Source organism: Providencia sp. wls1914, assembly GCF_009706645.1.
In the GTDB taxonomy this organism is placed as follows: domain Bacteria; phylum Pseudomonadota; class Gammaproteobacteria; order Enterobacterales; family Enterobacteriaceae; genus Providencia; species Providencia zhijiangensis.
The window spans coordinates 115,343-173,013 of sequence record NZ_WLUN01000008.1 but is presented as its reverse complement, the minus strand read 5'-3'; the positions used below and the strand labels follow the sequence as shown (position 1 = coordinate 173,013).

The window sequence follows — 57,671 nt, the reverse complement described above, 5'->3', positions numbered from 1 at the left end:
TGTTTCCCCTGAAGTATTAGCGCGTTTAGGGGAGCGTTTCTACCGACCACCGGGGCAAGAAAAAACAGGTAGCGGATTAGGACTATCAATTGTTAAACGCGTGGCTCAGTTACACCATCTCAACGTGACGTTTACTAATGTCACGGAAGGGGGCTTTTGTGTCACTGTTCGTTGGAATGCATAATTTAGTCTATTTTATGCACAATATTGAATGAGGTCGTTGCAGAATAATCAGCTGAATTTGAATCTTATTGGGATGTGTTTTTACGGTTATGTTCAGCAGGATCTCATGATGGTAAAACAAATTCCTGAGCGTCAACAGCCGTCGACGCTCAGGAAAACAGCCTATATTTATGAGAATGAGAGCCGGAATGGCTCTTTTCTTACTTGTTTTAATGTTGGTCTTGTTAACTCTGATCTTGTTAATTACGGCTTTTCTAACTCGGCGACAATCACGCTAATGGCTTTATTAATCTCTTGAGGCGTTAGCGCACCATCTTTATAAAATAAAACATTACCTTGCTTGTTGAGAATGATAATGGCAGAACTCTCTGGCGCAAGGCTCCATGCATTCTTCACCACACCATCACTATCAACAATAAATTGAGAGTAAGGAAACTCTTTCTTGCTGTCTTCCACGCTGTTTTTTACAAATACACCAGTACCAAAAATTGAATCATCCGTGTTGATAATGCTGGTAGTTTGGTATTTGTCGTGAGGGAATTTGGCTTGTTTAATCGCTTCGATGAGCGGAGCATTAAGCTCTTTGGCCGAAGAGCGCCCTGCGATGTGTTGAATGGTGCGAACTTTACCGGCAAGTTGCTGGCTTTTCCACAGTTGGTAATTGAATTTCCCAGCATTATCTAACTGTAATTCGCCTTTATCTGTGACGGTAACGGCGGGTACAGGTTGATTTAATTGAATATTAATGGCAAATCCCGTTGAAGATAAACCTAGCAAGCAGGTTAATAAAAGCAGTTTTTTTATCATAAAGGTACCTTTAGAAATCATTGTCATTGTTGTGTATAGGGTGAGGATTTCTGGTGCTGCTAGTTATAGCATAGCTCATCGGATGAGTGGCAAGATGAAAATTAACAAATTGGTAAAATTCAGCATAAATACGAGGTTTAAATGTAATTTAACAGTATATTGACAATGTCATTTTGTGTCAGTGTTTTGAATAAAATTGCAATTTCCGAACCAAAACAAAATTTTCTAGTCTATGATTATTGAGCGATATGCAATGAGGTATCGTCAGAACAACATGGAGATCAGTTCTAATGAAAATTTTTAAGCATTATAACCCATCGAAAATTGCTCTATACGTGAAAACACTATTCAGAGGTAGGCTCTACATTAAGGATTTTGGGGCTTTCGAATTCAATAATGGGAAGATTTTACCACCAAAAGTAACCGATAAAGCTCATTACAATGTGATGAATGAAGTGAACAAACAAGTGGTATTACTGCGAGCTGAGTTAGGCTAACAACCTTCAATCTCCTTAAGAATAACAACGCCACATACAGTGGCGTGTTCATATTAGCTATCAGTGGTTATTTTAGGTTTGTGACGTACCTTCACTACCCGCAGTACCTGGCTGAACCACAACTGCGGACGGTGTGTTTGTGATACGCGTGACTAGCAGCTGATCAATCTTGTAGTTATCAATATCGACCACTTCAAATTTGTAGCCCGCATATTTCACATAATCAGTGCGTTTCGGCATCTTTCTTAAGCGATACATCATAAAGCCTGCGATGGTTTCGTAGTTGCTGAAATCTGGGAATTCGTCGATATCAAGGATACGTTGAACATCCTCGATTGGCGTGCCCCCATCAACCAGCCATGAATTCTCATCACGGGTAATGATTTGCTCTTCTTGTCCCGGCCCGATCAAGTCACCCATTAAGGTGATCATCACATCATTGATGGTAATAACACCCATCACTAAGGCATATTCGTTCAGGATAACGGCAAAATCGACGCCACTATTTTTAAAGGCTTCTAAGGTATCAGACAGGGATAAAGTATCCGGAAGCATTAAGGTATTCTGGATATGTACACCGTCACGTAAACTCAGGCTTTGGCCATTCAATACGCGGTTGAGGAGCTCTTTGGAATCCACATAACCAATCACATGGTCGATATCTCCTGCACAAACTAAAAATTTCGAATGTGGCTGAGTGGAGATTTTGTGTTTGATGCTCTCTTCAGATTCGTCTTTATCAAAGAAAATGATGTTTTCTCGTGGTGTCATCGCCGATGGAACGGTACGGGACTCAAGTTCAAACACGTTTTCAATCAGTTCGTGCTCTTGTTTACGCAACACCCCAGCGACCGCGCCCGCTTCAACAACAGCAAAGATATCATCAGAAGTAATGTCTTCATTACGTGCAGTGGGTAATTTGAAGAGTTTAAAAATTAAGTTCGCTAAGCCATTAAAGAACCATACGAGTGGGCTTAACACCACTAAGCAGAAACGCATTGGGTTAACGATGCGTATAGCGATAGCTTCAGGTTTTACCATTCCAATACGTTTTGGCGTTAAGTCAGCCACGAGAATAAATAAGCTGGTGACGATGGTAAATGACACAATGGAAGCAGCTTGCTGTGCCCATGCTGGGGATAAGAATTTAATGAATAGCTCTTGCAGTGCAGGAGAGAATGCAGATTCACCTACAATACCGGCTAAAATCGCCACGGCGTTTAAGCCAATTTGTACAACGGTGAAGAACATGCCCGGCATTTCTTGTAACTTGAGAACCCGAGCGGCGTTAATGTTGCCTTCGTCGGCCATTAACTTCAATTTAATACGGCGAGAAGCTGCCAATGAAATTTCGGACAGCGAAAAAAATGCGCTGATTGCACATAATAAAAGTACGATAAGTAAACTGTTTAGCATAAATTATCCAACCCTCTAGGTAGTGAATTGTCACTTCTTGAAATCCTAAAGGCAATGTAAGGGTATTCCATTTCAATATTAATTAGCGCCTTAGCGCGGTGGGGGTATCGCGCTAAGTATAGCACTAGCCTATTTTATCTGGCTATATATTCGTCATTATAAAATTATTCAAGAAGGAAGGCAGACTCCAATGCCGCCAAGCCCACAATAGCCGTTGGGATTTTTATACAGATATTGCTGGTGATAATCCTCTGCAAAATAGAAGCTTTCGAGTGGTCGAATTTCGGTGGTGATCGGGCGATTATCTTGTTTTTCAGCCATCGCCAGTTGGTAAGCTTCACGGGTTTGCATCGCCAGTTGATACTGTTCATCTGACACGGTGTAAATTGCTGAGCGATATTGGGTACCAATATCATTACCTTGGCGCATACCTTGGGCTGGGTCGTGGTTTTCCCAAAATAGTGTTAGCAGCTGAGCAAATGAAATGATTTCAGGGTCAAAAACCACGCGAACGACTTCAGTATGTCCGGTTAATCCGGTACACACTTCTTCATAGGTTGGGTTAGGAGTGAGTCCACCGCTGTAACCTGCGGATGTCGTATAAATTCCTGTTTGTTGCCAAAATAATCGTTCCACACCCCAGAAGCAACCCATTGCAAAATAAGCAATTTCCATATTCTTAGGAATAATCTCAATCGAATGATGGGTCACTGCATGGTAAGGTGACAACGCCATTGATGTGTGGCGGCCCGGAAGTGCTTGAAATTCATTATCGGACTGAAATTGATTAAAAGTCATAACGATTCCTAAATACAATCAGTATAGAAATAAAGTAAAAATTGGGATAAAAACTTGTGTCAGTGGTCTATTTTACTCAAAATAAGTCGTTGTTGAATAATAAGCCAAATTGTCTATCACCCTAGGAGCAGGCGTGTCGAAATATCTTACCCTTTGTGCAGTATGCCTAACAACGGCGGTACCAGCGGTATTTGCTGCGAATCTACGCCTTAATATTGAAGGGCTTGAAGGGCAACTCAACCAGAATGTCCGTATTCAGCTTTCTAATATTTCACAAGATGAAGTCGTTGCAAATGGACGTTTTCGTGCTCGAGTAGAAAAAGCGATTCGTGAAGGGTTAAAACCACTGGGATATTATGAGCCTACGGTAGAATTTAGCTATGAAGAGAAAACTCCGCCTGCCCGTTCAATTTTGACGGCCAAGGTCTCTCCGGGGGAGCCTATTCTTCTACAAGGTGTCAATGTGGTGTTAGAAGGGGGAGCGAAAACAGACCCTGATTACGCCAAGATGCTGAAAAAAAACACGCCGAAATATGGCACGATCCAAAATGATGGTAAATATGAAGATTTTAAAGGTAAGTTCAGTAGCCTAGCTCTCCGTAAAGGGTATTTCGATGCCATGATGGAAAAAAGCCAGCTAGGCATTTCTCTTGATCATCATGCTGCCTATTGGGATTTTGATTTTAACAGTGGTGAGCGCTACCGCTTTGGTAAATTAACCTTTGAAGGCTCACAAATTCGTGAGGACTACCTCGAAAACCTATCTCCTTTTAAAGAAGGGGAATATTACACGTCAGAACAGCTCGCAGAATATAACCAACGTTTGGCATCAACAGGGTGGTTCAACTCTGCGCTAGTCACGCCGAATATTCAAAAAGCTCGTGAAGAGCATACAGATCTATTACCCATGGAAGGGGTCATGATCCCTAGAGCGCAAAACTTCCTTGAGCTGGGTGGTGGTTACGCGACCGATGTGGGGCCCCGCGTAAAAGCGATATGGAATAAGCCGTGGATTAACTCACGGGGACAAAGTTTAACCTCCAGCATTAGCCTCTCTCAGCCGGAACAGCTGATCGATGCCAGCTATAAAATTCCACTCAAAGCGAACCCTCTAGAGCAATATTATGCGATTCAAGGTGGGTTTAAACGTACGGATTTGAACGATACTCAAGCGAATACCACCACGCTAAACGTGTCTCGTAATTGGGACTATTCAACCGGCTGGCAGTATGGCGTGAATATGCGCTGGATGTTGAGTAACTTTACCCAAGCGGATGTGACCAACACGACGATGTTGCTGTATCCGGGGGCAAACGTCAGCCGAATTCGCCAAAGAGGTGGCGTGATGCCAACCTGGGGTGATAGCCAGCGCTATTCTATCGATTACTCGAATAAAATATGGGGCTCGGATATCGATTTCTTAGTATTGCAAGCCAAGAATGTGTGGATCCGCACGCCATGGGAAGGGCACCGGTTTGTTGTGCGTGGAAACCTTGGTTGGATTGAAACCAATAACTTTGACAAAGTTCCGCCAGACTTACGTTTCTTCGCAGGGGGTGACGGTAGCGTTCGTGGTTACGGTTATCAAAAAATTTCCCCAGAAGATAGTAGCGGTAAGCTCACTGGGGCATCCAAGCTGGCGGTTGGATCCGTCGAATATCAATATAATTTCACGGGTAACTGGTGGGGTGCCACTTTTATTGATAGTGGTGAAGCGGTAGACGATTTCAAAAATAGTGATTTTAAAACGGGCGCTGGTGTGGGGATCCGCTGGGTTTCTCCGGTTGGACCGATTAAATTTGATTTAGCCAAACCTATTGGCGATCCAGATAATAACAAAATTCAGTTTTACATCGGATTGGGGACAGAACTATGAAATGGATGAAATGGCTAAAGTGGATTGCAATCACCATTTTACTATTGTTAGTTCTGGTTGTTGGTGCGCTGTATTGGGTGTTAGGTACCAAATCGGGTCTGCATTTTGCGTTGAACTCGGCCAAACGTTTTGTACCTGAACTGACCATTGCCTCCATTGATGGTGACATTAACGATTTGACGCTCTCTGGCGTGAAGTACCAAATGCCGGGTGTGGACGTGGATGCGAAGAAAATCCACCTTGCGTTACGTTTAAAGTGCCTGACCAGCCGTGAAGTATGTATTGATGATTTATCAACAGAAAGCGTGATGGTGAATGTGGATACTAGCCAATTCCCACCGTCTGAAGAGACACCGCCTTCTGAGCCGCTAACAGAACTTAATGCCCCGCTAACCATTCGTTTAGCTCAATTAGCACTAGTCGATACTCACGTTAATGTTGATGGCACCGTGATTGATCTCGACAAGTTTGCCACGGGGATCACATGGCAAAAAAGAGCTATCGAAATCACGCCAACCGATATTATTAACCTTGCCATAAGCTTACCGCCTAGCGAGCCGACTGAGGCGCCAAAACCGGTTGAACCCGTTGTGCCTGAAGGTGAGCAGCCTTCCCTTGGTGAGCAGCTTAAAACGTTATTTTCTAAGCCGCTATTAGCGGAGCTACCTGAAATTATTCTACCGGTTGACCTGAATGTTGAGGGGATCAATGCCTCTAATTTCCAATTAAAAGGCGACACGGAAATTACGATTAATAGCCTGAATTTGAAGTTAGAAAATGCAGGGCAGAATGTTTTATTGAAGCAGCTAAAAGTCGATGCGCCTCAAGGAAATGTTGCGGTTTCTGGATCGATCTCCTTACAAGAAAAATGGCCAGTCGCACTATCCGTTATTGGTGAAAGCCGTCTTGAAGATTTAAATGGGCAGAAAGTCGATTTAACGCTTAAGGGTGGGTTGATGGATGAGCTAATGCTGGCATTGAATCTGAATGGTCCAATTACGGCGACACTAGAAGCTCAGACCGATTTAGCGCAGGCAGATTTTCCGATTGAGTTGACTTTAGAAAGCAAAAAATTAACTTGGCCGCTGGTGGGTGAAAGCCAATATAAGCTTGATGACACTCGCTTGCGCTTAAATGGCCGCCCTTCTAGCTATGACCTTTCATTGCGTTCCGCCATCACGGGGCAAGACCTACCGCCATCTAAGTTATTATTAGATGCAAAAGGGAATGAGGAAAAAATTGATTTAACCCGTTTACGCTTATCTGCATTGCAAGGTAATGCAGACCTATCAGGGGTGGCGGATTGGAGTAAAGCCATTAGCTGGAATATGGTTTTGACGTTATCGGGCATTAATACGGCGAAGCAATACCCAGAATGGCCAGCTAAAGTTGAAGGAAAAATTGCCACGCGAGGCAGCTTATATGGTGGAAGCTGGCAGTTAGAAATCCCTGAAATCACCTTAGATGGTAATGTTAAACAGCACATATTAAAGGCGCGTGGACAAGCCAAAGGGAATGCCGCAGGGCAATGGAATATCCCAGATTTTAACCTCTTGCTGGGTAAAAACAGCGTGAATGTGAAGGGCTCTTTAGCGGATAAATGGAACCTTGATGCCAAAATTAATGCCCCAGCGTTGAATGGGTTAGTGCCTGGGCTAGGTGGCGTGATCATCGGGGATTTAAAACTTCGCGGTGATTTACAAGCACCACAAGCGCTGGCGGATTTAACGGCGCGTGGCGTGAGATGGCAAGATTTGACGGTTGAGACCACCACCGTTAAAGGCAATGTGGCAACAGGTGACCAAATCAAAGGTGACTTATCTGTGGTGGTACGCGGACTACGCCAAGCAGATTTAGCCATTAGTAACCTAACGCTAGATGCCAAAGGGACTGAAAAACAGCATACGTTAAAACTGAATGTGACAGGGAAACCCGTTTCAGGACAGCTCGCGCTGGCAGGGGGCTTTGATCGCCAGACGGAAGTGTGGAAAGGGAATTTAAGCAATACCTTATTTGATACTGAAGTTGGGGAGTGGCGCCTGAGTCAAGCCATGTCCTTGAACTACAATAACACCACTCAAGAAGTGGTTATTGGTAGTCACTGCTGGGTAAACCCGAATGCTCGCGTGTGTGTGCCGAAGCCAGTTAAAGCGGGTAAAAGTGGTAGCGCTGATATTGTATTAGAACGATTTGATCTTGCGATGATCAAACCATTTATGCCAAGTGATACCCGAGTGAATGGGGTGTTCACAGGGCGTGCAAATGCCATCTGGAAAGCGGATGGTAGCCTGCCGCAAGTGAAAGTTGACTTGAGCGGTGATGGGGTCAAAGTCGTGCAGTTTGTTGATGGTGCGCGTTTGCCTATCGCGTTTGATACGTTGACATTAAATGCGGGTATTAAGAACGGTCGTGCGGATTTGAATTGGTTGTTGAAGATTGCAGACAATGGTCAATTTAAAGGTAATGTGCAAATTTCTGACCTCGAAAGAAAGCGTCTACTCTCTGGCAATATTGAAATTAACGCCATTACATTAGGTTTAATTAAACCGTTACTTGGCGAAAAAGACATTGCGAATGGAAACCTGAATGCAAATCTACGTGTCGGTGGCTCTGCGTATAACCCGCTAATGAACGGTAATGTCACGTTATCTGGGCTAGAAGTGAAGTCTGGGTTGATCCCGTTTGATATTCAAAATAGTCAATTAGCGATTAACTTTAATGGTACCAGTTCAGTCATGACTGGGCAGATTAAAACACCAGAGGGTTACCTAAATATTGATGGTGATGCGGACTGGCGCAACATTGATGCATGGCGAGCGAAAGTACTGGCGAGAGGGAATAACTTACGAGTTTCTCTGCCGCCAATGATCAAAATTGATGTGCAGCCTGATTTGATTCTGGAAGCGTCACCAAAATTGCTGACCTTAAATGGCAGCGTCACTATTCCATGGGCGCGTATTACGGTGCAAGAATTACCTGAGTCTGCGGTGAGTGCATCTTCGGATGTGGTCATGCTGGATGCACAGCTTAAACCGATCAGTCCGAAACAGCCGTCGATTCCAATTCAAACCAATTTAAATATTAATATTGGTAATGATGTGCGTCTGGATGCGTTTGGATTAAAAGCGCGGCTCACTGGTTTACTGAAAGTCGTTCAAAATAAACAAGGGTTAAGCTTAAATGGCCAGGTAGATATTCCATCAGGACGTTTCCGCGCTTATGGACAAGACTTGATTGTGCGTAAAGGGCAGATTCAATTCTCAGGGCCTGCTGATCAGCCGTTCTTAAATTTAGAAGCAATCCGTAACCCTGAAAACACGGCCAATGATGTGATTGCAGGTGTGAAGGTAACAGGACTTGCCGATAAACCAAAAGTTGAGATATTCTCTGAGCCCGCAAAAACCCAGCAAGAGGCACTTTCCTATCTGTTAAGAGGGGAAGGGCTCGATAGCGGGGACGCGAATGGGTCACAAATGACCTCGATGTTGATCGGGTTGGGGGTTGCTCAAAGTGGTCAACTGGTAGGTAAAATTGGTGAAACATTTGGAGTGTCAGATTTAGCCGTCGATACGCAAGGTGTGGGTGAGAGTTCGAAAGTGGTTGTGAGTGGGAAAATTACGAACGACTTGCAAGTTAAGTATGGAGTTGGCATATTTGATTCTTTAGCGACGCTCACTTTACGCTATAGGGTCATGCCGAAACTGTTTTTAGAAGCCGTTTCTGGCGTTAATCAGGCTTTGGACCTGCTTTATCAATTCGAGTTTTAATATATGCGTATCATTGTTTATGGCAGTTTAAGGCGCAAGCAAGGGAATCATCACTGGATGACTTATGCTCAGCTGCTAGGTGAGCATAAGCTAGAAGGTTATGAACTGTATGACCTTGGATATTATCCAGCGGTTATCAGAGGGAATGGCACGATTGAATGCGAAGTTTATCGTATTAATCCGTCTATTCTGACTGAGTTAGACGAACTGAAGAAAAATTCACAAGATTATGAGCGTGAGTTAATTCCAACACCTTACGGTAATGCGTGGATTTATCTCTATAAACACTCAGTTGAAGGCCTGCCTCACATTAAAAGTGGTGATTGGCTGAAGCGCCATGAAGAAGAGTAATCAGTAGTTTATCTGTAATGAGTCATCAAGAAAAACGCCGAGCATTGAAAATTCAGTGGTCGGCGTTTTTTATAAATGTTAAGCGCGGCTCATTGCTTGGAGCATTTTCACAAACTCATCAATATGATGGCGTTCTGTTGTTGGGTTCATAAAGACCGCTTTTTCGCCTGGAATGTACACAAAACGGTTATGTTCGGCATAAGTTGAGCAGGCGATGGAATCCACCCAATTGGTGAATAGCCCAGCTTTACCGCGTGTTAAGAACAGATTGCGGTGCCATTTGCTATTTCTAATCATGGTTTCATAAGCTGCTTTATCGCTAGCGCAACTTAATTCATAGTTAAAAATGTCCTGTGGATCCGCATTCAATTTAGGGGAATAGAGACGAAATCCGACACTAGGCCCCTGATTTTGAGGCACCATAACCGCCGCATTTTCCATTTCAATCAACTGGTTGCGCATGTAGTTAGCATTTTGTAGGCAGTGAGCAATGATAGTTTGGTACCCTTCAATACCGAGATAATGTAGCCCTGCATAGGCGCCAAAAATCCCAACCCCACTGCGACTACACTCAATGGTGGATTGCAGGTGAGTTTGCCCTTCTAAATCGTGTTCAAAGTACGTGAAGTTTTCAGGTGAGTTTTCAAGCGCTTTGAAATCATTGCCATCACGTACCATCACTAAGCTCGAGGTGTAAGGAACGTAGCCCCATTTATGGAAGTCGATAGTGATGGAATCAGCATATTTAAGTTGTTTGAATTTTTCGACGGTGTGGCGTAATCCAAACAGTGTGGCTTCGTTGATAGCGAGCGGGTTGGTATTAAAATCATAATTAATGAAGAAAATAATTGGCCAGCCGACCGCAGCATCCACGTGAATATGCGGTTTTTCTGTCACTTCGAATTCTTCACACAGACGGTTTCGCAATTCATAAACCTGTTTTATTTCATCGACACCAAAGGTATCTGTGGTACCTGCGGTTAATAAGATCACGGGGATCTTGCAGTGGACGGTATAACAAGCACGGATCTGCTGCTCTAAGTCATGTAAGTCGATGGTGTTATCCGAGGAGACTTTGATACGAATGGTTTTGTTTTGAATATCCACACCCAGTAATGACAGGTTAGTCATGTTGGAGTAGTGGCCACCTTGGGAGTTGATGATCCGATAGTCTTGATCCACAGACATACCCAGCTGGCGAGAATCTTTTAATGTTTTGCGAATGCCAAATAGGTAACCATATAAATTACACATGGTCCCGCCTTGAGTGAATAATCCAGACGCTTGGTTTTCATCATAACCAATTAAGTTAGCGACTTGTCTAATCACTGTTTTTTCCATGGAGTCGGCGACGCCAGAATATTCGCAATAGACCATGTTGGGGTTGCCTAAAAGACCAAGCATAGAGCCGTATAATGCAGGGTCTGAAGGCATCGCAATCACGTTTTCGACAGATAATGGGTTTTCCCAGTTTTTACATAATGCAGAAGCAAAGGCTAGCAGGGTATCTTGTTGATCTCCCGGTAAATTAATCTGTTGTTGGACATGGGATTGCTGCGCCAGCTGATTGAACCACTGAGCGCCATTTGGATATTGATTGATTAGCTGACTGTCTGCGAGTGTCGTTTTACGAAATTGGGTGATAGCTTGGATTTTTGGGTCATTAAATATAGGCCATTTATTCGGATCGCGGCTAAAAAAGTTCGCCACAATATTATGGTACTGCTGTTCGAATTCGGGTGTGAGTAGGTTCGCACTTTGGCGAGCAAGAAGCTCTGATTGATTCACGCTAGACTCCCATTTACATTTATACAATTAATGATTTATGTAAATACTCTACACCTGAATCTATATTGATTTAAATAATATCAAATTGACTAATTTGGCTGGGTTGCTAATTTAATATCATGATAATAAAGAAATTAAATTTAATCCGGCTGTTTTTTACTAAGGAAATATATTCCTATATTGATATGTCAATCACAGATTTATAATCTGAAAAATATTTATTTTTAATTATTATTATTTCGAGTTTTTTATTAAAAGCAGATAATTAATCCAATAATAGTCAAATGTTTGGTTGGTTAGTTCTGATTGGAGTTTCGGGCTGTATAACCACCGATATATATCACTGAATATTATGAAATTGTGAAAAAACACTAATATTGAGAGGGGAAGATATAGGCAAAAAAAAGCACTGGTCAAAACCAGCGCTTTTCTATCCACAGAAGGGATTAATTATTTTTTTGCAGCACGTTCGAAAGAAGCGATGATTTCAGCTTTAGCTGCTTCTGCATTCTCCCAACCGTCAACTTTAACCCACTTGCCTTTTTCTAAATCTTTGTAATGCTCAAAGAAGTGAGTGATTTGCGCACGCAGCAGTTCAGGAATGTCGTTCACATCTTTGATGTGATCGTATTCTTTGCTCAGTTTAGTGTGCGGTACTGCAACTAATTTCGCATCTTCACCAGATTCGTCAGTCATTTTCAGTACGCCAACTGGACGGCAACGGATAACTGAACCTGGTTGTAATGGGTATGGAGTTGGTACTAAAACGTCAACTGGGTCACCATCTAAAGACAGGGTGTTGTTGATGTAACCGTAGTTGCACGGATAGAACATCGCAGTAGACATGAAACGGTCTACAAACAGTGCGCCAGATTCTTTATCAACTTCATATTTGATTGGATCAGCGTTAGCTGGGATTTCGATGATTACGTAGATATCTTCAGGCAGTTCTTTACCTGCCGGTACATTGTTCAGGCCCATTAAAATGTATCCTTATGAGTGCTTAAAATAACGTGGGGGACATTATAGCCGCAAAGAGAGGTAAAACTCACTAGTTGGAGAGAAATTCAGTCAAAAAAGGCGAGAGAGTCTCGCCTTCAGGTCAAACGGAATGTTTGATTATTCTGCGTCAGGGTACTCACGCATAAAGGATTCCGCCTTCTCAACCATGGCTTTCGTTCCCACAAAGAACGGTACACGTTGATGCAGCTTGGTTGGGATGATGTCTAACACGCGGTTAGTACCATCACTTGCTTTACCGCCCGCTTGTTCTGCTAAGAATGAAATTGGGTTGCATTCGTACAGAAGGCGCAGTTTACCTGTTGGGTGGCTAGCTGTGCTAGGGTAAATGTAAATACCGCCTTTGAGTAAGTTACGGTGGAAGTCCGCCACTAAAGAGCCGATATAACGCGTGGTATATGGGCGGTTTGTCGCTTTGTCTTCTTCCTGACAGTATTTAATATATTTCTTAACGCCCATAGGGAACTTGATGTAGTTACCTTCGTTAATGGAATACATTTTACCTTCTGCTGGGAACATGACTTTTTCATGAGACAGACAGAATACACCTAATGATGGGTCGTAGGTGAAGGCATGAACGCCGAAACCAGTGGTGTATACCAGCATGGTTGATGAACCGTAAACCACATAGCCCGCAGCAACTTGGCGGTTACCTGGTTGTAAGAAGTCAGCTTCTGTAACCGGTTGACCAATTGGAGTAATACGGTGGTAGATAGAGAAGATTGTTCCAACGGAAACGTTTACATCGATATTCGAAGAACCATCCAGAGGGTCCATTAAAACGACATATTTCGCGTTTTCTGCACGGTCACCTTCGAAAATGACGATTTCATCTTCTTCTTCTGAGGCGATACCGGCGACTTCTCCGCGCGCTTTCAAAGCCGCTTTCAGTTTTTCGTTTGCATACAGGTCAAGCTTCATCTGAACTTCACCTTGAACATTCGAAACACCGCTTGTGCCGAGAATGTCAACGAGTCCAGCTTTGTTAATATCACGATGGATAATTTTAGCGCCCAGTTTGATTGCTGACAGTAATGCAGTCAGCTCACCTGTTGCATGAGGAAAATCTTGTTGCTTTTCGACGATGAATTCGCCTAATGTTTTCATGACGAAGGTCCTGAATAAAATTGACAGAAATTTGCGGGTCTTTATTGTACCCTCGGGCGGAGAGTTTATCTAAATAAAGAAAAGATTAATAGGCTAATACATTTATAAACCTGTGATTGATGAGTAGAATAGTGACAAACCTCATGCTATTGGATGGAAAAGAATGCACATACATATTTTAGGCATATGCGGAACCTTCATGGGCAGCTTAGCTATTTTAGCTCGTTCGTTAGGGCACAAAGTGACTGGGTCCGACGCAAACGTCTACCCACCGATGAGTACATTGCTTGAAAAGCAAGGCATTGAACTAATTCAAGGATTCGACCCTGCGCAGTTAGAGCCAACCCCTGATATGGTGGTGATTGGGAATGCGATGACCCGTGGAAATCCATGTGTTGAAGCCGTATTAGAGCGTGGTTTACCTTATACCTCTGGTCCACAGTGGCTTCATGATCATGTTCTTCCTGAGCGCTGGGTATTGGCAGTTGCAGGGACTCACGGTAAAACAACAACTGCGGGAATGCTGGCGTGGATCCTGCAAGATTGTGGCTATGAGCCTGGCTTTCTGATTGGTGGTGTGCCAGGGAACTTTGATGTTTCGTCTCAGATTGGTAAAAGTCCTTTCTTTGTTATTGAAGCAGATGAGTATGATTGCGCATTCTTTGATAAGCGATCCAAATTCGTACATTACAGCCCTAAAACGCTGATTTTGAATAACCTCGAATTCGATCACGCGGATATTTTTGAAAATCTCGAAGCGATTCAAAAGCAATTCCATCACTTGGTGCGTATTGTGCCAAGTAGCGGCAAAATCTTTATGCCGAGTAACGACAATAACCTCAAGCAAGTGATGAATATGGGGTGTTGGAGCGAACAAGAGTTGGTGGGAGAAAACGGTGAGTGGCATGCCGTAAAACTTAATCATGATGGCAGCCAGTTTGAGGTGTATTACCAACAAGAAAAAGTGGGCGAAGTGAATTGGTCCCAAGTCGGTAATCACAATATCCAAAATGGCTTGATGGCGATTGCTGCTGCACACCATGTTGGCGTACCTGCGAAAGAAGCTTGTTTAGCATTGGATAAATTTATTAATGCCCGCCGCCGTCTTGAGTTACGTGGTGTTGAAAATGAGGTCAGTGTTTATGATGACTTCGCTCATCATCCAACGGCAATTTTAGCGACGTTAGAAGCATTACGTAGCAAAGTTGGCGGTACTTCTCGTATTATTGCTGTACTGGAACCTCGTTCAAATACCATGAAAATGGGGATCAGTAAAAATGATATAGCACCCGCTTTAGGTCGTGCGGATGAAGTCTTCTTATTCCAACCTAGCAATATTCCGTGGATGGTCACAGAAATTGCAGAGCATTGTGTGCAGCCTGCGCGCTGGCACGCAGATATTGATACTCTCGCTAATATGGTGGTGGAGACGGCTCAGCCCGGTGACCATATTCTGGTGATGAGTAATGGCGGCTTTGGTGGTATTCATGAAAAACTGCTGGCAGGGCTAAAGCATAAAGCTGAAGCAAAATCTGACGAGTAATATGACGAATAGTCTATGAGCGCTATCGTGAATCAGAGCCCTAACCTAAGTTAGGGCTTTTTCGTTATAGTTGCTGAGGAAGTTCGATGTTTGCGCGTTCTGGTAATCCGGAGCAGCTTAACACAGTGCCTTGCATCTCTTTTTTAACGCTTCCAAGATAACAATCCACCGAGTCTGTAAATAAGTGGAACAGGCAGCCGACGGCGATGGCTTTGAATTTCCATGAAGGGAAGAAAAATAAGACGACATAAGCGATGGCAGCCCAAATGGTGTGCATAGGGTGGAAGCCTACGCCGCAACGATCGGGATCGAAAATAGGATCGGCGAGAAGGTGATCGAGGTCGATAACCATGGTGGAAACCATTAAGAGCCCGGCTAGCTTCCAGTTTTTTCGCCAAAATAAATAGCCAAATAAAAAGGGCACTAAAAAATGGAAACCGTAGTGAACGATGTTCCGTAAGATCTCAAATAACACGGGCTTATCTCGATATGAATCAGTGGAAGACGCGTCACTATAGAGCTAAAAATACAAAGAGGGAACTGGGTTCCCTCTTTTTCGATATCTAAAATTTTTCGAAAGGACTAAAGTTCTTGCTCGAAAAGTACCAAAATGGCTTCATACAGTTCACGAGTTGTGAAATCGTTGGTTGGCGTTGAGAAAATTGTATCATCGCCAGCGATGCTGCCTAAGATGCCTTCAGCTTTGCCTAAGGAGTCTAGCAGGCGAGCAATTAACTGTGCAGCTCCTGGGCTGGTACGGATCACAACAACAGAGTGGTTGTAGTCAACATCCAGAACTAAGTTCTTCAGTGGGCTGGTGGCAGTAGGGACACCAGGCTCAGTTGGTAAGCAATACACCATTTCCATTTTTGCGTTGCGGGTACGTACAGCACCAAACTTTGTCAACATTCTGGAAATTTTAGATTGATTAATGTTTTCGAAGCCTTGTTCTTGAAGAGCGATCACAATTTCGGCTTGTGAACTGAATTTTTCTTCTTTAAGGAGTGCCTTAAAGGCTTTTACCAAGTCTTCTTGTTTCGACATAGTGCGCATAATTAACCCATCTTTTGGTATTAAACTGAGTTGTATTATGTTGAAAAGTGCATTTTTATGCAAGAAAATTGATTTTTGAGTGTTTAATGAGCGATTTAAGATAAGGCTTCTCTGGTAGTAATAAGGGGTTTATCTTAAATTATTGGTTCGAAATTTAACTTAAAAATGAATTGATTTAACAAGAAGTTACTGTAAAAAATTTGTTAAATAATCAAGCGGTGCTGAATAAATCGTCAAATAAAATTAGGTTTAATGTTAAATGCAATAGCAATAAAAACTATTTGTTAAAAAAGTGTCCGTTATCTCATTAACAGATAAGGAATTTGTTTAGAATAGAACTATTGTGTTGGTGATTTATCTCGCGTTAACACTTCTCTCTAACTGTTAAAGAATTGTTTTTTATAAGTAATGTGTTTAGTGCGTAGTCAGATGAATTCATATATTTTAAAGTACAATTAAGGAGTTTTAGAATGAAAGTTGCAGTCCTAGGTGCAGCAGGTGGTATCGGTCAGGCTCTCGCCCTTCTTCTCAAAAACCAGCTCCCAGCAGGTTCAGAACTCTCCCTCTACGACATCGCGCCAGTAACTCCAGGTGTTGCCGCTGACTTAAGCCACATCCCTACCGACGTTAAAGTGGTTGGTTTCGCGGGTGAAGATGCAACCCCAGCACTGAAAGGTGCGGATGTAGTATTAATTTCTGCAGGTGTCGCACGTAAGCCAGGTATGGATCGCTCTGACCTGTTCAATGTGAACGCAGGCATTGTACGTAACCTTGTTCAGCAAATCGCGGTTACCTGCCCGAAAGCACTAATCGGTATTATCACTAACCCAGTGAACACCACCGTTGCTATCGCGGCCGAAGTACTGAAGAAAGCTGGCGTGTATGATAAAAACCGTCTGTTCGGTGTAACGACACTGGATATCATCCGTTCAAATACTTTCGTTGCTGAATTAAAAGGCAAGAAAACTCACGAAGTTGAAGTGCCAGTTATTGGTGGTCACTCAGGCGTGACAATCCTGCCATTACTGTCTCAAATTCCTGGTGTTAGCTTCACTGATGAAGAAATCGCAGCACTGACTAAGCGTATTCAAAACGCAGGTACTGAAGTGGTTGAAGCTAAAGCGGGTGGCGGATCAGCAACACTGTCTATGGGCCAAGCGGCAGCGCGTCTGGGCTTATCTTTGATCCGTGGTCTGCAAGGCGAAAGCAATGTGGTTGAGTGTGTATACACTGAAGGCGAAGGTGAACACGCTCGTTTCTTCGCACAACCTGTTGTATTAGGCAAAAACGGTATCGAAAAACATTTACCAATTGGTAAATTAAGTGCATTTGAAGAGAAAGCACTGAAAGATATGTTAAGCGTACTGAAAGCAGATATCGAATTAGGTGAAAAATTCATTAATGGCTAATGCCAATTAAGATTTAGCGCTTAAATAAGGGCGGAATTGCTGTCATGCGATTCCGCCCTTTATTTTTATACTTGGTAAGTTTTCACTTATCAAAATAAAGGGAAGCCCCTTGAAGGTACAATGAATGAATCTTGCCGTTTTTCAAGAAAATGGTTAGGTGTCTTGTCTTTCAGTTCTGATCAAAAATAGCGACTGATTTTAGATCTTTTTCCTCTTCTAGTTCCTTGTTTTCTAATTCACCCGTCTCCTGGATTTTCTTTGGCTTTTCACGAACTTTTCTTTCTAATAAATCACCCGTCATTGGATCATAATAGCGACTAGGCCAGATTTCTGATGGATGTATACCTAAAAAGTTTGCGATGATCCATTCACCTTTAGGCCAAGGTCTCGATAGCGCGTTCGCGAGTGTTGATGAGCTCAGCCCTGCTTCGCGAGAAATCGCCGCTAGGGTTGTTCCACGTTTGCGTAAAGCCGCAATGATATCTGCTGGGTGCCAGTTTGATTTCCGTAACATCATTTTTTAATCCTTTTTTTACTCAGAATCATGTAGAGTTAGTGGTACATCTAACAGAGTATTGTGATACATTCAGTGCAATCGTTCTGTTATTGGAAATAAAATAACAGAATTTCCCAATAATAATTTCTGATTTTTTCTAAAAGTTTATTTTTATGAAACTATCGTTGTTTTTGTGAAAATAACGGAAAGGTTCAGATGATTATTGTGAATTTAGCTAACACTTTGAAAATAAAAATAACTCATTTTGGTTAGCTCTCTGTTTTTTATATTTTCTTATATTTATTCTGTTTATCGCGAAGATTTATATTTCTTAATAATATATTGAATTATTTGAAAAGAATGGGTTTCTGAATCAGCACTATAAATCCATCAATATAAAATAGTTGATACAAAGTTATTGGTATAACTAGCGGATATACAACAAAAAGCATCTATATCGATATAATTTATTAACTATTATATTTAAATATTAAAAATGGATATTGAAATGATTAAGAGAATAAAGAAAGTTTATAGTTAATCGAAGTTGTCATCATAATGACAAGGAGCGTCGATAATGAACAAGGAATGGTTAACAGCAAAAGAGCTCGTTGGACGCCAAGGGCTTCCGACAAGTACCCAAGGCATTAATGCCATGGCGAGGCGAGAAAAGTGGTTGAGTCGAAAGCGAAGAGGTATTCAAGGAAAAGCATTGGAATACCATATTAGCTCGGTTCCCATTGATTTCGAAGAGTTCACTGTGATGTATGAAACTTCGGTAGGTTATCAAATGAAACGTGATGAACATGCGCATATTTGGCAAGAAGCTTATAACCAGCTTTCCCATGATGAACGCGTGAAGATCTTATCGTTTATTATGCGTAAAGGTGCTTTAGCTTTAATTCACCTTATTAATCAAAATAGCCATACATAGATTACATACAGTATTGAATCGAATAAATTTTTAGAAAAATAACTTTGGTATAGCGACAAAAGCAGGTTGCAAAATATAAGCTAAGCGTAAAAGTGATATTATGAAAAAATTGTGGTTCACTGCGAAAGAATTAGCAGGATTAGAAGGCCTTCCATCTTCACCTCAGGGAATTAACTTAATGGCGAGAAGGGAGGGCTGGAAAAATCGTCGTAAAAGAGGTGTTCAGGGGAAGGCCGTTGAATACTATATGGAAAGCTTGCCGAATGAGATCCAAGGTCAGCTGTCACTTCATGAGCCATCGACACCGTATCAAGTGCAACGTATTGATGCACTGCAAATTTGGTCTGAGGCTTATTACCAACTGACAGAAGATGAGCGCAAAATGTTTGTGAAATACATTCTGCGTCACGGCTTATCATCGCTATTGGCAAAAATCGAGCCTGAACCAGAAGATGAATAACCATGAAAAAAGGGTGAAATTGGTTTCACCCTTTTTAATATTGGTTTCGAGCTCTATCGTAATTATGAATGGCGCTGAATAGCAACGTGCGCTAAACCAATTAATGCTTCTTTATACACGGAGTCTTCCAGAGCATTTAAAGCATCAATGGCTTTTTGAGCTTCTTCCTGCGCGCGTTGGTAAGTGTATTCTAATGAACCGCAGCGTTTCATTGTGCCAAGGACGGTCTCTAAGAGATGGCGACCATTTCCTTGCTCAATCGCTTGCCTAATTAGCGCAGACTCTTCCTCATTCCCATGCTGCATTGCGTGCAGTAGTGGTAATGTTGGTTTCCCTTCATCAAGATCATCGCCAGTGTTTTTACCTAACTGGGTATTATCTGCATCATAATCTAGAAGATCGTCAACTAACTGGAATGCGGTCCCAATATAGCGACCATAATCTTGCAGCGCTTTTTCTTGCTCAGGTGTGGCATTGGCTAAGATAGCGGATGCATGAGAAGCCGCTTCAAACAGACGGGCGGTTTTACTGTAGATCACTTGCATGTAGCTCTCTTCAGTAATGTCAGGATCGTTGCAGTTCATTAATTGTAAAACTTCACCTTCAGCGATCACGTTAGTGGCTTCAGACATCAGTTTTAAAACACGCATTGAATCCAGATCCGTCATCATTTGGAAGGATCGAGTATAAATAAAGTCGCCGACTAATACGCTTGCCGCGTTACCAAATACGGCGTTAGCTGTCTGTTTTCCACGACGCATATCAGATTCATCGACCACATCATCGTGTAATAAAGTGGCGGTATGGATGAATTCGATTAATGCAGCAACTTGAATATGTTTGTGTTCAGAATAGCCAAGGGATCGTCCTGCGAGGATCGCGATCATTGGACGGATCCTTTTTCCGCCCCCGCTAACGATGTAATAACCTAATTGATTAATTAATGCTACGTCTGAGTTTAATTGGCTGAGGATCGCTTCATTTACTGCTGACATATCCTCGGCTGTCAGTTCAACGATAGATTCTAAATTCATTGTAATATATTCATATTATTAGTTTTTGGGGCATTCCCTAAGTCAAAAATGGGAAAACCGATATCACAGTAATGGCGTAAGCATAACACTATTAATAATAAGATTATCGGGTGAAATGCAAAAAATGTTTAAATAAGTAACAATTCAAGATATTCCTAAGAAATCAGCCGGAAAAAGATAGGGCCGATAAAAAAGTCGTATTTTTTGTAATCTAACTGCATTATAGGCTTGTGTTCTGCTGCTTTTTTGCGTAGAATTCGCGCCCTATTGTGAATATTTTATAGCGTACTCTGGAATTGAAATATTTAGCGGGTACGCGGAAAGCGGAGTTAATATGTACGCGGTTTTCCAAAGTGGTGGTAAACAACACCGAGTTAGCGAAGGTCAAACTGTTCGCTTAGAAAAGCTGGACATCGCAACAGGTGAAACTGTTGAATTTGATCACGTTCTGATGGTTGCTAATGGCGATGAGATCCAAATCGGTGCTCCTATCGTTGAAGGCGTTAAAGTGAAAGCGGAAGTGGTTGCACACGGTCGTGGCGATAAAGTTAAAATCGTTAAGTTCCGTCGTCGTAAACACAGCCGTAAGCAGCAAGGTCACCGTCAGTGGTTCACTGATGTTAAGATCACTGTCATCGCTTAAGATTTAGGAGAGCAGATTAATGGCACATAAAAAGGCTGGTGGTTCGACTCGTAACGGTCGTGACTCAGAAGCAAAACGTTTAGGTGTTAAACGTTTTGGTGGTGAAGCTGTATTAGCAGGTAGCATCATCGTTCGTCAACGTGGTACTAAGTTCCACGCAGGTAACAACGTTGGTTGTGGCCGTGACCACACTCTGTTCGCATTAGCGGACGGTAAAGTTAAATTTGAAGTTAAAGGTCCTAACAATCGTAAATTTATCAGCATCGAAGCTGAATAAGTTTTCTGACTTTTAATTTTTGAATTAAAGCCCTGCAAAAACCTTTTGCGGGGCTTTTTATATTCAGAATATGCCATCTCTGGGTAATACCGCCATCAGGCACTATAATGGCCAGCAGACGGAGAAAGAATTATGAAATTTGTAGATGAAGCCAAAATTTTGGTCGTGGCAGGAGATGGTGGCAATGGTTGTGTCAGCTTCCGCCGTGAAAAATATATCCCGAAAGGTGGACCTGACGGTGGTGACGGTGGTGACGGTGGTGATGTCTATTTACAGGCAGACGAAAACCTTAACACACTGATTGACTATCGTTTTGAAAAATCATTTCGTGCAGAACGTGGTCAAAATGGTCAAAGCCGTGAGTGTACAGGTAAGCGTGGTGAAGACATCACGGTTAAAGTCCCTGTAGGAACGCGTGTACGCGATCTTGGCACCAATGAAGTACTCTGTGACATGACTCGTCACGATCAACGCCATATGGTCGCTAAAGGCGGTTTCCATGGGCTTGGTAACACTCGTTTTAAATCTTCCGTTAACCGTGCACCGCGTCAGCGTACCATGGGAACGAAAGGTGAAACGCGCGAAATCTTATTAGAGCTGATGTTACTGGCTGATGTGGGAATGCTAGGTATGCCGAATGCCGGTAAATCTACATTTATTCGTTCAGTATCAGCAGCGAAGCCAAAAGTTGCCGACTATCCATTTACAACCTTGGTTCCAAGCCTCGGCGTGGTACGTATGGATAACGAGCAGAGCTTTGTGGTTGCAGATATTCCAGGATTGATCGAAGGTGCTGCAGAAGGTGCAGGACTTGGGATCCAATTCCTGAAGCACTTAGAGCGTTGTCGTGTATTGCTGCATCTTATCGACATTTGCCCAATCGATGAATCTGATCCGGTGGAAAACGCCAAGATCATCGTCGGTGAGTTAGAGAAATACAGCGAAAAACTGGCCCAGAAACCACGCTGGTTAGTCTTCAACAAAGTGGACATCTTAGGCGAAGAAGAGTCTGCAAAACGTGCAGCTGAAATTGCTAAAGGTATGGGCTGGGAAGATAAGTATTACATGATCTCTGCCGTGAACCACGAAGGTGTGAAAGCACTGTGCTGGGACATCATGGAGTTCATGAATACTCAGCCGCGTGATATGGCTGTTGAAGATGAAAACAACCAACCAGAAAAAGTTGAATTTATGTGGGATGATTACCACAAAGAACAGCTATCTGGTGCAGAAGATCTTGATGACGATTGGGATGATGATTGGGACGAAGATGACGACGAAGGCGTCGAATTCATTTACCAAAAATAATTATCTTTAAGTCATATAAAAAGGCACAACTTGCGAAGGTTGTGCCTTTTTTATTATGAAGATCTTAAAAGGATCCTTGGGGGATCAGTTCTTTTGGTAAAGATCGCGATAGAGGCGACTTTCAAAGCGAACTAAAGGTACACGGCGGCTATTATATTGGCTTTGTGGAACGGCATAAGCGGAAATAAACTGGACGAATGCCACTTTTTCACCGCTTGCGGTAGTAATAAAGCCTGCAAGGTTATAAACCCCTTGTAATGCACCCGTTTTCGCTGACACCTTGCCATTGACTCCAGCCTCATCTAAACCACCACGGTAACGAAGTGTCCCATCGTGCCCTGCGAGTGGTAGCATCGAAATGTAATCGAGCTGTTGGTCATTTTTAGCGATAAATTGCAAAACTTGCATCATGGTCGCTGGAGTTATCAAGTTATGGCGAGATAAGCCAGAGCCATCCACCATCACGGTGTTGCCTAAATCAATACCCGCTTTCTGCTTGAGGACTTGCCTCACTGCATCAGAGCCTGAGCGCCAGGTACCTGGAACGCCGTAATAATCACGACCAATCGTTCTAAATACCGTATCTGCTATCATATTATCAGACTTTTTCAGCATGATTTTTAAGAGGTCATGCAACGGCTTTGACTCAGTTTTGACGAGTACTTGAGATTGTGGCGTTTGTTGAGTGCGTTTTTTAACTGAGCCGGATAATTCAATGCCTGCGACCTGCAACTCATTTTTGACGATAGCGCCGGAGTAGCTTGCCCCATTTTGTACTGCAAATGCGAGCGGTAATGGCTCACTACGCTGAGTTAAGCAGCCTGTTAATGTGTAGCGGTTCAATTCACCAGGAACGACATCTAGCTCGCAGTAGCGAGCTTCTGGTGAGCCTTTAGCGAGAGTTTTGACTTCACTAAACATATTTACAGGGTAGAAGCTGGCTGTTTTGATATACGCCATTTCTCCCGCTTTATCTGATGGATAAAGGGAAACTGAGAAACAGTTTCTATCAATGATGGCAGCAGCCGGTGGAGCACTGAAGCACTGGGTCATATCATTCCATACCCAGCCCGGTGCTTTGTCATGGCTCGCAAAAGCAGAAATATCGACAATAAGATCACCATCGACTTTATGAATGCCAATCTGCTTTAACGCATTGACCATATTGCGAATTTGCTGACGTGTTAACGTAGGGTCGCCACTAAAGCGGATCACCAAGTCGCCGGATAACGTGTTGTTATTGAGCTTTCCGTTTGTCTCGAAGTTAGTGACGAAACGGTAGTCCGGACCTAGCTGTAATAATGCAGCGAGGGCGGTGACGACTTTCTGCGTACTGGCAGGTAGAGCCATTTGTTGAGCGTTATAATCAATAAGAGGGGTATTACTTCCTACTTTCTGCGCAACCAGAGCAAGGTTAGTGCCGTCAGGGAGATACTGCTTATAATCATCGATAGGGATGGCAGTTGCTTGCGAAGTAATGAATGCAAGTCCTAAAGTGAAGATTAATTTTCTGGTTGATGTTAGTAGCGACATATATTTCACGCATTAGGGTAGACATACTGCACATACTAAAGTGTAATGCCCAATAAAGTAAACGATGATCCGCTATTAACTCTCAGTTAAAATAGCGAACAGTATGATAAGATAAGGCGCAAGTTGGTCTGATTGAGTTATTGACACCTTAAGTTTTTGAACACCCCCCTACGTACTATGGTGTTCGGTGTACTGTTGTTACAAAATCAGGAAGATACTTATTTTTAGATAGGATTGAATTAGAGGTATTTATCAAATGAAACAGATTCCAATGACGGTATTTGGTGCTAACAAGCTAAGAGAAGAGCTCGAGTATCTGAAATCTGTCCGTCGTCCTGAAATTATTGCTTCTATTGCAGAAGCTCGTGAACATGGCGATTTAAAAGAAAACGCTGAATATCACGCAGCGCGTGAGCAACAAGGTTTTTGTGAAGGTCGTATTCAAGAAATTGAATCTAAACTTTCTCACTCTCAAGTGATTGACGTTACCAAAATGGCAAATAATGGTCGAGTGATCTTTGGTGCGACGGTTACCGTATTGAATTTGGATACCGATGAAGAGTTAACCTACCGCATCGTAGGTGATGATGAAGCTGATATTAAAGTGAACTTAATTTCAGTGAATTCACCGATTGCGCGCGGATTAGTGGGTAAAGAAGTTGATGATGTCGTAATGATTAAGACGCCGGGCGGAGATGTTGAGTTCGAAATTCTTAAAGTTGAGTATATCTGATTCCTATTTCCCTGAATTGGTTATATTATTTTACTGATTTAGAGAGAAAGGCCGCAGGCGGCCTTTTTCGTCATATAAAACATGCTTTCAATGGCATTTTTATATAAATGAGCAGTTATTATTTAGGTAAACTAATTTTGCGCTCAGCCGTTGGACGGTAGAGAACAAGAATTTTACCGATAACTTGAACATTTGCTGCACCTGTTTCGCGAACAATCGCTTCAGCGATCAAATTTTTAGTTTCACGATCTTCGCCAGCGATTTTGACTTTGATAAGCTCATGATGTGTTAATGAGACTTCGATTTCAGCCAAAACACCCTCAGTTAAACCATTGTTGCCAATCATAACAACTGGGTTTAAGTGATGAGCGAGACTTTTTAGGTGTTGAATTTGTTTTTTGTTAAGATTCATCGATTTTTTGCTTGGTTAGTATTGAAAATGGCATATTCTACCGCCATCTGTTAACTATCACCATCTATTAATCTTACTCGATGGTAAAGAAGCAGCTAATGATTACCCGAAAGTAATCCAGTGACCAGTAGGCAGCGCGTTAACTCTTTCCCGATAAACAGCTCGATTTATGTGACTTGGGTAGAAAAAATGAAGCTAACTCTCTGTAACTTGAAGAATGTCGGGAAATGTATTTCTATTAGTATAGTTGGAAAGTGCAATGGCCAATAAAAAACGTTCGGCAAGCTCCAGTCGTTGGTTGCAAGAACATTTTAGTGATAAATATGTTCAGCAAGCACAAAAGAAAGGGCTCCGCTCGCGTGCATGGTTTAAACTGGATGAAATCCAGCAAAGTGATAAGATTTTTAAACCAGGTATGACCGTTGTTGATTTAGGGGCTGCTCCTGGTGGGTGGTCGCAATATGTTGTCGGCCAAATCGGTCACAATGGTCGTATTATTGCTTGTGACCTATTACCAATGGACCCAATCGTTGGCGTGGATTTCCTCCAAGGGGATTTTCGTGACGAAGCTGTACTGGCTGCTTTGTTAGAGCGAGTTGGCGATAAAAAAGTACAAGTGGTTATGTCTGACATGGCCCCAAATATGAGCGGAACACCAGCAGTGGATATTCCCCGCTCTATGTATCTGGTTGAACTAGCATTGGATATGTGCCGTGCGGTATTGGCTCCCGGGGGAAGTTTTATCGTTAAAGTGTTTCAGGGAGAAGGCTTTGACGAATACCTTAGGGATATCCGCTCCCTGTTTACGAAGGTAAAAGTTCGTAAACCCGAATCTTCGCGGGCACGATCGCGTGAAGTATACATTGTAGCGACAGGACTAAAACTATAGTACCCTGAGCGTTATTTGTTAACACAGTTGTAAGGTGAGGTTAATCCCTTGAGTGACATGGCGAAAAACCTAATTCTCTGGTTAGTCATCGCAGTTGTTCTGATGTCCTTGTTCCAGAGTTTTGGCCCAAGCGATTCGAATAGTCGCAGAGTTGATTATTCAACGTTTATCAATGAGTTAGCCCAGGATCAGGTACGTGAAGTTCGTATCACAGGTCGTGAATTGAACGTCAGAAAAGCGGATAATAGCCGCTACACAACTTATCTGCCTATGCAGGATGAGAAGTTGTTAGACACCTTGTTGAACAAGAATGTTACTGTCGTCGGTGAACCACCAGAAGAACCTAGCTTACTGACATCTATTTTCATTTCCTGGTTCCCAATGCTGCTGTTGATTGGTGTCTGGATCTTCTTTATGCGCCAAATGCAAGGTGGTGGCGGTAAAGGGGCGATGTCATTCGGTAAAAGCAAAGCCCGTATGCTGACAGAAGATCAGATCAAAACAACATTTGCTGATGTTGCGGGTTGCGATGAAGCGAAAGAGGAAGTGGGGGAGATCGTAGACTTCCTACGTGAACCTGCTCGTTTCCAAAAACTCGGTGGTAAAATCCCTAAAGGTGTCCTGATGGTAGGACCGCCGGGTACAGGTAAAACATTACTGGCTAAAGCTATTGCTGGTGAAGCGAAAGTACCATTCTTTACCATTTCCGGTTCAGACTTCGTGGAAATGTTTGTGGGTGTGGGTGCTTCACGTGTTCGTGATATGTTCGAGCAAGCAAAAAAAGCGGCGCCTTGTATTATCTTTATCGATGAAATCGATGCTGTTGGTCGTCAACGTGGTGCCGGTTTAGGTGGTGGTCACGATGAACGTGAGCAGACACTGAACCAGATGCTGGTTGAGATGGATGGTTTCGAAGGTAACGAAGGTATTATCGTGATCGCGGCAACTAACCGTGCTGACGTTCTGGACCCTGCATTATTGCGTCCGGGTCGTTTTGACCGTCAAGTTGTGGTTGGCTTACCTGATGTTCGTGGTCGTGAGCAAATCTTAAAAGTTCATATGCGTCGTGTGCCTATCGACCCTGCGGTTGATACAACTATCTTGGCTCGTGCAACACCAGGTTTCTCCGGTGCGGAATTGGCTAACTTAGTGAACGAAGCGGCACTGTTTGCAGCGCGCGAAAATAAACGCGTTGTAACGATGGCGGAATTCGAAAGAGCGCGTGACAAAGTGTGGCTGGGTGCAGAGCACCGCTCACTGATGATGACTGAAGAGCAGAAAGAATCTACTGCTTATCATGAAGCTGGACACGCAATCGTCGGTTATTTGATGCCAGAGCATGATCCTGTTCATAAAGTGACTATTATTCCTCGCGGTCGTGCATTAGGTGTAACTTTCTACTTACCTGAAGGCGACCAAATCAGTGCAAGCCGTCAGAAGTTAGAAGGTAATATCGCAAGTACATACGGCGGTCGTATTGCGGAAGAACTGATCTACGGTTATGACAAAATCTCAACCGGTGCATCAGGTGATATCCAGCAAGCAACTAGCACAGCGAGAAAAATGGTGACTCAGTGGGGCTTCTCTGACAAGTTAGGTCCAGTGTTATATTCTGAAGAAGAAGGCCCAGCATTCTTAGGTCGTTCAGGACATAGCTCGACTTACTCAGATGAAACTGCACGCATCATTGATGAAGAAATTAAAGCAATTATCGACCGTGGTTATGAGGTTGCACATAAAACCTTAACTGACAATATGGATATTCTGCATGCGATGAAAGATGCATTATTGAAATATGAAACTATCGATATGCCAATGATTGACGACCTGATGAACCGCCGTCCAGTACGTGCGCCAGCAGGCTGGGATGAGGATAAAAAAGTGAACAATGTGACAGGTTCATTTGGTGCTGCAACTAGCGCATCAAAACCTGAAGCAAAGCCAGCTGAAACTCAACCAGAAGAGCCAACTGAAAAATCTGATGAAAATAATTCATCTGATAATAATGATAGCAAGCCACAGTAAGCTATCGTGACAAGTTGAATAATTAAAAACCCCAGGTCACTGGGGTTTTTTACGTTAAGGAAAAATAATCATGCATATTAAAGCCCGAGGTCGCCTCCTTGACTTATCCACTCCTCAAGTGATGGGGATTTTGAATGTTACTCCTGATTCATTCTCAGATGGTGGCACTCATAATCGTTATCATGATGCTCTAGATCATGTCGCTAAAATGGTACAAGAAGGGGCTACGATTATTGATATTGGCGGCGAGTCAACCCGACCGGGCGCGGCTGAGGTTTCTATCAGTGAAGAACTTGACCGTGTTGTGCCTGTTGTGGAAGCGATTGCAAAGCGTTTTGATGTTTGGATCTCTGTAGACACGTCAAAAGCTCAAGTAATGGATGAGGCAGCCAAAGCTGGGATGCATATCATCAATGATATTCGCTCGTTACATGAAGATGGCTCCCTTGTAGTAGCTGCAAAGTTAGGGCTGCCCGTCTGCATTATGCACATGCAAGGTCAACCAAGAACCATGCAAGATGCCCCCGATTATGTGAATGTAGTAAAAGAAGTTAAAGAGTATCTTGCCCGTGAAATTGAGCGCTGCATGAAGGCGGGAATTGATAAACAGCAAATAATCCTCGATCCAGGCTTTGGTTTTGGTAAGAACCTGTCGCATAATTACCAGTTACTAGCGCATTTAGATCAATTTCATGATTTCGGACTACCGCTCTTGGCAGGGATGTCACGAAAATCTATGATTGGACAATTATTAAATGTTCCACCTCAAGAACGTCTAGCGGGTAGCTTAGCGTGTGCCACTATTGCGGCAATGCAAGGAGCGCAAATTATCCGAGTTCATGATGTGAAAGAGACAGTACAAGCAATGCAAGTCGTTCAGATGACTCTGTCAGAAAAGGAAAAATTAGCGTATGAGTAACCGTAAATATTTTGGTACTGATGGTATCCGTGGCAAAGTGGGCGATAGCCCAATTACACCTGATTTTGTTTTAAAATTAGGCTGGGCTGCGGGTAAAGTACTGGCTCGTCACGGCTCACGTAAAATTATCATTGGTAAAGATACGCGTATTTCTGGCTACATGCTGGAATCTTCATTAGAAGCTGGCTTAGCTGCCGCAGGGTTATCTGCTTCCTTCACTGGCCCAATGCCAACGCCAGCAGTGGCTTATTTGACTCGCACTTTTCGCGCAGAAGCTGGGATCGTCATTTCAGCTTCCCACAACCCTTACTATGATAATGGGATCAAATTCTTCTCCATCGACGGGACTAAACTGCCTGACGAAGTTGAAGAAGCCATTGAAGCGGAAATGGAAAAACCAATCACTTGCGTTGAATCTGCGGAGCTGGGTCGTGCGAACCGCATCGTCGATGCCGCAGGACGTTACATTGAATTCTGCAAAGGGACTTTCCCGAATGAGCAAAGCTTAAATAGCCTCAAAGTTGTTTTAGACTGTGCTAACGGTGCAACTTACCACATCGCACCTAACGTCTTTAGTGAATTAGGCGCTCAAGTCATCACTATGGGTTGCGATCCTAATGGGATCAACATCAACGAAGAGTGTGGTGCAACCGACGTTCGTAAGCTGCAAGAGCGTGTTTTGGCTGAAAAAGCGGATGTAGGTTTAGCATTTGATGGTGACGGCGACCGCATTATCATGGTTGACCATCAAGGAAACAAAGTCGATGGTGACCAAATTCTGTATATCATCGCTCGTGAAGCGCTTCGTCAAGGCCAGTTAAAAGGTGGTGTTGTCGGTACACTGATGAGCAATATGGGGTTAGAAATTGCGCTGAAACAGCTGGGTATTCCATTTGAACGAGCAAAAGTGGGCGACCGCTATGTTCTGGAAAAACTCCAAGAAAAAGGCTGGCGCATGGGGGCTGAAAACTCAGGTCATGTGATTTTATTAGATAAAACCACAACAGGCGACGGTATTGTTGCGGGTCTGCAAGTATTGAGTGCCATGGTGCGTAACCATATGAGCCTGCACGATTTATGCAGCGGAATGAAGCTTCTACCTCAAATTCTGGTCAACGTACGCTTTAAAGGCAAACACGATCCTCTGCAAAGTGATGCTGTTATTGCGGCAAATGAGCAAGTGGAAAAAGAGTTAGCCGGTAAAGGTCGTGTATTGCTGAGAAAATCAGGTACTGAACCGCTGATTCGTGTGATGGTTGAAGGTGAGAACGAAGAAACTGTCACCGAAATGGCGAACCGTATTGCTGATGCAGTGAAAGCGGCAGGTTAATGCCGTACATTCTCCCTTTAGCGGATAAAAATTAGCTGGAGGGCGGTGAATAACCGAGTTGAGCATTATTTCGATAGTTTGCTGTTTTTTTCTTCAAATAGTTAAATGAAATCAAAATAGACTTGCTTGTCGGCTCAGCTTTGGTTAGTATTCGCACCTGCTCAATTCTGTAATAATGTTTTGAGTAGGTGTGCAGTATAAGGGTCATAGCATAGGCTATGCGCCGTAACTGAATAGGTAACTCAAATGTATATAGCTCTTTTAGTTGTTTTCTTGCTCGCGGCTATCGGCCTAATTGGTCTGGTCATGTTACAGCAAGGTAAAGGTGCTGACATGGGTGCATCATTCGGTGCGGGCGCTTCTGCAACACTGTTTGGTTCATCGGGCTCAGGTAACTTCATGACCCGTATGACTGGAATCTTGGCTGCTGTGTTTTTCATCATCAGTTTAATTCTTGGCAACATGACTGCCAATAAATATGGAACTGGTGCAGGTAGTAAGTGGGAAAACATTAGCGAACCGGCAAAAGTCGAGCAACCAACAGACGTTCCGGCAGCACCAGCAACACCAACGAGCGATATTCCTCGTTAAGTGTGACAGATTCCGAATGACGACTTTATGTCTTCATTAGTAGTAAAGCAGTAAGAAGTTAAAAATTTGAGGTTATTGATTATTAAATTAGTAACCTCGCCTCAGTGCCGAGGTGGTGAAATTGGTATACACGCTACCTTGAGGTGGTAGTGCCTACAAAACGGGCGTACGGGTTCAAGTCCCGTCCTCGGCACCATTATTTTAGACGACTTGTGAACTCACAATAGTCGGTGTAAAATAGTCACGTTTCGAACGCGGGATGGAGCAGCATGGTAGCTCGTCGGGCTCATAACCCGAAGGTCGTTGGTTCAAATCCAGCTCCCGCAACCATTTCTCTTAGCCATACATATCTTGTCGCAACAATATCAGATATCGTTATCGTAATTTCTCATCGATTTATCTAGATTTTCAAGGTATACTAAGAGCACGGTAAACCCATGTACTATGGGTCCAGTTACAAAAGCCCCGAATTTCGGGGTTTTTTGTTATTTGACAATCGAATTAACTGGGCTTTATGCCCTTTTTTTATGTCTGGGGGTGGGCTTGTCCACATTAGAGCAAAAATTAACAGAGATGGTTTCTGCACCAGTGGAAGCACTAGGCTTTGAATTTGTAGGCTTAGAATTTGTTCGCGGGCGCACGTCGACACTGCGTATTTTCATTGATAGTGAAGAAGGCATCACTGTTGATGACTGTGCTGATGTCAGCCATCAAGTAAGTGCAGTATTGGATGTCGAAGATCCAATTTCTGTGATTTATAACCTTGAAATATCGTCACCGGGTATGGAACGTCCACTGTTCACCATCGCTCATTATGAGCGTTTCATGGGTGAAGAGGTGGCTCTGTCACTGCGTATCGCGATGCAGAACCGTCGTAGATGGCAAGGTATTATCAAAGCCGTTGATGGTGAAATGATTACGGTTACTGTAGATGGTAAGGATGAGGTGTTCGCCCTCGGCAACATCCAGAAAGCTAACTTGGTACCACACTTTTAATTAAGTTCAATGAGGCAACTAGGATGAACAAAGAAATTCTGGCTGTTGTTGAAGCGGTTTCTAACGAAAAATCCCTCCCTCGTGAAAAAATCTTCGAGGCTCTGGAAACTGCGCTGGCGACAGCAACCAAAAAGAAATATGAGCAAGAGATTGATGTTCGCGTAGAAATCGACCGTAAATCCGGTGATTTTGATACTTTCCGTCGTTGGGTGATTGTTGACGAAGTCACAATGCCAACTCGTGAAATTACACTGGAAGCTGCACAATTCGAAGATCCTGAATTGCAGTTAGGCGAATACGTCGAAGACCAAATCGAATCTGTTGTATTTGACCGTATTACCACGCAAACCGCGAAGCAAGTTATCGTACAAAAAGTACGTGAAGCCGAGCGTGCGATGGTGGTTGACCAATTCCGTGAGCAACAAGGTGAAATCATCACTGCTCAGGTTAAAAAAGTTAACCGTGAAAACATTACCTTAGATTTAGGTAATAACGCAGAAGCTGTGATCCTGCGCGAAGATATGCTACCACGCGAAAACTTCCGTCCAGGTGACCGTATTCGCGGCGTACTGTATGATGTTCGTCCTGAAGCACGCGGTGCACAGCTTTTTGTTACCCGTTCTCGTCCAGAGATGCTGGTTGAATTATTCCGCATCGAAGTACCAGAAATTGGCGAAGAGATCATCGAGATCAAAGCAGCAGCTCGCGATCCAGGTTCTCGTGCAAAAATCGCAGTAAAAACTAACGACAAACGTATCGACCCAGTTGGTGCTTGTGTTGGTATGCGCGGGGCTCGTGTTCAAGCTGTCTCTAGTGAGTTAGGCGGCGAGAGAATCGACATTGTGTTATGGGATGATAACCCAGCGCAATTCGTTATTAATGCTATGGCTCCGGCTGATGTGGCATCTATTGTGGTTGATGAAGACAACTGTACGATGGATGTTGCCGTTGAAAGCAGCAACTTAGCTCAAGCAATTGGACGTAATGGACAAAACGTTCGCTTAGCGGCTCAGTTACTGAAAATCCATCGTGGTGATGACAAGTGGGAACTGAATGTCATGACTGCGGAAGAGCTGAATGCAAAACATCAGGCAGAAGCACATGCTTCTATTGAAACATTCACTAAGCATCTAGATATTGATGAAGAGTTTGCTACAACACTTGTTGAAGAAGGCTTCTCTACATTAGAAGAACTGGCTTACGTGCCTATTAAAGAACTTCTGGAAATTGACGGTCTTGATGAAGAAACCGTTGAAGTTCTACGTGAAAGAGCAAAAGCTGCCCTCACCACAATTGAACTAGCTCAAAAAGAGAGCTTGGGTGATAATCAGCCAGCAGAAGATTTGTTGAATCTTGATGGTATGGATCGTACTCTGGCCTATAATTTGGCTACTCACGGTATCTGTACACTGGAAGATCTTGCTGAGCAGGGCATCGACGACCTGATTGATATCGAAGGTCTGAATAATGAGAAAGCAGGCGAACTCATTATGGCAGCACGTAATATTTGCTGGTTCGGAAACGATGCGTAAACACTGTAGCAGGAAGGAACGGCATGACAGAAACTGTAAAATCACTGGCAACGGAAATTCAAACCACAGTTGAGCGCCTGGTACAGCAATTTGCTGAAGCAGGGATCACGAAAGGTGCGAATGACTCTGTTAGCCAGACTGAGAAAGAAACTTTACTGAACCACTTAAACCGCGAACAAGGCGGAGCAGCGGGGCAGCCAAGTAAGTTAACATTGCAGCGTAAAACTCGTAGTACGCTGAGTGTTCCAGTCACCGGTGGCAAAAGCAAATCGGTAAATGTTGAAGTCCGCAAAAAACGCACTTATGTGAACCGCGACGCTGAAGAAGCGCAAGCGGAAGAGCAGGCGCAGCGTGAAGCGGAAGAGCAAGCACAGCGCGAAGCTGAGGAACTGGCAAAACGTGAAGCAGAAGCGAAACGTGCAGCAGAAGATGCTGCAAAACGTGACGCAGAAGCTAACGCAAAACGTGAAGCCGAAGAGAAAGCAAAACGTGAAGCAGCTGATAAAGCTACGCGCGAAGTAGCGGAAAGAGAAAAAGTGAAACAAAGCGAAAATCAAAAACCAAGCAAAGCGGCAACTGAAAGTAACGCTGACAAACAGCGCCTTGAAGCCGAAGCTGCTGAACTGAAACGCAAAGCGGAAGAAGAAACTCAACGTAAAGTTGAAGCTGATGCGCGCCGTGTTGCTGAAGAAGCCCGTAAAATGGCTGAAGAAAAAGGCGAAGACTGGAACTCAGATAGCAAATCTGAAGATGATAGCGACTATCACACAACAACATCTACCCACGCGCGTGCGGCGGAAGATGAAAGTGATGAGAAAGAAGAAGGTCGTCGTTCACGTAACCGTTCTGCTAAAGCACCTCGCCAGAAGAAAGGCAACAAACTTTCTGAAAAAGCGGATCGCGAAGAAGAACGCGCTGCAGGTCGCTCAGGTCGCACTAAAGGTAAGCAACGTAAAGGCAGCTCTTTACAACAAAGCTTCACCAAACCAGTTGCAGCGGTAAACCGTGACGTTGTTATCGGCGAAACTATCACTGTTGGCGAATTAGCTAACAAGATGGCAGTTAAAGGCTCCCAAGTCATCAAAACGATGATGAAAATGGGTGCAATGGCAACCATCAACCAAGTGATTGACCAAGAAACTGCACAATTAGTTGCAGAAGAAATGGGTCACAAAGTTATTCTGCGTCGTGAGAATGAGTTAGAAGAATCGGTAATGAACGACCGTGACACTGGCTCAGCAGTTAAAGAAGCTCGCGCGCCAGTTGTTACCATCATGGGTCACGTTGACCACGGTAAAACCTCTTTACTGGACTACATTCGTTCAACGAAAGTAGCATCAGGCGAAGCAGGTGGTATTACTCAGCACATCGGTGCATACCACGTTCAAACTGACAAAGGTATGATCACCTTCTTAGACACCCCAGGTCACGCCGCGTTTACATCAATGCGTGCTCGTGGTGCTCAGGCAACGGATATCGTTGTTCTGGTTGTTGCTGCAGATGATGGTGTTATGCCACAAACAATCGAAGCTATCCAGCATGCGAAAGCAGCAGGTGTGCCAATCGTTGTTGCGGTCAACAAAATGGATAAACCAGAAGCTGACCCAGATCGAGTCAGAAATGAGCTGTCTCAGTATGGCGTTATTTCTGAAGAGTGGGGCGGTGACACTCAGTTTATCGGTGTGTCTGCGAAAGTGGGTACCGGTATCGATGAACTGTTAGATGCTATCTTGCTGCAAGCTGAAGTTTTAGAACTGAAAGCGGTATATGCAGGCATGGCAAGCGGTGTGGTTGTTGAATCTTACCTAGACAAAGGTCGTGGCCCAGTGGCAACTATCTTAGTTCAAGAAGGTACATTGAACAAAGGCGACATCGTACTGTGTGGATTTGAATACGGCCGTATTCGTGCAATGCGCAACGAATTAGGTAAAGAAGTTCTGTCCGCCGGCCCTTCAATGCCAGTTGAGATCCTGGGTCTGTCCAGCGTTCCTTCAGCGGGTGATGAAGCGACAGTTGTTCGTGATGAGAAAAAAGCACGTGAAGTTGCCCTGTATCGTCAAGGTAAATTCCGTGATGTGAAATTAGCTCGTCAGCAGAAATCTAAACTGGAAAACATGTTTGCTAACATGGAAGAAGGTAAAGTTTCTGAACTGAATATCGTACTGAAAACTGACGTTCAAGGTACCTGTGAAGCTATCACTGACTCTCTGATGAAACTGTCAACTGATGAAGTTAAAATCAAAATCATCGGTTCTGGCGTGGGTGGTATCACTGAAACTGATGCAACTCTGGCTGCAGCTTCTAATGCGATCATTCTTGGCTTTAACGTCCGTGCCGATGCATCTGCTCGTCGAGTAGTTGAAAGCGAAAGCGTTGATTTACGTTACTACTCCGTCATCTATAGCCTGATTGATGAAATCAAACAAGCGATGAGCGGTATGCTGGCACCTGAATACAAACAGCAAATCATGGGTCTTGCAGAAGTCCGTGATGTGTTCAAATCACCGAAATTTGGTGCAGTTGCTGGTTGTATGGTTACTGAAGGTACCATCAAGCGTAATAACCCAATCCGCGTTCTGCGTGATAACGTGGTTATCTACGAAGGTGAGCTGGAATCACTGCGTCGCTTTAAAGATGACGTTAGCGAAGTTCGTAACGGTATGGAATGTGGTATCGGTGTTAAGAACTACAACGATGTCCGTGTCGGCGATATGATCGAAGTCTTTGAAGTTATCGAAGTTAAACGTTCAATCGACGGTTAATTTTGTGAGTACCCACGAAGTTTCGTGGTGACAAAATAGTATTAATGAGGGGGCTATTGCCCCCTTTATTGTCAGGAGATTAACGATGGCAAAAGAATTCAGTCGTTCTCAGCGCGTAGCTCAAGAAATGCAAAAAGAAATTGCGATTATCTTGCAGCGCGAAATCAAAGATCCCCGTATTGGCATGGCAACCGTTTCTGGCGTAGAGCTGTCACGGGATCTGGCATACGGTAAAGTCTTCGTCACTTTCTTCAACTTTGCGAATGAAAAAAGTGAAGAAGAGATGGTTGCAGACGGCATTAAAGCATTAAATGAAGCGTCAGGTTTCATTCGTTCATTACTGGGGAAAGCAATGCGTTTACGTATTATTCCTGAGTTAACGTTTGAATATGACAACTCACTAGTTGATGGTATGCGTATGTCTAACTTAGTATCGAACGTAATTCGTAATGACGAAGAGCGTCGTGCAGGTACAGATAGTAAAGAGGAAAAATAATGGGGCGTCGTCGTAGCGGGCGCAATATTGACGGCGTTGTGCTGTTAGATAAGCCCACCGATATTTCCTCAAACGATGCGCTGCAAAAAGTGCGGCGCTTTTTCAACGCGAATAAAGCTGGGCACACGGGGGCACTTGACCCACTAGCGACAGGCATGCTGCCAGTCTGCCTTGGCGAAGCGACGAAATTTTCACAGTTTTTACTCGATTCAGATAAGCGCTATCGCGTGATTGCTCGCCTTGGTCAACGAACGGATACTTCCGACTCCCATGGTGAAATCATCAGCGAACGCGATATCACTTTTACGGCACAGCAACTTGAAGAAGCTCTCGAACATTTTCGTGGGGATACACTGCAAGTGCCTTCCATGTATTCAGCGCTGAAACACCAAGGGCGCCCATTATATGAATACGCACGTAAAGGTATCACGGTAGAGCGTGAAGCCCGCCCGATTACAGTGTATGAACTTCAGTTTATTCGTTGGGATAACAATGAATTAGAACTGGAAATTCACTGTTCTAAAGGCACCTATATTCGGACTATTATTGACGATTTAGGTGAAATGTTAGGATGCGGTGCGCACGTCACTTATCTGCGTCGTGTACAAGTGGCAAATTATCCTTACGATCGTATGGTCACGTTGGAGCAATTAGCTGCTTTACGGGCAAAAGTGGATGCGGGAGAAGGGTCTTTTGAATCCTTGCTCGATTCTCTATTATTGCCAATGGATACCGCAGTGGTTCATTTTCCTGCAGTGAATATTACTGAGGAAACAGCCGCGTATTTTAAACAGGGTCAACCTGTACGTGGTGATGTAAAAGACCTCGTGGAAGGCGACATGATCCGCGTCACTTGTGGTTCAGAGCAGCGGTTTATCGGTATCGCTCTGATTAGTGAAGATGGACGTATTGCACCGAAGCGTTTGGTCGTTGAAAATGAACCGTCCGCATAATGGCGCTTATTGCTTTGCTGCCCTAAGCAGCGTAGAATGACGGCGCTAAATCTTGAGATGCTAAATTAGAGATTGGCTCTCATCACTTAAATTTATATTATTTTGGAGTTTATTATGTCTCTAAGTACTGAAGCGAAAGCGAAAATCGTTGCTGAATTCGGCCGCGGTGAAAACGACACTGGTTCAAGCGAAGTTCAAATCGCTCTGTTAACTGCACAAATCAACCATCTGCAAGGTCACTTCTCCGAGCACAAAAAAGATCACCACAGCCGTCGTGGTCTGCTGCGTATGGTTGCTCAGCGTCGTCGTTTACAAGCTTACCTGAAAGGTAAAGATATCGCACGTTACACAGCGCTGATCGAGCGTCTGGGTCTGCGTCGTTAATCTTGTCAGTTTCAGAGGAAAGGGGCCAAATGGCCCCTTTTCTTCTAAAAGTTAATTGAAAGTTGAAGTAATACTCGAATTATACTTAACTAAAATGTTAAGCTATTATCGATAATTGACTGTTTTAATTAAAACCACTTAAAACTACATCCGTATTCGCGCGGCTAATGAGAGAATTGATGATTGGAATATCAATCCTCTCATTAGTCGCGAGGCTGTAGTCAGAAAATAAACCATGCTACTTGAGAATCTCTCGTAGCCTTACAAAAAGGGTAATATTTTGTTAAATCCTATTGTTCGTAAGTTCCAGTATGGCCAGCATACCGTAACATTAGAAACAGGCATGATCGCACGCCAAGCAACGGCGGCGGTGATGGTAAACATGGATGACACCGCAGTATTCGTGACTGCTGTGGCACAGAAAAAAGTTAAAGAAGGGCAAGATTTCTTCCCTTTAACGGTTAACTACCAAGAGCGTACTTACGCTGCAGGTCGTATCCCAGGTAGCTTCTTCCGTCGTGAAGGCCGTCCTGGTGAAGGCGAAACTTTAGTTGCACGTCTGATTGACCGTCCATTACGTCCTCTGTTCCCAGAAGGCTTCCTGAACGAAATCCAAATCATTGCTACCGTTGTTTCTGTTAACCCACAAGTTAACCCGGATATCGTTGCGATGATCGGTGCATCTGCTGCACTGGCACTGTCTGGTGTTCCATTCAATGGTCCTATCGGTGCTGCACGTGTTGGTTTTATCAATGACCAATATGTTCTGAACCCAACTGCTGATGAATTAAAATCAAGCCGTCTGGATTTAGTGGTTGCAGGTACTGACAGCGCAGTATTAATGGTTGAGTCAGAAGCTGAGCTGTTAAGCGAAGAGCAAATGCTGGGTGCAGTTGTGTTCGGTCACGATCAACAACAAGTTGTTATCCAGAACATCAATGAATTAGTCAAAGAAGCGGGCAAAGAAAAATGGGATTGGCAGCCAGAGCCAGTTAACCAAGCTCTGCACGATCGCGTTGCTGCACTGGCTGAAAGCCGTATGGGCGATGCTTACCGTATCACTGAGAAACAAGAGCGTTATGCTCAAGTTGACCTGATCAAAGACGAAGTGATTGCAACTCTGGTTGCTGAAGATGAAAACGTCGATGTTTCTGAAGTGTCAGACATTCTTGCTCACTTAGAAAAACAAGTTGTTCGTAGCCGCGTTATCCGTGGTGAGCCACGTATCGATGGTCGTGAGAAAGACATGGTTCGTGCGCTGGACGTTCGTACTGGTGTTCTGCCACGTACTCACGGTTCTGCACTGTTCACCCGTGGTGAAACTCAGGCTCTGGTTACTGCAACATTAGGTACTGAGCGTGATGCACAGGTTATCGACCAATTAATGGGCGAATACACTGACCGCTTCTTATTCCACTACAACTTCCCTCCATACTCTGTTGGTGAGACTGGTATGGTTGGTTCACCTAAACGTCGTGAAATTGGTCACGGTCGCTTAGCGAAACGTGGTGTGCTGGCAGTTATGCCTTCACAAGCAGAATTCCCGTACACAGTACGTGTGGTTTCTGAAATCACGGAATCTAACGGTTCTTCTTCAATGGCATCTGTATGTGGTGCGTCTCTGGCTCTGATGGATGCTGGTGTACCAATTAAAGCGGCTGTTGCGGGTATCGCGATGGGTCTGGTGAAAGAAGGCGACGATTTCGTTGTCCTGTCTGACATCTTAGGTGACGAAGACCACTTAGGTGATATGGACTTTAAAGTAGCGGGTAGCCGTGACGGTATCAGCGCACTGCAAATGGATATCAAAATCGAAGGTATCACTCGCGAAATCATGCAAGTGGCTCTGAACCAAGCTAAAGGTGCGCGTCTGCATATCCTTGGCACAATGGAACAAGCTATCAATGGTCCACGTGAAGAGATCTCTGAGTTCGCTCCACGCATTTACACCATCCGTATCAACCCAGACAAGATCAAAGATGTCATCGGTAAAGGTGGTTCTGTTATCCGCGCATTAACGGAAGAAACAGGCACAACTATCGAAATCGAAGATGACGGTACAGTGAAGATCGCAGCAACTGATGGCCTGAAAGCGAAAGAAGCAATTCGTCGCATCGAAGACATCACTGCAGAAGTTGAAGTGGGTCGTATCTACCCAGGTAAAGTGACTCGTATTGTTGACTTCGGTGCATTCGTTGCTATCGGTGGCGGTAAAGAAGGTCTGGTTCACATTTCTCAAATCGCTGACAAGCGTGTAGAGAAAGTGACTGACTACCTGCAAATGGGTCAAGAAGTTCCTGTTAAGGTGTTAGAAATCGACCGTCAAGGCCGTATTCGCCTGAGCATGAAAGAAGCTGTTGCTGGCGAAGAAGCTCCAGCACAGCAGGAATCAGCAGAATAAGCTGACCGAAAGTGTAGCGCCTGATAAACTTGGGCGCTATCAGCCTAAATTTGCTGACTAGTGGTAATGTAAGGGCGTAGTATGCAGAACTGTATTAACTTTCGTTTTATCGATAGCCGCACCTTAGTTCGTGTGCTATCCGCGTTCATCTTTTTTATTATTATTGGATGTAGTAATAAAGATTGGCGTAAAAACGAGGTTTTTGCAGTTCCATTGCAGCCTTCATTACAACAAGAAGTGATTTTGGCTCGTATGGAACAAATCCTTGCGAGCCGATCTTTGACCGATGATGAGTACGCGCAGCTTTTATATGAGCGCGGAGTACTGTATGATAGTCTCGGTTTAAGGGCGCTGGCACGTAATGATTTTTCAACTGCGTTGTCAATCCGTCCGGATATTCCTGAAATCTTTAACTTTTTAGGAATATATTTTACGCAGGCTGGCAACTATGATGCCGCCTATGAAGCGTTTGATTCTGTTTTAGAGCTTGATCCAACTTACAATTTCGCGCGAATGAATCGTGGCATCGCATTATATTACGGTGGACGATACAAATTAGCGCAGGATGATCTGCTGGCGTATTATCAGATAGATCCAAATGATCCTTTTCGTACTCTGTGGCTTTATCTCGTAGAGAAAGACATAGACCCGCGTATGGCACAAGACAATCTTGCTGCCCGCTACAACCAAGCGGAGAAAGGGCAATGGGGCTGGAATATCGTAGAATTCTATCTTGGCAATATCAATGAAACGACATTGATGGAGCGTTTGAAAGAGACATCTACGGATAACACTTCGCTCGCTGAGCATCTCAGTGAAACTAACTTCTATTTAGGTAAGCATTACCTAAGTCTGGGGGATAAGGATAGCGCAACTGCGTTATTCAAACTGACGGTAGCTAACAACGCACACAGCTTTGTTGAGCACCGCTACGCATTGTTGGAATTGGCGCTGTTAGGCCAAGAACAAGACGACCTATTAGAATCGGGCCAGCAATAGCTGACGAACATTTCTCTATTCATTTTTAAGCCATCATCCACCCGGGTGAGGGTTTATTTGTTCGTTTAATAACACAATTTGAGCCAGTTCACATTTTAAATGATAATGACCGAAATGATTTTCGCTCCGTTATGTAAACTGGCCGCCACTAAGTATGAGGCACCTTTACATGACGACTGAGACCGATATGTCTTTTGCTGATCTAGGTTTATCAGCATCTATTTTGAACGCACTAAGCGACCTGGGATACGAAAAACCATCTCCAATCCAGCAACAATGTATTCCATTGTTATTGGATGGTAATGATGTATTAGGTATGGCACAAACAGGTAGTGGTAAAACCGCTGCATTTGGTTTGCCATTACTGCATAACATCGACCCTGATTTAAAAGCGCCACAAATTTTAGTACTGGCACCGACACGTGAGTTAGCGGTGCAAGTTGCTGAAGCACTGAGCGATTTCTCTAAACACATGAACCGTGTCAACGTGGTTGCCTTATATGGCGGTCAACGTTATGACGTTCAACTTCGTGCATTACGCCAAGGACCACAAGTGGTTGTTGGTACTCCAGGTCGTCTGTTAGACCACCTGAAGCGCGGTACTTTAGATCTTTCTAAACTGAAAGGCTTAGTATTAGACGAAGCTGATGAAATGCTGCGTATGGGCTTCATCGATGATGTTGAAAACATCATGAGCCAGATTCCAGCAGAACACCAAACTGCGCTGTTCTCGGCAACAATGCCAGAACCAATCCGTCGTATTACTCGTCGCTTTATGAAAGATCCTAAAGAGATCCGCATTCAGTCGAGCATTACTACACGTCCAGATATCGCTCAAAGCTACTGGACTGTTTACGGCATGCGTAAAAATGAAGCGCTGGTACGTTTCTTAGAAGCTGAAGATTTCGATGCGGCGATTATTTTCGTTCGTACCAAAAACGCAACCTTAGAAGTTGCAGAAGCGCTTGAGCGTAATGGCTACAACAGTGCGGCACTGAATGGTGACATGAACCAAGCACTGCGTGAACAAACATTAGAGCGCTTAAAAGATGGTCGTTTAGATATCCTGATCGCAACTGACGTTGCAGCACGTGGTCTGGATGTTGAGCGTATCAGCTTAGTTGTTAACTACGACATCCCAATGGATGCGGAATCTTACGTTCACCGTATCGGTCGTACCGGTCGTGCGGGTCGTGCGGGTCGTGCATTACTGTTCGTTGAGAACCGTGAGCGTCGTTTACTGCGCAACGTTGAACGTACAATGAAACTGACTATTCCTGAAGTGGAATTGCCAGATGCTGACGTATTAAGCCAACGTCGTCAGGCGAAATTTGCTGAACAAATTCAACAGCAATTAGAAAGCAGCGACTTAGATCAGTACCGTTCACTGTTAGCGAAAATGTCTCCATCTGAAGATGTAGATATGGAAACCTTAGCAGCGGCATTACTGAAAATGGCTCAAGGCGAACGCGCTCTGATCCTGCCACCAGATGCACCGCGTCGTCCGCGTCGTGAATTCAACGACCGTGATGATCGTCGTGGCGACCGTCGCGACCGTAACGACCGCAACAGCAACGGCAACGGTTTTGACCGTGCAGAGCGCGGCGACCGTGGTGCTCGTCGTGAGCGTCGTGATGTTGGCGATATGGAAATGTACCGTATCGAAGTGGGTCGTGATGACGGTGTTGAAGTTCGTCATATCGTTGGTGCGATTGCGAACGAAGCAGACATCAGCAGCCGCTACATTGGTAATATCAAACTGTTTGGTACTCACTCAACTATCGAGTTACCAAAAGGTATGCCAAGCGAAGTGTTAACTCACTTAAGCCGTGCGCGTGTACTGAACAAACCAATGCAAATGCAACTGATCGGTGATGCTCAACCATTTGAGCGTCGTGGCGGTGGCGAACGTCGTGGTGGCCCGCGTCGTGAAGGCGGCAGCGAAGGTGGTTTCGGTGCAGGTCGTCGTAATGACCGTGGTGGCGATCGTGATGGTCGTCGTAGCGGTGGTGATCGTGAAGGCTTCAGCGGCAACCGTCGTGGTGGAAATCGCGATGGTGGCAACCGTGACCGTGGTAACTCTGCACCGCGCCAAGATGGCAACAATGCAGCGCCACGTCGTCGTAGCAGCAGCCACAACGCATAATTACGCTATCCAGCCACGTAAATGTGGCTGAGATAAATACAAAAAACCCGCATTTTTTAAATGCGGGTTTTTTTATGCAGTTAATAAGGCTTTTGCTTCTCGCTGAGGCATAGGCAGTGGTGATCGGCTCACCACCACTTTTTTCACTCGCTGATTAAATGCCCCGTAAACAATTTCGCTAAATAGGCGCTCTTCCACCATATTCACGCCACCTTCAATAATTTCGAGGGCTTGAACCAAAACACGATGTTTCGACGCAAAAGGACGACGGACTTTTAGACCCATATCGCAGACCAACTGATACAGCACAAACTCGGCTTTAAAAAAATCCCCGATAACCATCCTTTGGACTGAAAACTCACCCGTTGCACTGCGTTCTTCATGGGTGTCGAGATTTTTCAATGTCATCGAATTGGTTCGAATTTGCAGGTAAAAATCAGCCATAACCTTTTCTCCTGAGTCACTCGTTAAATTAACCCTAACGCCTCTTTCAACGGTTTTAAATAGCGGCGGCTAACGGGAATATGCCCACCTGAGCATAGCACCAATTCGGCTTGTCCATTATCCCCAAATAAAATCTCTCTGAGCTGGGCCATATTCACTAAATATTGACGATGGCAACGCACTAACGGCGTACGCATTTCTAATGTGCGCAAGGTTAATTCGGTAAAGCCTTCTTGTCCTTGGGTACTCATCACATACACGCCGCTCATACGTGAAGTGACATATTGGACATCATCTAATTTCATCAAATAAATGCGGCTGTGTCCGGTACAAGGAATAAATTTGAGCGGTTCGTTGTTATCGAGAAGCTCGAGATTCTGTTTGTGTTTATTTTGGCGTAAACGAGCTAAAGTCTTTGCCAATCTTTCTGGTTCAAGGGGTTTAAGTAGATAGTCGAAAGCATGCTCTTCGAAAGCTTGGATAGCAAACTCATTAAATGCCGTCAGAAAAACAATATGTGGGCGCTCTTCAGGATCGAGCATACGCACCATTTCTAATCCCGTAACTCGGGGCATTTGAATATCTAAAAACACCACATCAGGCTTTTTTTTGTGGATCAAACCGATGGCTTCAATGGCATTGGCGCACTCGCCAATAATTTCGATATCGTCATGCTCCTCGAGTAAGCAGCGCACGTTTTCACGTGCTAGGGGTTCGTCATCAACGATCAATACATTCATAGCGTTATTATCATTTATTATGTGCAATGTGATTAAGTGGACATGTAGGGCAAGCGAATTTTCACGCGGGTGAATTTTTCAGGTTCATACTCCACGCCTATTCCATATTTTTCACCGTATTTCAGGCGCAAGCGTTTATCGACTAAGCCCATTCCTAAGCCGTCAGATTGTCCACTTGGCTGGTATAAGCCAGCATTATCTTCGATTTCAATATAGACATGTTCACAGCGAATATAGCTACGTATTGTAATGTATCCGGTATTTAATAACTGTGAAGTGCCATGTTTTATTGCGTTTTCGACAATCGGTTGCAGTGTGAACGCGGGTAATTCCACCTGTTTAACTTCATCGGGGATATCTAAATGGATCTGCAAACTCTCTTGGAATCGCGCCTTTTCAATTTGTAGGTATGAATTGATGTGCTCAATTTCTTCCCCTAGTGTCGCATTCTGCTCTGGACGTTTTAAGTTATTACGAAAGAAGGTGGAGATATATTGCACAAGTTGTCCCGCTTGCTGGCTATCTTTGCGGATCACAGCCTGTAATGTGTTGAGCACATTAAAGAGAAAATGCGGGTTCACTTGTGCGTGAAGCAGTTTGACTTCCGATTGCAGTAAGGATTGTTTATTACGCTCATATTGTCCCGCCAAAATTTGGGCAGAAAATAGGCTGGCAATTCCTTCCCCTAGCGTACGGTTGATGGAGCTAAAGAGGCTATTTTTGGCTTGGTATAATTTGATGGTTCCAATGACTCGCTGGTTTTCACCTCTCAGTGGGATCACGAGGGTCGAGCCCAGTTTGCATGAAGAGCTTAATGAGCATTTATAGGGAGTTTCGTTACCATCGGCATAGACCACTTCATTATTATCAATGGCCTGCCTAGATTGAATGGATGAGATAGGTGTCCCCGGAATGTGGTGATCGGAGCCTAGTCCGATAAAGGCGAGAATTTTTTCTCGATCCGTAATGGCCACCGCACCAATATCTAACTCTTGATAAATAATTTTCGCCACTTTCATGCTGTTATCCGCATTGAAGCCTTTACGCAAAATACCTTCAGTACATAGGGCTATTTTCAAGGCTTGAGCGGAAAATGCTGTGGTGTATTTCTCGACGATGGCACGTCTATCCAGCAATATACGGATAAACATGGCTGCCCCGATGGTATTGGCAATGATCATCGGTGCGGCAATATTTTTCACTAATTCATAGGCTTCATCGAATGGGCGAGCGATGAGTAAAATAATCAGCATCTGGATGATTTCAGCGAAAAAGGTAACGCAGCTGGCGGTAACAGGGTTAAAAATTTTATTAATTTCTCCGCGCTTCATATAGTAGCGATGGACCAGTCCACCAATTAAGCCTTCGACAATGGTCGAGATCATACAAGCGAAAGCGCTCATTCCACCCAAAGAGTATCGGTGGATCCCACCAGTAAACCCAACAGCAAAACCCACTGCAGGGCCGCCTAATAATCCGCCAAGTACAGCACCAATAGCACGAGTGTTAGCTATGGAATCATTGATATGTAAACCAAAATAAGTACCGATGATACAAAATACTGAGAAAATCAGGTAGCACATCACTTTATGAGGTAAGCGGATAGTAACCTTAAGAAGTGGGGTGACCAACGGAGTGCGGCTGAGTGCCCAAGCGATAACAAGGTAGACGCACATTTGTTGTAGTAGTAATAAAATCAAGTCGAATTCGTACATGCTCGTCATATTTCACATTATGGGGGTGTTGGCTGCGCTCAGCTCCTCTAGTCACATACTTTTGTATGCTCCTAGAGATATCTTCTCTTGCCGCCTACCCATAATGCGAACTATTTAGAGCATGGCTCATTATATTTCAGATTCTATATTTCACATTATGGGGATGTTGACTGCGCTCAGTGGGTTTAGCTATATATTTTGGGGGATATTGTATCTTATTGGGCTGGTTAAGTAATCGTCATTTAATAATTAGCAAAACATCATTATTTGACATAAGCGCCAAAGCCCCTCAGACTAAAAAAGACCGCTAAAGCGTGATTTTGCGCACAAATTTCTTAACGTTAGTGTTAATTTGTTGTCATAATGAAAAAGTAGTTTCCTCCGTTATTATTCAAGGCCCACATACATAATGAAAAAAAGAACCATCATACTGATCTTGCTTATGCTGATCTTAATTGCTGCTGCGGCGCTTTTTCATTCCCATAATCAATTTTTATTATTGCAAGGGGAAGTGGACGCACCGGAAGTCATCGTGACTTCAAAAGCCAAAGGCAGAGTCATTGAACGCCATGTAGAACGCGGGGATGATGTGAAAAAAGGGCAGTTACTGATCACCTTAGAAAGCCCAGAGTTACAAGCCCAATATGCGGCATTAAAAGCGGCTAAGGATCAAGCTCAAGCCCAACTCGACCAATCCTTAAATGGGACTCGTGAAGAGACGCTGCGTGACCTGCAAGCTGCGGTAGCTCAAGCAAATTCTCAATACCAAAATGCTTCTCGTGAATTTACCCGTTTAAATAATCTTTCAGGCAAAGGGTATGTCTCCGCGAATGAGTTAGATACCGCCCGTAAAGCAAAAGATGTTGCATTCCAACAAGTCCAAAGTGCTAAGGCACGTTTGGAAGAAGGGAAAAACGGCGATCGTATCGAGCAGCGTCAACAATATGAAGCCGCAGTGAAGCAAGCAGAGCAAAAACTGGCTGAACTCCAAGTTCAACTGGATGACTTGCAAGTGAAAGCCCCTGTGGATGGTGAAGTCGGTCCAATCCCTGCGGAAATTGGTGAACTGTTCAATGCAGGTAGCCCTCTAATCTCATTGATCAGTCTTCCTCAAGCCTATTTTGTTTATAACCTACGTGAAGATATTTTAGTGGGGGTGAAAAAAGGGGACAAAATTGAGCTGACGGTTCCAGCCTTAGGGGATAAAACCGTGGAAGCCGAAGTTCGCTATATTGCACCGAAAGGGGATTACGCGACTAAACGAGCCACCCGTGCGACAGGGGATTTCGACCTGAAAACCTTTGAAGTTCGTTTGTATCCACAACAGCCGATTGAAGGATTACGACCGGGGATGAGCGTTTTGTGGCACTGGGATAAATAACAGGTGACGCCATGAAACTCAAATTCGCTTGGCATGGTTTTGAACATGCCTTTAGCCGCGAAACCCAAATGGCGATCCGCAGCCCAGTCTTTCACTGGCTGAGTTGGCTATTCCCTTTGATGCTGTTTACGTTAGTCAGTGCTAACTTCTCAGAAGGAACGCTGATGGATGTGCCAGTTTCGGTGGTAGATAACAACAACAGCCCCATTTCAAGGCAAATTATTCGTGATCTTGATGCGGGTCCTCATGCGGAAGTGAAAGCGATTGATGGCAACTTAGTGACATCCATCAAACAGCTGGGCAGCGCCAAAGATTATGCCTTGCTCTATATCCCCCAAAATTTTGAGGAGGATATATTACGAGGACGCCAGCCTGAATTGCGCATGTACTACAATGCGCTATTTTACGCATCTGGCAGTTATGCTATTCAAGATTTTAGCGGCTTGGTTGCGGAACTTAACGCCAAATACCGTCAAGAAATGGCAAAATCGATGGGGCAATCGCTACCGGCATTGGCGCAAGTTACGCTCTCTTACGATAGCCTCTTTAACCCAAGTGGCAGCTATATTTATTACCAACAATTTGCGGCGACCATCCATATGCTGCAACTGTTTGTGGTCACTGCCACTATTTACACCATGTCTCGTGGCACCATTCTTCAAAGCGTGAAGCCATTTTCAATGGCACTGCTAGGCAAAATGGCGCCATATACGTTATTTTTCACGACGTTACTGATTGTTGAGCTGGCGGCCCTGGTCACTATCTTCGATGCAAAAGTAGTGGGGAACCCTCTGTATATGATGCTGGTGGGCTTCTTCTATGTGATAGCGGCGCAAAGTATTGGGTTATTACTCTTTAGCTTCACGTCCAGCGCGATAATGGCTTACAGCTTAATCGGGATGCTGGTGAGTATTGCCTTGGCGTTTTCTGGTATGGCAGTACCGGAACTCTCGATGATTTTGCCCGCACGGATTATTTCGAACGCGGAGCCGCTTACTCACACCTTAAATGCCATGTTTGATATTTTCTTACGGGAAATCTCGTTTGAGCGCATTGTGCAAGTGTGCCTATTCTTGCTGATTTATCCGTTACTGACGGCATTTTTGATCCGTAAGCGCTTAGTGAAACGGCTAGAAACCCAAGGAAGTATCGTATGATGACGGTCTATTTTGCGACGTTTAAAAAGGTACTGCTGGGCATGCTGGAGAAACCGATGTGGCTGCTACTGCTCGTTTCTCTCTGTATTATGAGTTTGGTCTATGCGCGTCCGGTATTGTGGGATCTGCCTGTGGCGGTTATCGATATGGATCACTCAGGCGCAAGTCGTGAGCTGATCCGCGATTTAGACGCCACACCCAAAGTTCAGCTACACAGTTACGATAATTTAGCCCAAGCGCGGCAGGATATGATTGCGAGGCAGCTATTCGCTATCGTGATCATTCCAACAGATTTTGAAAAGCATCTGCTTAGTGGCAAAAATATCACGGTACCGGTTTATGGGGATGCCACAAACCGCTTAGCCAGCGGGCAAATCCAGCAAGAGCTATCGAAAGCGTATCAAACGCTATTGAGCGCCTATAACACCCAGTTACTGGAAAAAGCGGGTTTCAGTCCTGAACAAGCAAAAGTGATTATTGCCCCTGTTCGCAGTGAGACTGAGCCGCTGTATAACCCCGGTATTAGCTTTGCGGCCATTATTTTTCCTGGCCTGCTGGTAATGTTATTGCAGCACTCCTTATTAATTGCGTGTGTGCGGGTCAGTATTGCCATTCGCTCCACACCAAAAGGTAAACCCCCATTAGCGGTTTATCTTGGAGCGTTGTCGGCGCTGGTGCCTATCTGGTTATTTCTTTCGACCGTGTTTTTTGCCTTATGGCCATGGATTTTGGGTTATCGGCAAGAAGCGCCGTTGTACCAGATTTGGATGCTGACCTTCCCATTCTTACTCGCCGTTATTGGGTTAGGGAAGCTGGTCACGGAATGTTTGCGTAGTGTGGAAATGATCTACCTGACATTGGCGTTTATCACCACGCCGGTGTTCTATATGTCCGGTACGATTTGGCCACTGCAGGCCATGCCGGACTGGGTACGGATGATAGCCTCTGCGTTGCCATCCACATGGGCGACTAACGCGATGGCGGGGATCAACCAAATGGGACTGCCATTTAGAGATATCTTGATGGATATTGTGATGATGCTGGTGCTTGGGGTGATTTACTCGTTTATCGGTGTGTTTATTGGCATGTTACGAGATGGCGAACTGCGCCACCTTAGTCATGTCATTCATCGGTGGCGTAAACATCTGCATAAATAAAAAGTAAGCGGTTGATTTTATACCGCTTACTTTTTGAGAATCACTCTACAACGCTAAGGCTTAAATTACATTCTTCAGCAGTTGAAACCGAAAATGTGCGTCCGTTAGCATTGGTTTTGCCCGAATAGGCTTCCCCATTACAGTCATTGATAATGATGTAATTGACTGATGAAAGAGGTAAATCATTTTCATCGGTTAATAGGAAACTCAAATTATAATCGTGACCTCCCACTTGGGAGCTAATGTTGCCATTGCTTTTAGCAGCAAGCCCTGCAATCACAAACTCACCCGTTTTGCCATCTTGGTTAAGTTTTCCAACTGCATTATCTTCAGTGCCGGCCACAATATGGGCATTTTCAGGGACTGAAAGAATTTTTTTCCCTTTAAATACCACGCGATAGTACCCAGAATCGGAGTAACCCACCTCTTGGTTTTTTTCGAGATCCGCTTTGGTGTACTCAAGGGATGTTGAGCATCCCGCTAAAAAAAGTGTCATGACGAGCAGGGTACGTTTTATCACGGGTATTTCCTTATTAGTTTGTGAGTTTGGTTGCTTATCTAATCTACAGCACGTCAACTGAATTCAAAGGGAGTAACTGCGTATCTGTTTGGGGGATATTCTGGGTATAGACAGGTTATTGATGAAGAATTGCGCAGGTTGTCACGCAATGGTATATTTAAACATAAAGGTGGCTACAATGTAGCTACATTATGATAGTGAGGTATTTTATGACTGCTTTATTAAAAACGACGGATGTTCGTAGTCGCATTGATGAGCAACTAAAAGCTGAGGCAACCAGTGTATTGCAAGATTGTGGGCTGACCATTAGTGCCGCGATCCGTTTGTTTCTTGAGCAGGTTGTTCAGGAACAGGGGGTTCCTTTTGAAATTAAACGCAAACAGCCTTCTGCGAAAACTGCTCAGGCTTTAAAAGAAGCCGCGCTCATTGAGCAACAGTATTCTTCATTGGATGAGATGATGTTGGAGCTAACGAAGAGTGAGTCAAAAAACAAGCCATAAACGCGCCCAATGCCCAAGGCAGGTAGCTTATACATCAACCTTTAAAAAATCATGGGAACGTTATAATCGGGCTGGTAGAAGGAATATGAATGAAGCGATTGCCATTATGGAAATACTTTTTTCACAGAAAAATATTCCTCCACAGTATCTTGATCATGAGTTAGAAGGAAATGAGTGGGGTGGTGCAAGGGAATTACATATTGGAGGTGATTTCCTGCTCGTATATCGACTTTCGGATGATGGGCGCTTAGTGACTTTCATTGATATAGGTTCACACAGTGAACTATTTGGCTAACTGAATAAAAAAGGCTCAATAAAGAGCCTTTCATAAATAGAAAATTCATCACGCCTCTAGGGTTAATCCGGCAATATTACGCCAATAGCCATTACAGCTTTGGTCGGGAATGCTCAGTGGGGACTGCCCGTATTGGTTGGCTTTAAATTGCCTAATCACATCGAGGGACTCAAGGCTTTCAGGGGAAACCCGCACAATATCCACCAAATCCTGCATGGACGAAATATCGTTACCTAAGTTATAGCAGTAGCCGCTCAGGGTTTGGATGCCATTAAGCGTGAACACTTGCTGTTGTTCCTGTGACATCACTTTGCGCCCTTGCGGGTAATTAATGCAGCAGGTTTCACACTCATCTTTTTGGCGGTTTTCCGAACGAGCGGTAAAACAGCGGGCAGAATAAGCCAGTGGTAGGTGACCGTAGCTGAAAACCTCTACTTCAAACTTATCGCGAATACCTAACTCTTCACATTGATTGAGCAAATTCACCAGCCAGTCACGGGAAAGCTCAACGGGCATACACCAGCGCATCATGCCTTGGCGTAGCAAAATATTCAGTGAGGGGGCGTTATAACAGTTAAGCCCATGACCTGCCACAAAAGGCAATTTGCGCTCTGCCAGCATGTTGACGACACCAAAATCGTGCGCTTCAATCAAAAACTCGCCATTATCGACTAACTTACTGATTTCTTTCAGCTCGGAGGGCGCTTGTAACAGCGCAAGGGTGCTGAGAATAATCTGTTTACCGCTTCCCGCTAGCTGCTTAGCAAGCTCAATCCAGTCATTGGGTTTCATATCACGGCGCTTGCTACATACCGTTTCCCCGAGATAAATAATATCCGCGTCACTGTCTGCTGCCTGCTGATAAAAATCCTGTAAGGTTGATGTTGGCCAGTAATACAGTACTGAGCCTAATGCATATTTCATTATGTTACCCATTAATCCATGCTGATGAATGATGTGCGCCAGTTATTGCCATTTACGGTGATACGCTCCAAGGGTGGTTTGGCTACCTTCAGAAAGGTCACCGAGGGCTTTGAGCCATCTAGGATCCGTCACAAAACCGTCTGGATTGGATTTATAGCGATTGATGGCCTGACGCCAAATCTTGGTCACTTGGGTGACATAGGCAGGGCTGCGTTGACGACCTTCAATTTTTACCGAGGCGATATTGGCGCTCATGAGCTCAGGGAGTAACTCAATGGTATTGAGGCTGGTGGGCTCTTCAAGTACATGATATTTCTGCTCATCCACCACATAGCGCCCTTTACACAGGGTCGGATAGCCGGCATTTTCATTTTTTTGGTAGCTGTCGATCAGCACATCATTCAGCCGTGATTCCATGCCATTTTCAGTGTGTTGCCAGCGAACAAAACGTGCAGGAGAGCAAGCGCCGACGGTATTCGGGGATTCTCCCGTTAAGTAGGAAGAAAGATAGCAGCGGCCTTCAGCCATAATGCACAAGCTACCAAAAGCAAACACTTCCAGCGGTACAGGACTGGTTTTGGCGAGTTGTTTAACTTGGTGAATGGATAACACGCGAGGAAGCACCACGCGATGTACCTGAAAGTTACGCTGATAGAAACGAATGGCTTCCGTGTTGGTCGCGGAAGCTTGCACAGAAACATGGCGCTCAATATGCGGGTATTTATTGGCCGCGTACTCTAACATCGCTATATCGGCGAGGATCAGAGCATCGGCTCCTAAGTCAGCCGCCAAATCAACAGAGTTTTGCCAGCGTTGATAACCATCAGGGTGAGCGAAGGTATTTATCGCAATATGCAATTTACGTTTACGCTGGTGGATATAACGCTCTGCTTCATGCAGATTTTTTTCCGTAAAATTCAAACCTGCAAAATGACGCGCGTTAGTATCATTTTTGAGTCCGATGTACACCGCATCGGCACCATTATCAACAGCCGCTTTTAAGGCAGGTAAATTCCCCGCAGGGCAGAGTAATTCCATTAGCTTTTTCTCTGTATAAAAATTTAGCAATTGATCATTCTAGACAAGGGGTCTGGTAGAGGTTTTGATTTAGCGCAGAGAAGCTTGGAATGTTGTAGGCGAGATAGTTATTTCGTGACTATTATAAAAGTGTAGAGATTATTGGAAATAAATATTGGCGAGATGGATAAAGATTGATATAGGATCGGTATCATCACGTTATTTTTTGGCAAAATATGTCCTTATATCGGATAAATAACGATATATCTCTGACTATCTTTACATCTACACATCAATGTTATCTATAATCTTAGTCATTATAGGTATTAAAATTGTCCAAGCGGCTGCTTTAACCAGTAGTTATGCGTAGTGGACAGATAATTGATACGGGAGTTAGTACTGTGTTTGGTAAAATTCGTTCTCAACTGATCACTCAAGGCCCTTCATTTTTGAAGTTTCCATTGAAAGTGACCCCATTTGTCGTACAGCGTCAAATACTCGAACAACTATTAAGTTGGCAGTTTCGTGAATCTGTTAAAGAAGGCGAACTCGATTTTCTGGAAGGGAAATGGCTGAAAGTTGAGATCCGAGATTTAGAGCTTGTTTGGTTTATCAGCTTACAAGACGGTCAGCTGGTGGTACAAAAGCAGGCTGAACCGGATGTCAGTGTCAGCGGCAATGCCAATGATCTGGTATTGATCGCAGCCCGCAAAGAAGATCCCGATACGCTCTTTTTCCAACGCCGTTTGGTGATTGAAGGGGATACTGAATTAGGTTTGTATGTTAAAAACCTGATGGATGCCTTCGAAATTGAAAATATGCCTGCGCCGCTGCGCTTTGGTCTATTACAGCTCGCTGATGTGATTAAATCAGTGCAAGACAGTGAGGACGCAGAGCATAAAACGCCTGTGTTAACCTCATGCTGATACGTGTAGAAATCCCGCTTGATGCCATGGGTATCGACACGCTATTACGTGAAACCTTCCCAACTGAAGGGGAGGCAGATCTTGTTCAGCACCTGCGTGAAGATGGGTTACTGACCCTCGGTGTGGTGGCGACCAACGATGACGGCGAAGTTATTGGCTATGTCGGGTTTACCCCGGTTGATGTGAATGGTGAAGATGTTCAATGGGTAGGACTTGCCCCATTAGCCGTTAAAAAAGCCTATCAAGGCCAAGGTATCGCGGAAAAATTGGTTTATGAAGGGTTAGATAGCCTAAATGAATTTGGTTATGGGGCTGTCGTCGTTCTCGGTGATGAGGGTTACTACGGGCGTTTTGGTTTCGAACCCGCTTCCAACCATGAATTACGTTGCCAATGGCCAAGTCTACAGAAACATTTTCTTGTCTACGGACTCGAAAATGGCGCCATTGACCAGCATAAAGGTGAAGTCACTTACTCATCGCATTTTGACAATGTGTAAGCCGCTAAATAATGCTGTAAATCATCAGGCTGGTCAGTGACCAGCCTTTCTTTTGCCTGCTTACTCAATTGCTTAACTCGATATTCTAATTGAGACGCTTCAGAACGATCCCCCGCAGTACAATGAAAAACGAGGGTCAAAGGTGTTTTACCTTTTAGTGCCTTGGCACCTGTTCCCGCTTCATGCTGTTGAAAACGCCGCTGAACATCGGTGGTGATCCCACAATATAACGCGTTATTTTTCTGCCGAATTAAGTAAAGCGACCAATTTTGCTGTGTCATTTTGTTTTTCTTGTTATGGAATTTAGCATTCTGTGCTGATTTATAAGGAGAATTTAGTTGGCTTCCAGCGAATTTTCTCGCGGATCATAAAGTTTATAACATACTAAATTATAAATAAAAAATGATATAAACCTGTCACAAATTTGTAACCTCAATATAGGTTATTGTTCAATTATTTTGAATAACTATAGCAAAATTAGCTAATTTTCATCTCAAAATAAAGGGCATAGTATGATCCATATCACAGGGGAACACGAAAAAACCCCTGTAAATATCAAACATACAATGAGGAAGTTTACCATGAAAAAATCAACATTATTTGCTGCTGCTTTAGCTTTAGGTGCTGTATCATTTGGTTCAATGGCGGCTGAAGAAGTTAGACAAGCTAGTGAGCCAGCAGTTGGTTATGTGTCTGTAAGTGGTGCTGCAAGTGTAAATGACCTGACTGCACAATTAGCCAAAAAAGCTGATGAAGCTGGCGCAAAATCTTTCCGTGTGATTTCTGCAAGCGGTGAGAATGAGATGAATGGTACCGCAGCGATTTATAAATAATTTTACTCGTCATACTTCGAGCCGCAGCGTTGTTGGCTGCGTTCACTCCCACTAGTCACATACTAGTGTATGCTCCTAGCGACTCGTTCGCTTGCCGCCTAGCTGCAACTCGAATTATTTAGAGTAAAAGCGAGAGGGATTAGAGGGGAAGTATTAGTAGCTTCGAATGCTAGCATTGTTGATATAGAACCTTATGTTAGGTGCAATTCGAATGAGTAAGTTATAGTAGTGCGAACTAAGTACAGATAACGTTCAGAACAGCTTAAGCACGCCCAGCCATTTTTATGGGCGTGTTCTGAACGGTCTAACATGGACATTCGCAATGACACCCGAAAACACCTTACAACATATCCAGCGCTATATTGCTCGCCAACACGTTTTTTCTCTGTTTACCTCTCACCAAGATGATATTTGGGCTGCCAGTTGCTACTACGCCTTTGACCGCCAAAATATGCGTTTGGTTTTTATGACATCCCCCGATTCGCAGCACGGCCAATTAATGCAGGAAAATCCTCGTGTGGCAGGAACGATCTCTGCACAAACTAAGCAAGTGGGCAAAATTCAAGGTATTCAATTTGTGGGAGAAATTCGCCAATTTGCTGGTGAAGAAGCGGATGTACAGAAAGCATTTTATTGCCAGCGATTTCCTGTCGCCTTAGAGGCGAAGCTGCCGATTTGGCAGCTCCAATTACAGACGGTGAAAATGGTGGATAACACGCTGGGGTTTGGTACCAAATTACATTGGTTACATGAAGCTTAGGTCGTGTGAAGCTTAACGCAGTCGATGAATAACTTGGTTACTGCTACCGCGCCATAGCAGCGCGGGGTCATACCGTTCTTGTTCAAACTTTCCATCAATCAATGTATTGATCAAACTCACCACTTTTTGCTGTTCTAGTGTCAACTCATCCAATTTATAGCCTGTCCACATCCAGATATCCTTATCTGGACAGACGGCTTTCACTCGCTTCACTAACGCTAGAATGGCAGGCAAGTTGGCAGGATGCAAAGGATCCCCCCCAGAGAGGGAGAGCCCTTGGCGGCGAATACGCGTATCTTGCAAATCTTGGATAATTTGGTCTTCCATCTCTTGAGTAAAAGGGATACCGGAATCCACTCGCCATGTGCTTTGGTTATAGCAGCCTCGGCACTGATGAACGCAGCCCGAGACAAATAATGTGCAGCGGGTACCGGGTCCATTAACCACATCCACAGGATAATATTGGTGATAATTCATGGCATTTATCCGCTGTTAACCGAGCTGTCCATTACCCAAGTGCTTGATACGGCGCTTCACTTCCTCTTGCTTACCCGCATTAAACGGTCGTGCATCTGGGCTGCCTAAGTAGCCACAGACACGGCGGATCACGGAAACACGGTTAGTATCGTGGTTGCCGCAAGCTGGGCAGGTAAAGCCTTTGCTGGTACAGGAAAATTCACCGGAAAAACCGCAGTCATAGCATTCGTCGATTGGCGTGTTGGTGCCATAGTAAGGGACATGCTGATAGCTGTAATCCCAGACATCTTCGAGGGCTTTGAGGTTGTGCTGTAAGTTCGGGTATTCGCCGTAACAGATAAAACCGCCATTGGCGAGCGCCGGGTACGGCTGTTCAAAATCGATTTTATCGTAAGGATTAACCTGTTTTTCCACATCTAAGTGGAAGCTATTGGTGTAGTAGCCTTTGTCGGTTACGCCA

49 protein-coding genes, 2 tRNA genes and 8 pseudogenes (2 of these 59 running past the window's edge) are annotated in these 57,671 nt (G+C 44.1%); 38 read left to right on the top strand and 21 right to left on the bottom strand.

Features of this window, described 5'->3' with window-relative positions:
• Positions 1-184, top strand: partial view of a quorum sensing histidine kinase QseC gene (qseC, locus tag GKR74_RS06970; protein ID WP_154603043.1) — the 3' end only. 1,169 nt of this gene lie to the left of the window's left edge; 184 of the gene's 1,353 nt are visible here — the last part of the coding sequence; its start codon lies beyond the left edge, outside the window; the stop codon is at positions 182-184.
• A 242-nt stretch (positions 185-426) separates the two neighbouring features.
• On the opposite strand, the gene GKR74_RS06965 is transcribed toward qseC, so the two are convergent.
• Positions 427-990 (bottom strand): YtfJ family protein, encoded by a 564-nt coding sequence (locus GKR74_RS06965; RefSeq protein ID WP_154603042.1) that lies wholly within the window; start codon positions 988-990, stop codon positions 427-429.
• A gap of 290 nt (positions 991-1,280) precedes the next feature.
• Between GKR74_RS06965 and GKR74_RS06960 the strand changes: the two genes are divergently transcribed.
• Positions 1,281-1,487, top strand: coding sequence for a DUF1107 domain-containing protein (locus tag GKR74_RS06960; protein WP_154603041.1), 207 nt, complete (start codon positions 1,281-1,283; stop codon positions 1,485-1,487).
• Positions 1,488-1,559: 72 nt separating this feature from the next.
• On the opposite strand, the gene GKR74_RS06955 is transcribed toward GKR74_RS06960, so the two are convergent.
• On the bottom strand, positions 1,560-2,903 hold the full coding sequence (locus tag GKR74_RS06955; RefSeq protein WP_154603040.1) for a hemolysin family protein: 1,344 nt from the start codon (positions 2,901-2,903) through the stop codon (positions 1,560-1,562).
• Between the two features lie 156 nt (positions 2,904-3,059).
• Positions 3,060-3,701, bottom strand: a pseudogene (gene msrA, locus GKR74_RS06950) (peptide-methionine (S)-S-oxide reductase MsrA).
• A gap of 133 nt (positions 3,702-3,834) precedes the next feature.
• Between msrA and tamA the strand changes: the two are divergent.
• From tamA to GKR74_RS06935, 3 genes and pseudogenes are all read left to right on the top strand, one after another.
• Positions 3,835-5,595: pseudogene (gene tamA / locus GKR74_RS06945) on the top strand (autotransporter assembly complex protein TamA).
• Positions 5,574-9,344 (top strand): autotransporter assembly complex protein TamB, encoded by a 3,771-nt coding sequence (gene tamB / locus GKR74_RS06940; protein WP_154603037.1) that lies wholly within the window; start codon positions 5,574-5,576, stop codon positions 9,342-9,344. The pseudogene tamA and the gene tamB overlap by 22 nt, the downstream one beginning before the upstream one ends.
• 3 nt (positions 9,345-9,347) lie before the next feature.
• Positions 9,348-9,695 (top strand): gamma-glutamylcyclotransferase family protein, encoded by a 348-nt coding sequence (locus GKR74_RS06935; protein WP_154603036.1) that lies wholly within the window; start codon positions 9,348-9,350, stop codon positions 9,693-9,695.
• Between the two features lie 78 nt (positions 9,696-9,773).
• On the opposite strand, the gene GKR74_RS06930 is transcribed toward GKR74_RS06935, so the two are convergent.
• The 3 genes from GKR74_RS06930 to fbp form a co-directional block, all read right to left on the bottom strand.
• Positions 9,774-11,483 carry a pyridoxal phosphate-dependent decarboxylase family protein gene (locus GKR74_RS06930; RefSeq protein ID WP_181477671.1) on the bottom strand — a complete coding sequence of 570 codons (1,710 nt, stop codon included), beginning with the start codon at positions 11,481-11,483 and terminating at the stop codon, positions 9,774-9,776.
• 450 nt (positions 11,484-11,933) lie between these two features.
• Positions 11,934-12,464, bottom strand: coding sequence for an inorganic diphosphatase (gene ppa / locus GKR74_RS06925; protein WP_006658000.1), 531 nt, complete (start codon positions 12,462-12,464; stop codon positions 11,934-11,936).
• Between the two features lie 138 nt (positions 12,465-12,602).
• Positions 12,603-13,610 carry a class 1 fructose-bisphosphatase gene (fbp, locus tag GKR74_RS06920; protein WP_036949007.1) on the bottom strand — a complete coding sequence of 336 codons (1,008 nt, stop codon included), beginning with the start codon at positions 13,608-13,610 and terminating at the stop codon, positions 12,603-12,605.
• A gap of 163 nt (positions 13,611-13,773) precedes the next feature.
• On the opposite strand from fbp, the gene mpl reads away from it, so the two are divergent.
• Complete coding sequence (mpl, locus tag GKR74_RS06915; protein WP_154603034.1) at positions 13,774-15,153, top strand: UDP-N-acetylmuramate:L-alanyl-gamma-D-glutamyl-meso-diaminopimelate ligase; 1,380 nt, start codon at positions 13,774-13,776, stop codon at positions 15,151-15,153.
• A 64-nt stretch (positions 15,154-15,217) separates the two neighbouring features.
• On the opposite strand, the gene GKR74_RS06910 is transcribed toward mpl, so the two are convergent.
• Together GKR74_RS06910 and argR are read right to left on the bottom strand one after the other, a co-directional pair.
• A complete protein-coding gene (locus GKR74_RS06910) occupies positions 15,218-15,628 on the bottom strand; it encodes a DUF6122 family protein (RefSeq protein ID WP_181477670.1) in 411 nt (136 codons plus the stop codon).
• Between the two features lie 107 nt (positions 15,629-15,735).
• Positions 15,736-16,206: a transcriptional regulator ArgR gene (gene argR, locus GKR74_RS06905; protein WP_036949013.1), complete on the bottom strand. Its 471-nt coding sequence runs from the start codon at positions 16,204-16,206 to the stop codon at positions 15,736-15,738.
• 470 nt (positions 16,207-16,676) lie between these two features.
• Here argR and mdh point away from each other — a divergent pair, with 470 nt between their 5' ends.
• A complete protein-coding gene (gene mdh / locus GKR74_RS06900; RefSeq protein WP_154603033.1) occupies positions 16,677-17,615 on the top strand; it encodes a malate dehydrogenase in 939 nt (312 codons plus the stop codon).
• 262 nt (positions 17,616-17,877) lie between these two features.
• Here mdh and GKR74_RS06895 read toward each other — a convergent pair.
• Positions 17,878-18,132 (bottom strand): annotated as a pseudogene (locus tag GKR74_RS06895) (helix-turn-helix domain-containing protein); the annotation flags it as partial.
• Positions 18,133-18,688: 556 nt separating this feature from the next.
• Between GKR74_RS06895 and GKR74_RS06890 the strand changes: the two are divergent.
• Together GKR74_RS06890 and GKR74_RS06885 are read left to right on the top strand one after the other, a co-directional pair.
• Complete coding sequence (locus tag GKR74_RS06890; RefSeq protein WP_154603031.1) at positions 18,689-19,045, top strand: DNA-binding protein; 357 nt, start codon at positions 18,689-18,691, stop codon at positions 19,043-19,045.
• A 100-nt stretch (positions 19,046-19,145) separates the two neighbouring features.
• Complete coding sequence (locus GKR74_RS06885) at positions 19,146-19,505, top strand: DNA-binding protein (protein ID WP_154603030.1); 360 nt, start codon at positions 19,146-19,148, stop codon at positions 19,503-19,505.
• 62 nt (positions 19,506-19,567) lie between these two features.
• Here the strand turns inward: GKR74_RS06885 and ispB are convergent, their stop codons facing one another.
• Complete coding sequence (ispB, locus tag GKR74_RS06880; protein ID WP_154603029.1) at positions 19,568-20,539, bottom strand: octaprenyl diphosphate synthase; 972 nt, start codon at positions 20,537-20,539, stop codon at positions 19,568-19,570.
• 334 nt (positions 20,540-20,873) lie between these two features.
• Between ispB and rplU the strand changes: the two genes are divergently transcribed.
• The 3 genes from rplU to cgtA all read left to right on the top strand — a co-directional run bounded on the left by rplU (position 20,874) and on the right by cgtA (position 22,767).
• On the top strand, positions 20,874-21,182 hold the full coding sequence (gene rplU, locus GKR74_RS06875) for a 50S ribosomal protein L21 (protein WP_006658010.1): 309 nt from the start codon (positions 20,874-20,876) through the stop codon (positions 21,180-21,182).
• A 19-nt stretch (positions 21,183-21,201) separates the two neighbouring features.
• Positions 21,202-21,459, top strand: a complete 258-nt coding sequence (rpmA, locus tag GKR74_RS06870) for a 50S ribosomal protein L27 (protein WP_004905922.1) — start codon at positions 21,202-21,204, stop codon at positions 21,457-21,459.
• 132 nt (positions 21,460-21,591) lie between these two features.
• Positions 21,592-22,767 (top strand): Obg family GTPase CgtA, encoded by a 1,176-nt coding sequence (gene cgtA / locus GKR74_RS06865; protein ID WP_154603028.1) that lies wholly within the window; start codon positions 21,592-21,594, stop codon positions 22,765-22,767.
• Positions 22,768-22,854: 87 nt separating this feature from the next.
• On the opposite strand, the pseudogene dacB reads toward cgtA, so the two are convergent.
• A pseudogene (dacB, locus tag GKR74_RS06860) lies at positions 22,855-24,300 on the bottom strand (serine-type D-Ala-D-Ala carboxypeptidase); the annotation flags it as partial.
• A gap of 256 nt (positions 24,301-24,556) precedes the next feature.
• Here dacB and greA point away from each other — a divergent pair.
• A pseudogene (greA, locus tag GKR74_RS06855) lies at positions 24,557-25,075 on the top strand (transcription elongation factor GreA).
• Between the two features lie 76 nt (positions 25,076-25,151).
• Here greA and yhbY read toward each other — a convergent pair.
• On the bottom strand, positions 25,152-25,445 hold the full coding sequence (yhbY, locus tag GKR74_RS06850) for a ribosome assembly RNA-binding protein YhbY (RefSeq protein WP_154603026.1): 294 nt from the start codon (positions 25,443-25,445) through the stop codon (positions 25,152-25,154).
• Positions 25,446-25,704: 259 nt separating this feature from the next.
• On the opposite strand from yhbY, the gene rlmE reads away from it, so the two are divergent.
• The 16 genes from rlmE to GKR74_RS06770 all read left to right on the top strand — a co-directional run bounded on the left by rlmE (position 25,705) and on the right by GKR74_RS06770 (position 43,868).
• Positions 25,705-26,334, top strand: coding sequence for a 23S rRNA (uridine(2552)-2'-O)-methyltransferase RlmE (rlmE, locus tag GKR74_RS06845; RefSeq protein ID WP_036949039.1), 630 nt, complete (start codon positions 25,705-25,707; stop codon positions 26,332-26,334).
• A gap of 57 nt (positions 26,335-26,391) precedes the next feature.
• Entirely contained in the window at positions 26,392-28,359 is a 1,968-nt protein-coding gene (gene ftsH, locus GKR74_RS06840; RefSeq protein ID WP_036949042.1) for an ATP-dependent zinc metalloprotease FtsH, read from the top strand.
• 70 nt (positions 28,360-28,429) lie between these two features.
• A complete protein-coding gene (folP, locus tag GKR74_RS06835) occupies positions 28,430-29,278 on the top strand; it encodes a dihydropteroate synthase (RefSeq protein ID WP_154603025.1) in 849 nt (282 codons plus the stop codon).
• Complete coding sequence (gene glmM / locus GKR74_RS06830) at positions 29,271-30,608, top strand: phosphoglucosamine mutase (protein ID WP_036949046.1); 1,338 nt, start codon at positions 29,271-29,273, stop codon at positions 30,606-30,608. Before folP ends, glmM begins: the two co-directional genes overlap by 8 nt.
• A 246-nt stretch (positions 30,609-30,854) precedes the next feature.
• A complete protein-coding gene (gene secG, locus GKR74_RS06825) occupies positions 30,855-31,199 on the top strand; it encodes a preprotein translocase subunit SecG (protein ID WP_036949048.1) in 345 nt (114 codons plus the stop codon).
• A gap of 106 nt (positions 31,200-31,305) precedes the next feature.
• Positions 31,306-31,395: transfer RNA gene (locus tag GKR74_RS06820), tRNA-Leu, on the top strand.
• Between the two features lie 57 nt (positions 31,396-31,452).
• Positions 31,453-31,529 (top strand) — tRNA-Met (locus GKR74_RS06815).
• A 213-nt stretch (positions 31,530-31,742) separates the two neighbouring features.
• Positions 31,743-32,195, top strand: a complete 453-nt coding sequence (gene rimP / locus GKR74_RS06810) for a ribosome maturation factor RimP (RefSeq protein ID WP_006662411.1) — start codon at positions 31,743-31,745, stop codon at positions 32,193-32,195.
• Positions 32,196-32,218: 23 nt separating this feature from the next.
• Positions 32,219-33,727 (top strand): transcription termination factor NusA, encoded by a 1,509-nt coding sequence (gene nusA, locus GKR74_RS06805; protein WP_154603024.1) that lies wholly within the window; start codon positions 32,219-32,221, stop codon positions 33,725-33,727.
• A 23-nt stretch (positions 33,728-33,750) separates the two neighbouring features.
• Entirely contained in the window at positions 33,751-36,489 is a 2,739-nt protein-coding gene (infB, locus tag GKR74_RS06800; protein ID WP_132496363.1) for a translation initiation factor IF-2, read from the top strand.
• An 85-nt stretch (positions 36,490-36,574) separates the two neighbouring features.
• A complete protein-coding gene (gene rbfA, locus GKR74_RS06795; RefSeq protein ID WP_036949056.1) occupies positions 36,575-36,985 on the top strand; it encodes a 30S ribosome-binding factor RbfA in 411 nt (136 codons plus the stop codon).
• Positions 36,985-37,938: a tRNA pseudouridine(55) synthase TruB gene (gene truB / locus GKR74_RS06790; protein ID WP_132496364.1), complete on the top strand. Its 954-nt coding sequence runs from the start codon at positions 36,985-36,987 to the stop codon at positions 37,936-37,938. The genes rbfA and truB overlap by 1 nt, the downstream gene beginning before the upstream one ends.
• A 114-nt stretch (positions 37,939-38,052) precedes the next feature.
• Positions 38,053-38,322: a 30S ribosomal protein S15 gene (rpsO, locus tag GKR74_RS06785; RefSeq protein ID WP_006814502.1), complete on the top strand. Its 270-nt coding sequence runs from the start codon at positions 38,053-38,055 to the stop codon at positions 38,320-38,322.
• 280 nt (positions 38,323-38,602) lie between these two features.
• The gene (pnp, locus tag GKR74_RS06780) at positions 38,603-40,723 is read left to right on the top strand and encodes a polyribonucleotide nucleotidyltransferase (protein WP_154603023.1); all 2,121 of its coding nucleotides are present in this window, start codon (positions 38,603-38,605) and stop codon (positions 40,721-40,723) included.
• An 81-nt stretch (positions 40,724-40,804) separates the two neighbouring features.
• Positions 40,805-41,722: a lipoprotein NlpI gene (nlpI, locus tag GKR74_RS06775; protein ID WP_154599704.1), complete on the top strand. Its 918-nt coding sequence runs from the start codon at positions 40,805-40,807 to the stop codon at positions 41,720-41,722.
• Positions 41,723-41,891: 169 nt separating this feature from the next.
• Positions 41,892-43,868, top strand: a complete 1,977-nt coding sequence (locus tag GKR74_RS06770) for a DEAD/DEAH family ATP-dependent RNA helicase (RefSeq protein WP_154603022.1) — start codon at positions 41,892-41,894, stop codon at positions 43,866-43,868.
• 72 nt (positions 43,869-43,940) lie between these two features.
• Here the strand turns inward: GKR74_RS06770 and GKR74_RS06765 are convergent, their stop codons facing one another.
• The 3 genes from GKR74_RS06765 to GKR74_RS06755 are packed head-to-tail and all read right to left on the bottom strand — an operon-like array spanning position 43,941 to position 46,767.
• On the bottom strand, positions 43,941-44,312 hold the full coding sequence (locus GKR74_RS06765; RefSeq protein ID WP_154603021.1) for a YjaA family stress response protein: 372 nt from the start codon (positions 44,310-44,312) through the stop codon (positions 43,941-43,943).
• Between the two features lie 23 nt (positions 44,313-44,335).
• Positions 44,336-45,052, bottom strand: coding sequence for a two-component system response regulator BtsR (gene btsR / locus GKR74_RS06760; protein ID WP_154603020.1), 717 nt, complete (start codon positions 45,050-45,052; stop codon positions 44,336-44,338).
• A gap of 32 nt (positions 45,053-45,084) precedes the next feature.
• Positions 45,085-46,767, bottom strand: coding sequence for a sensor histidine kinase (locus GKR74_RS06755; RefSeq protein WP_154603114.1), 1,683 nt, complete (start codon positions 46,765-46,767; stop codon positions 45,085-45,087).
• Between the two features lie 409 nt (positions 46,768-47,176).
• Here GKR74_RS06755 and GKR74_RS06750 point away from each other — a divergent pair, with 409 nt between their 5' ends.
• The 3 genes and pseudogenes from GKR74_RS06750 (at position 47,177) to GKR74_RS06740 (ending at position 50,462) form a co-directional block, all read left to right on the top strand.
• Positions 47,177-48,148 (top strand): HlyD family secretion protein, encoded by a 972-nt coding sequence (locus GKR74_RS06750; protein WP_154603019.1) that lies wholly within the window; start codon positions 47,177-47,179, stop codon positions 48,146-48,148.
• An 11-nt stretch (positions 48,149-48,159) separates the two neighbouring features.
• Positions 48,160-49,302, top strand: a pseudogene (locus GKR74_RS06745) (ABC transporter permease); the annotation flags it as partial.
• A gap of 2 nt (positions 49,303-49,304) precedes the next feature.
• Positions 49,305-50,462 (top strand): ABC transporter permease, encoded by a 1,158-nt coding sequence (locus GKR74_RS06740; protein ID WP_154603113.1) that lies wholly within the window; start codon positions 49,305-49,307, stop codon positions 50,460-50,462.
• Positions 50,463-50,502: 40 nt separating this feature from the next.
• Here GKR74_RS06740 and GKR74_RS06735 read toward each other — a convergent pair whose 3' ends face one another.
• On the bottom strand, positions 50,503-50,982 hold the full coding sequence (locus GKR74_RS06735) for a hypothetical protein (protein WP_336431312.1): 480 nt from the start codon (positions 50,980-50,982) through the stop codon (positions 50,503-50,505).
• A gap of 209 nt (positions 50,983-51,191) precedes the next feature.
• On the opposite strand from GKR74_RS06735, the gene GKR74_RS06730 reads away from it, so the two are divergent.
• Positions 51,192-51,482 carry a type II toxin-antitoxin system RelB/DinJ family antitoxin gene (locus tag GKR74_RS06730; protein ID WP_154603017.1) on the top strand — a complete coding sequence of 97 codons (291 nt, stop codon included), beginning with the start codon at positions 51,192-51,194 and terminating at the stop codon, positions 51,480-51,482.
• Complete coding sequence (locus GKR74_RS06725; RefSeq protein ID WP_336431311.1) at positions 51,460-51,777, top strand: type II toxin-antitoxin system YafQ family toxin; 318 nt, start codon at positions 51,460-51,462, stop codon at positions 51,775-51,777. The genes GKR74_RS06730 and GKR74_RS06725 overlap by 23 nt, the downstream gene beginning before the upstream one ends.
• A gap of 57 nt (positions 51,778-51,834) precedes the next feature.
• Here GKR74_RS06725 and GKR74_RS06720 read toward each other — a convergent pair.
• Positions 51,835-52,701, bottom strand: a pseudogene (locus GKR74_RS06720) (U32 family peptidase); the annotation flags it as partial.
• 42 nt (positions 52,702-52,743) lie between these two features.
• Positions 52,744-53,739, bottom strand: coding sequence for a ubiquinone anaerobic biosynthesis protein UbiU (gene ubiU / locus GKR74_RS06715; RefSeq protein ID WP_132496374.1), 996 nt, complete (start codon positions 53,737-53,739; stop codon positions 52,744-52,746).
• A 380-nt stretch (positions 53,740-54,119) separates the two neighbouring features.
• Between ubiU and ubiT the strand changes: the two are divergent.
• Together ubiT and GKR74_RS06705 are read left to right on the top strand one after the other, a co-directional pair.
• Positions 54,120-54,653, top strand: a pseudogene (ubiT, locus tag GKR74_RS06710) (ubiquinone anaerobic biosynthesis accessory factor UbiT).
• Entirely contained in the window at positions 54,638-55,141 is a 504-nt protein-coding gene (locus tag GKR74_RS06705) for a GNAT family N-acetyltransferase (RefSeq protein WP_154603014.1), read from the top strand. Before ubiT ends, GKR74_RS06705 begins: the two are co-directional and overlap by 16 nt.
• Here GKR74_RS06705 and GKR74_RS06700 read toward each other — a convergent pair.
• Positions 55,114-55,422, bottom strand: coding sequence for a GIY-YIG nuclease family protein (locus GKR74_RS06700; protein WP_154603013.1), 309 nt, complete (start codon positions 55,420-55,422; stop codon positions 55,114-55,116). The two genes, GKR74_RS06705 and GKR74_RS06700, sit on opposite strands and share 28 nt — an antisense overlap.
• Before the next feature lie 300 nt (positions 55,423-55,722).
• Between GKR74_RS06700 and bhsA the strand changes: the two genes are divergently transcribed.
• A complete protein-coding gene (gene bhsA, locus GKR74_RS06695) occupies positions 55,723-55,974 on the top strand; it encodes a multiple stress resistance protein BhsA (protein WP_154603012.1) in 252 nt (83 codons plus the stop codon).
• A 322-nt stretch (positions 55,975-56,296) separates the two neighbouring features.
• Entirely contained in the window at positions 56,297-56,734 is a 438-nt protein-coding gene (locus tag GKR74_RS06690) for a YhbP family protein (RefSeq protein ID WP_154603011.1), read from the top strand.
• A gap of 12 nt (positions 56,735-56,746) precedes the next feature.
• Here GKR74_RS06690 and nrdG read toward each other — a convergent pair whose 3' ends face one another.
• Complete coding sequence (nrdG, locus tag GKR74_RS06685; RefSeq protein ID WP_154603010.1) at positions 56,747-57,211, bottom strand: anaerobic ribonucleoside-triphosphate reductase-activating protein; 465 nt, start codon at positions 57,209-57,211, stop codon at positions 56,747-56,749.
• Between the two features lie 15 nt (positions 57,212-57,226).
• Positions 57,227-57,671: the end of an anaerobic ribonucleoside-triphosphate reductase gene (gene nrdD, locus GKR74_RS06680; protein WP_336431310.1), read on the bottom strand. It continues 1,694 nt past the right edge of the window; the window shows 445 of its 2,139 coding nt (coding positions 1,695-2,139); its start codon lies off the right edge, out of view — the gene reads right to left on this strand; the stop codon is at positions 57,227-57,229.

Excerpts from the sequence above, each read along its gene's own strand:
- GKR74_RS06965 (WP_154603042.1), bottom strand. The coding sequence starts at position 990 with ATGATAAAAAAACTGCTTTTATTAACCTGCTTGCTAGGTTTATCTTCA.
- GKR74_RS06960 (WP_154603041.1), top strand. The coding sequence starts at position 1,281 with ATGAAAATTTTTAAGCATTATAACCCATCGAAAATTGCTCTATACGTG.
- GKR74_RS06955 (WP_154603040.1), bottom strand. The coding sequence starts at position 2,903 with ATGCTAAACAGTTTACTTATCGTACTTTTATTATGTGCAATCAGCGCA.
- tamB (WP_154603037.1), top strand. The coding sequence starts at position 5,574 with ATGAAATGGATGAAATGGCTAAAGTGGATTGCAATCACCATTTTACTA.
- GKR74_RS06935 (WP_154603036.1), top strand. The coding sequence starts at position 9,348 with ATGCGTATCATTGTTTATGGCAGTTTAAGGCGCAAGCAAGGGAATCAT.
- ppa (WP_006658000.1), bottom strand. The coding sequence starts at position 12,464 with ATGGGCCTGAACAATGTACCGGCAGGTAAAGAACTGCCTGAAGATATC.
- fbp (WP_036949007.1), bottom strand. The coding sequence starts at position 13,610 with ATGAAAACATTAGGCGAATTCATCGTCGAAAAGCAACAAGATTTTCCT.
- mpl (WP_154603034.1), top strand. The coding sequence starts at position 13,774 with ATGCACATACATATTTTAGGCATATGCGGAACCTTCATGGGCAGCTTA.
- argR (WP_036949013.1), bottom strand. The coding sequence starts at position 16,206 with ATGCGCACTATGTCGAAACAAGAAGACTTGGTAAAAGCCTTTAAGGCA.
- mdh (WP_154603033.1), top strand. The coding sequence starts at position 16,677 with ATGAAAGTTGCAGTCCTAGGTGCAGCAGGTGGTATCGGTCAGGCTCTC.
- GKR74_RS06890 (WP_154603031.1), top strand. The coding sequence starts at position 18,689 with ATGAACAAGGAATGGTTAACAGCAAAAGAGCTCGTTGGACGCCAAGGG.
- GKR74_RS06885 (WP_154603030.1), top strand. The coding sequence starts at position 19,146 with ATGAAAAAATTGTGGTTCACTGCGAAAGAATTAGCAGGATTAGAAGGC.
- ispB (WP_154603029.1), bottom strand. The coding sequence starts at position 20,539 with ATGAATTTAGAATCTATCGTTGAACTGACAGCCGAGGATATGTCAGCA.
- rplU (WP_006658010.1), top strand. The coding sequence starts at position 20,874 with ATGTACGCGGTTTTCCAAAGTGGTGGTAAACAACACCGAGTTAGCGAA.
- rpmA (WP_004905922.1), top strand. The coding sequence starts at position 21,202 with ATGGCACATAAAAAGGCTGGTGGTTCGACTCGTAACGGTCGTGACTCA.
- cgtA (WP_154603028.1), top strand. The coding sequence starts at position 21,592 with ATGAAATTTGTAGATGAAGCCAAAATTTTGGTCGTGGCAGGAGATGGT.
- yhbY (WP_154603026.1), bottom strand. The coding sequence starts at position 25,445 with ATGAATCTTAACAAAAAACAAATTCAACACCTAAAAAGTCTCGCTCAT.
- rlmE (WP_036949039.1), top strand. The coding sequence starts at position 25,705 with ATGGCCAATAAAAAACGTTCGGCAAGCTCCAGTCGTTGGTTGCAAGAA.
- ftsH (WP_036949042.1), top strand. The coding sequence starts at position 26,392 with ATGGCGAAAAACCTAATTCTCTGGTTAGTCATCGCAGTTGTTCTGATG.
- folP (WP_154603025.1), top strand. The coding sequence starts at position 28,430 with ATGCATATTAAAGCCCGAGGTCGCCTCCTTGACTTATCCACTCCTCAA.
- glmM (WP_036949046.1), top strand. The coding sequence starts at position 29,271 with ATGAGTAACCGTAAATATTTTGGTACTGATGGTATCCGTGGCAAAGTG.
- secG (WP_036949048.1), top strand. The coding sequence starts at position 30,855 with ATGTATATAGCTCTTTTAGTTGTTTTCTTGCTCGCGGCTATCGGCCTA.
- nusA (WP_154603024.1), top strand. The coding sequence starts at position 32,219 with ATGAACAAAGAAATTCTGGCTGTTGTTGAAGCGGTTTCTAACGAAAAA.
- infB (WP_132496363.1), top strand. The coding sequence starts at position 33,751 with ATGACAGAAACTGTAAAATCACTGGCAACGGAAATTCAAACCACAGTT.
- rbfA (WP_036949056.1), top strand. The coding sequence starts at position 36,575 with ATGGCAAAAGAATTCAGTCGTTCTCAGCGCGTAGCTCAAGAAATGCAA.
- truB (WP_132496364.1), top strand. The coding sequence starts at position 36,985 with ATGGGGCGTCGTCGTAGCGGGCGCAATATTGACGGCGTTGTGCTGTTA.
- rpsO (WP_006814502.1), top strand. The coding sequence starts at position 38,053 with ATGTCTCTAAGTACTGAAGCGAAAGCGAAAATCGTTGCTGAATTCGGC.
- nlpI (WP_154599704.1), top strand. The coding sequence starts at position 40,805 with ATGCAGAACTGTATTAACTTTCGTTTTATCGATAGCCGCACCTTAGTT.
- GKR74_RS06770 (WP_154603022.1), top strand. The coding sequence starts at position 41,892 with ATGACGACTGAGACCGATATGTCTTTTGCTGATCTAGGTTTATCAGCA.
- GKR74_RS06765 (WP_154603021.1), bottom strand. The coding sequence starts at position 44,312 with ATGGCTGATTTTTACCTGCAAATTCGAACCAATTCGATGACATTGAAA.
- btsR (WP_154603020.1), bottom strand. The coding sequence starts at position 45,052 with ATGAATGTATTGATCGTTGATGACGAACCCCTAGCACGTGAAAACGTG.
- GKR74_RS06755 (WP_154603114.1), bottom strand. The coding sequence starts at position 46,767 with ATGTACGAATTCGACTTGATTTTATTACTACTACAACAAATGTGCGTC.
- GKR74_RS06750 (WP_154603019.1), top strand. The coding sequence starts at position 47,177 with ATGAAAAAAAGAACCATCATACTGATCTTGCTTATGCTGATCTTAATT.
- GKR74_RS06740 (WP_154603113.1), top strand. The coding sequence starts at position 49,305 with ATGACGGTCTATTTTGCGACGTTTAAAAAGGTACTGCTGGGCATGCTG.
- GKR74_RS06730 (WP_154603017.1), top strand. The coding sequence starts at position 51,192 with ATGACTGCTTTATTAAAAACGACGGATGTTCGTAGTCGCATTGATGAG.
- ubiU (WP_132496374.1), bottom strand. The coding sequence starts at position 53,739 with ATGGAATTACTCTGCCCTGCGGGGAATTTACCTGCCTTAAAAGCGGCT.
- GKR74_RS06705 (WP_154603014.1), top strand. The coding sequence starts at position 54,638 with ATGCTGATACGTGTAGAAATCCCGCTTGATGCCATGGGTATCGACACG.
- GKR74_RS06700 (WP_154603013.1), bottom strand. The coding sequence starts at position 55,422 with ATGACACAGCAAAATTGGTCGCTTTACTTAATTCGGCAGAAAAATAAC.
- bhsA (WP_154603012.1), top strand. The coding sequence starts at position 55,723 with ATGAAAAAATCAACATTATTTGCTGCTGCTTTAGCTTTAGGTGCTGTA.
- GKR74_RS06690 (WP_154603011.1), top strand. The coding sequence starts at position 56,297 with ATGACACCCGAAAACACCTTACAACATATCCAGCGCTATATTGCTCGC.
- nrdG (WP_154603010.1), bottom strand. The coding sequence starts at position 57,211 with ATGAATTATCACCAATATTATCCTGTGGATGTGGTTAATGGACCCGGT.